The sequence below is a fragment of the Mycolicibacterium llatzerense genome (assembly GCF_000878195.1).
Classification (GTDB): Bacteria; Actinomycetota; Actinomycetes; order Mycobacteriales; family Mycobacteriaceae; genus Mycobacterium; species Mycobacterium llatzerense.
On the sequence record NZ_JXST01000012.1, the window covers coordinates 1 to 57,282 of the forward strand.

At 66.9% G+C, this 57,282-nt stretch carries 52 protein-coding genes; 39 read left to right on the plus strand and 13 right to left on the minus strand.

Annotated features, from left to right (window positions below):
• Window positions 1-116: 116 nt before the first annotated feature.
• The 15 genes from fadD5 (at window position 117) to TL10_RS10330 (ending at window position 18,109) form a co-directional block, all read left to right on the plus strand.
• A complete protein-coding gene (gene fadD5, locus TL10_RS10260) occupies window positions 117-1,739 on the plus strand; it encodes a fatty-acid--CoA ligase FadD5 (protein ID WP_043985588.1) in 1,623 nt (540 codons plus the stop codon).
• A 262-nt stretch (window positions 1,740-2,001) separates the two neighbouring features.
• Window positions 2,002-2,805, plus strand: coding sequence for an MlaE family ABC transporter permease (locus tag TL10_RS10265; protein ID WP_043391256.1), 804 nt, complete (start codon window positions 2,002-2,004; stop codon window positions 2,803-2,805).
• A gap of 4 nt (window positions 2,806-2,809) precedes the next feature.
• On the plus strand, window positions 2,810-3,679 hold the full coding sequence (locus tag TL10_RS10270) for an MlaE family ABC transporter permease (RefSeq protein ID WP_043391254.1): 870 nt from the start codon (window positions 2,810-2,812) through the stop codon (window positions 3,677-3,679).
• A 4-nt stretch (window positions 3,680-3,683) separates the two neighbouring features.
• Window positions 3,684-4,976, plus strand: coding sequence for an MCE family protein (locus tag TL10_RS10275; protein ID WP_082067911.1), 1,293 nt, complete (start codon window positions 3,684-3,686; stop codon window positions 4,974-4,976).
• Window positions 4,973-6,001 (plus strand): virulence factor Mce family protein, encoded by a 1,029-nt coding sequence (locus TL10_RS10280; RefSeq protein ID WP_043391252.1) that lies wholly within the window; start codon window positions 4,973-4,975, stop codon window positions 5,999-6,001. The genes TL10_RS10275 and TL10_RS10280 overlap by 4 nt, the downstream gene beginning before the upstream one ends.
• Window positions 5,998-7,575 carry an MCE family protein gene (locus TL10_RS10285; RefSeq protein ID WP_192830210.1) on the plus strand — a complete coding sequence of 526 codons (1,578 nt, stop codon included), beginning with the start codon at window positions 5,998-6,000 and terminating at the stop codon, window positions 7,573-7,575. The genes TL10_RS10280 and TL10_RS10285 overlap by 4 nt, the downstream gene beginning before the upstream one ends.
• A gap of 10 nt (window positions 7,576-7,585) precedes the next feature.
• Complete coding sequence (locus TL10_RS10290; RefSeq protein ID WP_043391246.1) at window positions 7,586-9,199, plus strand: virulence factor Mce family protein; 1,614 nt, start codon at window positions 7,586-7,588, stop codon at window positions 9,197-9,199.
• An 11-nt stretch (window positions 9,200-9,210) separates the two neighbouring features.
• On the plus strand, window positions 9,211-10,389 hold the full coding sequence (locus TL10_RS10295; RefSeq protein ID WP_043985651.1) for a virulence factor Mce family protein: 1,179 nt from the start codon (window positions 9,211-9,213) through the stop codon (window positions 10,387-10,389).
• A 3-nt stretch (window positions 10,390-10,392) separates the two neighbouring features.
• Window positions 10,393-11,949, plus strand: a complete 1,557-nt coding sequence (locus tag TL10_RS10300) for a virulence factor Mce family protein (RefSeq protein ID WP_043391243.1) — start codon at window positions 10,393-10,395, stop codon at window positions 11,947-11,949.
• Window positions 11,919-12,563 (plus strand): hypothetical protein, encoded by a 645-nt coding sequence (locus TL10_RS10305; RefSeq protein WP_043391240.1) that lies wholly within the window; start codon window positions 11,919-11,921, stop codon window positions 12,561-12,563. Before TL10_RS10300 ends, TL10_RS10305 begins: the two co-directional genes overlap by 31 nt.
• Window positions 12,560-13,531 carry an RDD family protein gene (locus TL10_RS10310; RefSeq protein ID WP_052506374.1) on the plus strand — a complete coding sequence of 324 codons (972 nt, stop codon included), beginning with the start codon at window positions 12,560-12,562 and terminating at the stop codon, window positions 13,529-13,531. Before TL10_RS10305 ends, TL10_RS10310 begins: the two co-directional genes overlap by 4 nt.
• Window positions 13,531-14,094, plus strand: a complete 564-nt coding sequence (locus tag TL10_RS10315; protein WP_043985590.1) for an Rv1363c family protein — start codon at window positions 13,531-13,533, stop codon at window positions 14,092-14,094. Before TL10_RS10310 ends, TL10_RS10315 begins: the two co-directional genes overlap by 1 nt.
• A complete protein-coding gene (locus TL10_RS10320; protein ID WP_234711423.1) occupies window positions 14,061-14,888 on the plus strand; it encodes a mammalian cell entry protein in 828 nt (275 codons plus the stop codon). The genes TL10_RS10315 and TL10_RS10320 overlap by 34 nt, the downstream gene beginning before the upstream one ends.
• Before the next feature lie 492 nt (window positions 14,889-15,380).
• Entirely contained in the window at window positions 15,381-17,759 is a 2,379-nt protein-coding gene (locus TL10_RS10325; protein WP_052506375.1) for a hypothetical protein, read from the plus strand.
• A 155-nt stretch (window positions 17,760-17,914) separates the two neighbouring features.
• Window positions 17,915-18,109, plus strand: coding sequence for a hypothetical protein (locus TL10_RS10330; RefSeq protein WP_043985592.1), 195 nt, complete (start codon window positions 17,915-17,917; stop codon window positions 18,107-18,109).
• 293 nt (window positions 18,110-18,402) lie between these two features.
• Here the strand turns inward: TL10_RS10330 and TL10_RS10335 are convergent, their stop codons facing one another.
• On the minus strand, window positions 18,403-19,440 hold the full coding sequence (locus TL10_RS10335) for a phosphodiester glycosidase family protein (RefSeq protein ID WP_234711424.1): 1,038 nt from the start codon (window positions 19,438-19,440) through the stop codon (window positions 18,403-18,405).
• 239 nt (window positions 19,441-19,679) lie between these two features.
• Entirely contained in the window at window positions 19,680-20,450 is a 771-nt protein-coding gene (locus TL10_RS10340; RefSeq protein WP_043985593.1) for a pirin family protein, read from the minus strand.
• A 67-nt stretch (window positions 20,451-20,517) separates the two neighbouring features.
• On the opposite strand from TL10_RS10340, the gene TL10_RS10345 reads away from it, so the two are divergent.
• The 5 genes from TL10_RS10345 (at window position 20,518) to TL10_RS10365 (ending at window position 26,618) form a co-directional block, all read left to right on the plus strand.
• Window positions 20,518-20,961 (plus strand): MarR family winged helix-turn-helix transcriptional regulator, encoded by a 444-nt coding sequence (locus TL10_RS10345; RefSeq protein WP_043985594.1) that lies wholly within the window; start codon window positions 20,518-20,520, stop codon window positions 20,959-20,961.
• 45 nt (window positions 20,962-21,006) lie between these two features.
• Window positions 21,007-21,411, plus strand: coding sequence for a hypothetical protein (locus TL10_RS10350; RefSeq protein WP_131630715.1), 405 nt, complete (start codon window positions 21,007-21,009; stop codon window positions 21,409-21,411).
• A gap of 144 nt (window positions 21,412-21,555) precedes the next feature.
• A complete protein-coding gene (locus TL10_RS29535; protein WP_131630716.1) occupies window positions 21,556-24,573 on the plus strand; it encodes an alpha/beta hydrolase family protein in 3,018 nt (1,005 codons plus the stop codon).
• A 51-nt stretch (window positions 24,574-24,624) separates the two neighbouring features.
• Entirely contained in the window at window positions 24,625-25,401 is a 777-nt protein-coding gene (locus TL10_RS10360) for an SDR family NAD(P)-dependent oxidoreductase (protein WP_043985653.1), read from the plus strand.
• A 293-nt stretch (window positions 25,402-25,694) separates the two neighbouring features.
• Complete coding sequence (locus tag TL10_RS10365) at window positions 25,695-26,618, plus strand: DUF4349 domain-containing protein (protein ID WP_043985595.1); 924 nt, start codon at window positions 25,695-25,697, stop codon at window positions 26,616-26,618.
• Between the two features lie 71 nt (window positions 26,619-26,689).
• On the opposite strand, the gene TL10_RS10370 is transcribed toward TL10_RS10365, so the two are convergent.
• Both TL10_RS10370 and TL10_RS10375 read right to left on the minus strand, forming a co-directional pair.
• On the minus strand, window positions 26,690-27,814 hold the full coding sequence (locus TL10_RS10370; protein WP_043391875.1) for an NDMA-dependent alcohol dehydrogenase: 1,125 nt from the start codon (window positions 27,812-27,814) through the stop codon (window positions 26,690-26,692).
• Window positions 27,815-27,995: 181 nt separating this feature from the next.
• Complete coding sequence (locus tag TL10_RS10375) at window positions 27,996-29,030, minus strand: sigma-70 family RNA polymerase sigma factor (RefSeq protein WP_043985596.1); 1,035 nt, start codon at window positions 29,028-29,030, stop codon at window positions 27,996-27,998.
• A 60-nt stretch (window positions 29,031-29,090) separates the two neighbouring features.
• On the opposite strand from TL10_RS10375, the gene TL10_RS10380 reads away from it, so the two are divergent.
• The 4 genes from TL10_RS10380 to TL10_RS10395 all read left to right on the plus strand — a co-directional run bounded on the left by TL10_RS10380 (window position 29,091) and on the right by TL10_RS10395 (window position 32,305).
• Entirely contained in the window at window positions 29,091-29,930 is an 840-nt protein-coding gene (locus tag TL10_RS10380) for an alpha/beta hydrolase (protein ID WP_043985597.1), read from the plus strand.
• Between the two features lie 13 nt (window positions 29,931-29,943).
• On the plus strand, window positions 29,944-30,975 hold the full coding sequence (locus tag TL10_RS10385) for an alpha/beta hydrolase family protein (RefSeq protein WP_043985598.1): 1,032 nt from the start codon (window positions 29,944-29,946) through the stop codon (window positions 30,973-30,975).
• Window positions 30,976-31,051: 76 nt separating this feature from the next.
• A complete protein-coding gene (locus TL10_RS10390) occupies window positions 31,052-31,801 on the plus strand; it encodes a DUF2786 domain-containing protein (protein ID WP_043391212.1) in 750 nt (249 codons plus the stop codon).
• 12 nt (window positions 31,802-31,813) lie between these two features.
• Window positions 31,814-32,305: a TIGR04338 family metallohydrolase gene (locus tag TL10_RS10395; protein WP_043985599.1), complete on the plus strand. Its 492-nt coding sequence runs from the start codon at window positions 31,814-31,816 to the stop codon at window positions 32,303-32,305.
• A 90-nt stretch (window positions 32,306-32,395) separates the two neighbouring features.
• Here TL10_RS10395 and TL10_RS10400 read toward each other — a convergent pair whose 3' ends face one another.
• Window positions 32,396-33,397, minus strand: a complete 1,002-nt coding sequence (locus tag TL10_RS10400; protein WP_043391210.1) for a DUF4331 family protein — start codon at window positions 33,395-33,397, stop codon at window positions 32,396-32,398.
• A gap of 117 nt (window positions 33,398-33,514) precedes the next feature.
• Between TL10_RS10400 and TL10_RS10405 the strand changes: the two genes are divergently transcribed.
• The 8 genes from TL10_RS10405 to TL10_RS10440 all read left to right on the plus strand — a co-directional run bounded on the left by TL10_RS10405 (window position 33,515) and on the right by TL10_RS10440 (window position 40,707).
• Window positions 33,515-34,147 carry an O-methyltransferase gene (locus TL10_RS10405; RefSeq protein ID WP_043985600.1) on the plus strand — a complete coding sequence of 211 codons (633 nt, stop codon included), beginning with the start codon at window positions 33,515-33,517 and terminating at the stop codon, window positions 34,145-34,147.
• 26 nt (window positions 34,148-34,173) lie between these two features.
• Window positions 34,174-34,554: a hypothetical protein gene (locus tag TL10_RS10410; RefSeq protein WP_131630717.1), complete on the plus strand. Its 381-nt coding sequence runs from the start codon at window positions 34,174-34,176 to the stop codon at window positions 34,552-34,554.
• A gap of 141 nt (window positions 34,555-34,695) precedes the next feature.
• Window positions 34,696-35,133 (plus strand): SPW repeat protein, encoded by a 438-nt coding sequence (locus tag TL10_RS10415; RefSeq protein ID WP_043391206.1) that lies wholly within the window; start codon window positions 34,696-34,698, stop codon window positions 35,131-35,133.
• Window positions 35,134-35,310: 177 nt separating this feature from the next.
• A complete protein-coding gene (locus TL10_RS10420) occupies window positions 35,311-36,651 on the plus strand; it encodes an FAD-binding oxidoreductase (RefSeq protein ID WP_043985601.1) in 1,341 nt (446 codons plus the stop codon).
• Window positions 36,648-37,394, plus strand: coding sequence for a DAPG hydrolase family protein (locus tag TL10_RS10425; protein WP_043985602.1), 747 nt, complete (start codon window positions 36,648-36,650; stop codon window positions 37,392-37,394). Before TL10_RS10420 ends, TL10_RS10425 begins: the two co-directional genes overlap by 4 nt.
• Before the next feature lie 133 nt (window positions 37,395-37,527).
• A complete protein-coding gene (locus tag TL10_RS10430; protein ID WP_043985603.1) occupies window positions 37,528-38,595 on the plus strand; it encodes an alpha/beta hydrolase family protein in 1,068 nt (355 codons plus the stop codon).
• A complete protein-coding gene (locus TL10_RS10435) occupies window positions 38,592-39,803 on the plus strand; it encodes a saccharopine dehydrogenase family protein (RefSeq protein WP_043985604.1) in 1,212 nt (403 codons plus the stop codon). The genes TL10_RS10430 and TL10_RS10435 overlap by 4 nt, the downstream gene beginning before the upstream one ends.
• A gap of 94 nt (window positions 39,804-39,897) precedes the next feature.
• Entirely contained in the window at window positions 39,898-40,707 is an 810-nt protein-coding gene (locus tag TL10_RS10440; RefSeq protein ID WP_082067918.1) for a PaaX family transcriptional regulator C-terminal domain-containing protein, read from the plus strand.
• Window positions 40,708-40,765: 58 nt separating this feature from the next.
• Here the strand turns inward: TL10_RS10440 and TL10_RS10445 are convergent, their stop codons facing one another.
• Entirely contained in the window at window positions 40,766-42,109 is a 1,344-nt protein-coding gene (locus TL10_RS10445) for a cytochrome P450 (protein ID WP_043985606.1), read from the minus strand.
• 9 nt (window positions 42,110-42,118) lie between these two features.
• Window positions 42,119-43,093 (minus strand): oxygenase MpaB family protein, encoded by a 975-nt coding sequence (locus tag TL10_RS10450; protein ID WP_043985607.1) that lies wholly within the window; start codon window positions 43,091-43,093, stop codon window positions 42,119-42,121.
• Between the two features lie 85 nt (window positions 43,094-43,178).
• Between TL10_RS10450 and TL10_RS10455 the strand changes: the two genes are divergently transcribed.
• Window positions 43,179-43,802, plus strand: coding sequence for a TetR/AcrR family transcriptional regulator (locus tag TL10_RS10455; RefSeq protein WP_131630718.1), 624 nt, complete (start codon window positions 43,179-43,181; stop codon window positions 43,800-43,802).
• Between the two features lie 38 nt (window positions 43,803-43,840).
• On the opposite strand, the gene TL10_RS10460 is transcribed toward TL10_RS10455, so the two are convergent.
• The gene (locus TL10_RS10460) at window positions 43,841-44,995 is read right to left on the minus strand and encodes an ankyrin repeat domain-containing protein (RefSeq protein ID WP_043985608.1); all 1,155 of its coding nucleotides are present in this window, start codon (window positions 44,993-44,995) and stop codon (window positions 43,841-43,843) included.
• A 215-nt stretch (window positions 44,996-45,210) separates the two neighbouring features.
• On the minus strand, window positions 45,211-46,911 hold the full coding sequence (ilvD, locus tag TL10_RS10465) for a dihydroxy-acid dehydratase (protein WP_043391197.1): 1,701 nt from the start codon (window positions 46,909-46,911) through the stop codon (window positions 45,211-45,213).
• A gap of 75 nt (window positions 46,912-46,986) precedes the next feature.
• Here ilvD and ricR point away from each other — a divergent pair, with 75 nt between their 5' ends.
• Window positions 46,987-47,340, plus strand: coding sequence for a copper-sensing transcriptional repressor RicR (gene ricR / locus TL10_RS10470; protein WP_043391193.1), 354 nt, complete (start codon window positions 46,987-46,989; stop codon window positions 47,338-47,340).
• Here ricR and TL10_RS10475 read toward each other — a convergent pair whose 3' ends face one another.
• Complete coding sequence (locus TL10_RS10475) at window positions 47,341-47,640, minus strand: MTH1187 family thiamine-binding protein (protein WP_043985609.1); 300 nt, start codon at window positions 47,638-47,640, stop codon at window positions 47,341-47,343.
• A gap of 224 nt (window positions 47,641-47,864) precedes the next feature.
• On the opposite strand from TL10_RS10475, the gene TL10_RS10480 reads away from it, so the two are divergent.
• On the plus strand, window positions 47,865-48,935 hold the full coding sequence (locus TL10_RS10480) for a L,D-transpeptidase (RefSeq protein WP_043985610.1): 1,071 nt from the start codon (window positions 47,865-47,867) through the stop codon (window positions 48,933-48,935).
• A gap of 62 nt (window positions 48,936-48,997) precedes the next feature.
• Here the strand turns inward: TL10_RS10480 and TL10_RS10485 are convergent, their stop codons facing one another.
• Window positions 48,998-50,971 (minus strand): M13 family metallopeptidase, encoded by a 1,974-nt coding sequence (locus tag TL10_RS10485; RefSeq protein WP_043985611.1) that lies wholly within the window; start codon window positions 50,969-50,971, stop codon window positions 48,998-49,000.
• A 59-nt stretch (window positions 50,972-51,030) separates the two neighbouring features.
• Here TL10_RS10485 and TL10_RS10490 point away from each other — a divergent pair, with 59 nt between their 5' ends.
• The gene (locus TL10_RS10490; protein WP_043391184.1) at window positions 51,031-51,699 is read left to right on the plus strand and encodes a hypothetical protein; all 669 of its coding nucleotides are present in this window, start codon (window positions 51,031-51,033) and stop codon (window positions 51,697-51,699) included.
• A complete protein-coding gene (locus TL10_RS10495) occupies window positions 51,696-52,385 on the plus strand; it encodes a hypothetical protein (RefSeq protein WP_043391182.1) in 690 nt (229 codons plus the stop codon). The genes TL10_RS10490 and TL10_RS10495 overlap by 4 nt, the downstream gene beginning before the upstream one ends.
• 16 nt (window positions 52,386-52,401) lie before the next feature.
• On the opposite strand, the gene TL10_RS10500 is transcribed toward TL10_RS10495, so the two are convergent.
• Both TL10_RS10500 and TL10_RS10505 read right to left on the minus strand, forming a co-directional pair.
• A complete protein-coding gene (locus TL10_RS10500) occupies window positions 52,402-52,941 on the minus strand; it encodes a helix-turn-helix domain-containing protein (RefSeq protein ID WP_043391179.1) in 540 nt (179 codons plus the stop codon).
• A complete protein-coding gene (locus tag TL10_RS10505; RefSeq protein ID WP_043391176.1) occupies window positions 52,938-55,865 on the minus strand; it encodes an MMPL family transporter in 2,928 nt (975 codons plus the stop codon). Before TL10_RS10505 ends, TL10_RS10500 begins: the two co-directional genes overlap by 4 nt.
• A gap of 412 nt (window positions 55,866-56,277) precedes the next feature.
• On the opposite strand from TL10_RS10505, the gene TL10_RS10510 reads away from it, so the two are divergent.
• Window positions 56,278-56,808 (plus strand): hemophore, encoded by a 531-nt coding sequence (locus tag TL10_RS10510; protein ID WP_043391174.1) that lies wholly within the window; start codon window positions 56,278-56,280, stop codon window positions 56,806-56,808.
• A gap of 99 nt (window positions 56,809-56,907) precedes the next feature.
• Entirely contained in the window at window positions 56,908-57,279 is a 372-nt protein-coding gene (locus TL10_RS10515; RefSeq protein WP_043391171.1) for a heme-binding protein, read from the plus strand.
• Window positions 57,280-57,282: the final 3 nt, after the last annotated feature.

Consider the following 57,282-nt stretch of genomic DNA (forward strand, 5'->3'; position numbering starts at 1 on the left):
GGGCGGGGGTACCCGGAGGTTGTCCGGATGGTGCGGTCGTCCTATTGTGACGGCGGCAACACTATATTTGATCAAATATCAGCATCGCTTGTCGCGACCACTCCATTTCCGCTGCGATGCCGATCGAGACACAGGAGCAGACCGTGTCATCCGCAGCACTCGAGCAGCCCTACCTGGCCCGTCGGCAGAACTGGACCACGCACCTCGCCCGCCACGCCCTCATGCAGCCGGAGACGACCGCGCTGCGGTTCGTGGGCCAGACGGTCACCTGGGGTGAACTGGAGCGACGCGTCACCAAGCTCGCGGGAGCCCTGAGCCGTCGAGGGGTCGGGTTCGGTGACCGCGTGCTGATCCTGATGCTGAACCGCACCGAATACGTCGAGGCGTTCCTGGCCGCCAACCTCCTTGGCGCCATCGCGGTCCCGGTCAACTTCCGCATGACCCCGCCCGAGATCGCCTACCTGGTCCGGGACTGCGACCCGAAGGCCGTGATCACCGAGCAGGTGCTCGCCCCGGTCGCCACCGCGGTGCGGGAGCTGGAACCGTCGCTGGGCACCGTGATCGTCGCCGGGGGCGCGACCGACGGCGGCGTGCTGGGCTACGAGGACGTGCTCGCCGAGGAAGGAGCGCCACCTGCACCTGTTGACATCCCCGAGGACTCACCGGCGCTGATCATGTACACCTCGGGCACCACCGGATATCCGAAGGGTGCGGTGCTCACACACGTCAACATCATGGGCCAGGGCATGACGGGCCTGTTCACCATCGCGCCGGACATCAACAACGACGTCGGCTTCATCGGTGTGCCGTTCTTCCACATCGCCGGCATCGGCAACATGATCAGCGGCCTGCTGTTGGGCCTGCCGACGGTGATCTACCCGCTCGGCGCGTTCGATCCCGGTGCCCTGCTCGACGTGCTGGAGGCGGAGAGCGTCTCGGCGATCTTCCTGGTCCCTGCGCAGTGGCAGGCCGTCTGTGCGGCGCAGCAGGCCCAGCCCCGCGACGTGAAATTGCGCGTCTTGTCCTGGGGTGCCGCGCCGGCGTCGGACACTCTATTGAGGGAGATGGCGTCGACGTTCCCCGGCGCGCAGATCTTTGCTGCGTTCGGTCAGACCGAGATGTCGCCGGTGACGTGCATGCTGCTGAGCCAGGACGCGCTGCGGAAGCTGGGATCGGTCGGACGGGTCATCCCGACCGTCGCCGCCCGCGTCGTCGACGACAACATGAACGACGTTCCGGTGGGCCAGGTTGGGGAGATCGTGTACCGGGCCCCAACTCTCATGGCCGGGTACTGGAACAACCCGAAAGCGACAGCCGAGGCGTTCGCCGGCGGTTGGTTCCATTCCGGAGACTTGGTTCGCCAGGACGACGAGGGTTACATCTGGGTCGTCGACCGTAAAAAGGACATGATTATTTCCGGCGGCGAAAATATTTACTGCGCGGAAGTAGAGAACATTCTGGCTGCGCATCCTTCGATTACCGAAGTCGCGGTCATCGGACGCCCGCATGAAAAGTGGGGTGAGGTGCCGGTCGCGGTCGTTGCTGTGACGCCCAATACGAACGCCGGGAGCGAAAGTGCCCTGACCCTGGCGGATCTCGACGATTTCCTGACCGAACGACTGGCGCGGTACAAACACCCCAAAGCGCTGGAAATCGTCGACGCACTGCCACGAAATCCTTCTGGCAAGGTCCTTAAAACGGAACTCCGCGAGCGGTTCGGTGATACAAGTGTGTCGTAAGCGTGGCAAGTGACGTCACGCGGACGAATTCGACCACCTGAGTGGAGGGCGGATGTGCCCATGTCGCGTTTGCTGAAACCGAAGGCAATTATCCCTCAGTTGGGTCACGAGGTACGCGGTGTATCGGGTACTCTCCTGTGGTCCGTCTTACTACTCGGGAGTAGCGAGACAGAAATCACTCAGTTTGTGCTAGGGGCTAAGGAGGGGGCGTGCCACGCGTGAAACCGCGGAACGGCCGTATTCCGGAAGGGATGGCTGATCGGTGACAGCCTCAGACAACACCTTGGTCGGTTATCTCAAGGACCAGCTGGACAAGCCATTCACCAAGATCGGTGGCTTCGTCAAGATGTGCATCTTGACCTTCAAGGCGCTGGTCTCCCGGCCCTTCCAGTGGAAGGAGTTCGTCCTTCAGTGCTGGTTCCTGATCCGGGTGGCCTTCTTGCCCACGCTGGCGGTCTCCATCCCGCTGACGGTGCTCATCATCTTCACGCTGAACATCCTGCTCGCGGAGTTCGGTGCGGCCGACGTCTCCGGCGCCGGTGCCGCCCTGGGTGCAGTCACCCAGCTGGGCCCACTGGTGACGGTGCTGGTGGTCGCCGGCGCGGGGTCGACGGCCATCTGCGCCGACCTCGGCGCCCGGACCGTGCGTGAAGAGATCGACGCCATGGAGGTGCTGGGTATCGATCCGATCGAGCGCCTGGTGGTGCCCCGCGTGGTCGCCTCCACGTTCGTCGCCTTCATGCTCAACGGCGCGGTGATCATCATCGGTCTGGTCGGTGGCTACTTCTTCGGTGTCTACATCCAGAACGTCAACGCCGGCGCCTACGTCTCGACGCTGACGCTGCTGACGGGCTTCCCCGAGGTCGTGATCTCGGTGCTCAAGGCGACGATCTTCGGCCTGATCGCCGGCCTGGTCGGCTGCTTCCGCGGGCTGACCGTGGCGGGCGGCTCGAAGGGTGTGGGTACCGCGGTGAACGAGACGCTGGTCCTCTGCGTCATCGCGCTGTTTGGGGTCAACGTGGTGCTGACCACGATCGGTGTCAAGTTCGGAACGCAGGCCGGGTAGCGATATGAGTACATCGACAGTTCTCCGCGGCCGGTTTCCCCGCGCCTTCTCCAAGGTCGCCGAAATCGGCGCCGCGCCGGCCCGGTTGTTCGACAGCCTGGGCCACGTCGCGGTCTTCGTGGTTTCGGCCGTCGGGCACATTCCGCACGCGTTCCGCTACTACCGCAAAGAGGTATTGCGCCTCATCGCCGAGGTCGGCATGGGTACCGGCGCCATGGCCGTCATCGGCGGCACGGTCGCGATCATCGGCTTCGTCACCCTGGCAGCCGGCTCCCTGATCGCCATCCAGGGCTTTGCCTCCCTGGGCAACATCGGTGTCGCGGCCTTCACCGGCTTCTTCGCCGCCCTGGCCAACATCCGCGTCGTCGCTCCGGTCGTGACCGGTCAGGCCCTGGCCGCGACGGTCGGCGCCGGCGCCACCGCCGAGCTCGGCGCCATGCGCATCAGCGAAGAGGTCGACGCGCTCGAGGTCATGGGCGTCAAGTCCCTGTCCTTCCTGGTGTCGACCCGGCTGATCGCCGGCATGGTCGTCATCGTGCCGCTGTACGCGATGGCGATCCTGCTGTCGTTCCTGTCTGCCCAGCTGGTCACGACGCTGTTCTACGGACAGTCAGTCGGTACCTACGAGCACTACTTCCACACCTTCCTCCGCGTGGACGACGTCATGTGGTCGTTCCTCGAGGTGATCATCATGTCGGTGGTCGTGCTCCTCAACCACGCCTACTTCGGCTACTACGCCAGCGGCGGTGCCGTCGGCGTGGGTGAAGCGGTGGGACGCTCGATGCGCACCTCGCTGATCTCGATCGTCACGGTCGTCCTGCTCTTCTCGTTGGCGCTTTACGGCACCGACCCGAACTTCAACCTGACGGTGTGACGCGATGACGAAATCGATGCCGACCCCACCCGTTGCCGAGGGCCAGGTCCATGCGCCGCTGAACAAGGACCGCACGCCGCCGTACAAGATCGCCGGCGTGATTCTGGCGGTCGTCGCCGCGGTGGTGCTGAGCCTGACCTGGGCCCAGTTCCGTGGATATTTCGACACCAAGGCCCAGCTCTACGTGCTGACTCCGCGCTCGGGGCTCTCGATGGACCCCGGGTCGAAGGCCACCTACAACGGCGTGCCGATCGGCCGGGTGAAGGACGTCCAGGTCGTCGGCCACGCAGGCCAGGCGCCGGAAGCCCGGTTGGTGCTCAACATCGACCCGCAGTACCTCAACCTGCTGCCCAAGAACGTCGACGTGAAGCTGCTGGCCACCACGGCCTTCGGCAACAAGTACGTCTCGTTCACCTCCCCGTCGAACCCGGCGTCGCAGCGGCTGCGGGGCGGCGACACCGTCGACGTGTCCAATTGCTCGCCGCCGACGCCGCCGACGCCGCCGACCGCGTGCGTCACCACGGAGTTCAACACGCTGTTCGAGACCATCACCGCGATCTCCGAGCAGGTCGACCCGATCAAGCTGAACGCGACGCTGACCGCGGCCGCCCAGGCGCTCGACGGGCTCGGTGAAAAGTTCGGTCAGTCGCTGGTCAACGGCAACACGATCCTGGCCGACCTGAACCAGCGGATGCCGACCTTCCGGCACGACACCAAGGCGATCGCCGACCTGACCGAGGTGTATTCGAAGGCGTCGCCGGATCTGTGGGACGGCCTCAAGAGTGCCGTGACCACCGAGCGCACCTTGAACGATCAGCGGGGCAACATCGACCAGGCGCTGATGTCGGCGGTCGGGTTCGGCAACACCGGTGGCGATATCCTCGAGCGCGGCGGCCCGTACCTGGTCCGCGGCGCGCAGGACCTGCTGCCGACCGCCCGGGTGCTGGACAAGTACGCCCCTGAGCTCGACTGCCTGTTCCGCGGCTTCGCCGCCGGTGCGCCGGCTGCGGCCAAGGGCCTGGGTGGCAATGGCTACTCGCTGGTGACCCACACCGAGCTCGTCGGTGCGGCCAATCAGTATGTGTATCCGGACAACCTCCCGCGGATCAACGCCTCCGGCGGTCCGATGGGTCGCCCGGGTTGCTGGACGGTTACCAAGGACATCCTCCCGATGCCCTACATGGTGATGGACACTGGCGCGTCGATCGCGCCGTACAACCACTTCGGTCTCGGCTCGCCATTCGCGTCCGAATACGTCTGGGGTCGTCAAGACGGGGAGAACACGATCAACCCATGAGCATCAAGGGCACGGCGTTCAAACTCGCCATCTTCTCCGCGGTCCTGCTGGCCTTCACCGCAGGCATCTTCATCGTGTTCGGTCAGTTCCGGTTCAGCCGGAACAACGACTACTTCGCGATCTTCGACAACACGAGTGGCCTCAAGGCCGATCAGTTCGTGCGCGCCTTCGGCGTCGAGGTCGGCAAGGTCACCGAGGTCGAGCTGATCCCCGCCGGCAAGGTGCGGGTGCACTTCAACGTCGACAAGTCGGTTCCGCTGTACCAGAAGACCTCGGCGCACATCCGCTACCAGGATCTGCTCGGCAACCGGTTCCTGGACCTCACCCGAGGCGACAGCAACCAGGTGCTGCCTCCGGGCGGCACCATCCCGGTCGAGCGCACCGAACCTGCCTTGGACCTCGACGCGCTGGTCGGTGGCTTCCGGCCGCTGTTCCGTTCGCTGGATCCGCAGAAGGTCAACACCATCGCCTCGTCGATCGTCACGATCTTCCAGGGCGAGGGCGGCACCATAAACAACATCCTGGACCAGACGGCGCAGTTCACCTCGACCGTCGGTGAGCAGGACCAGGCCATCGGTGAGGTGATCAAGAACCTCAACACGGTGCTGAACACCACGGTCAAGCACCAGAAGCAGTTCGACGACACGCTGAAGAACTTCGAGGCGCTGGTGACGGGGCTGAAGAACCGCTCCGACCCGATCGCCGACTCTGTCGCCAACATCAGCAACGCCGCCGGTTCCCTCGGTGACCTGCTGGGCGACAACCGCCCGCTGCTGCACGACACGCTCGGCTACCTCGAGACCACGCAGCAGTCGCTGGTCGACCAGAAGGAACAGCTCAACGACACCCTGCAGAAGGTGCCGCAGGCGCTGAAGATTCTGGGCCGCTCCGGCGGTGTCTACGGCGACTTCTTCAACTTCTACGTCTGCGACATCGAGTTGAAGATGAACGGTCTGCAGCCTGGCGGGCCGGTGCGCACGGTCAAGCTCACAAACCAGCCGTCCGGAAGGTGCACGCCGAAGTGAGGACCATAGAGGGATCCGACCGGGTCCGCAGGGGCATGATGGGCCTCGCCGCCGTTGCGCTGGTCACCGCGGTCGGGGCGTCCGTCACCACCGTGCCGATGCTGTTCGCGGCGCCGACGTACTACGGCCAGTTCACTGACACCGGCGGCCTCGTCGTGGGTGACTTCGTCCGCATCGACGGCGTCAATGTCGGCCAGGTCAAGACCATGGACATCGACCGCGACAAGGTGATCATCGGCTTCCAGATCGGCACCAACACCATCGGTTCGGACAGCCGCGCGCTGATCAAGACCGAGACCATCCTTGGCCGCAAGGCCATCGAGATCGAGCCCAAGGGCGGCCACAAGCTGCCGCCGCGGGGCGTCCTGCCACTCGGCCAGACGTCCACGCCGTACCAGATCTACGACGCGATCTTCGACGTCACCCGTGCCTCGCAGGGCTGGGACACCAAGACGATCAAGGACTCGCTCAACGTGCTGTCCGAGACCGCCGACCAGACGTCGCCGCACCTGACCGCGGCGCTCGAAGGCGTGCAGAAGCTCTCGGAGACCATCGGTAAGCGCGATGACGAGGTCCGGTCGCTGCTGGCCAACGCCAACAAGATCGCGACGGTCCTCAGCGACCGCAGTGGTCAGGTCAACGCACTGCTGGTCAACGCCCAGACGCTGCTGCACGCCCTGAACCAGCGCGGTGAGGCCGTCGGCCTGTTGCTCGAGCGGGTCTCCAAGGTGTCGAACCAGCTCCAGGCGACCATCGACGAGAACCCGAACATCAACCACGTGCTGGAGCAGCTCCGGACCATCAGCGACATCCTCGTCGCCCGCAAGCAGGACCTGTCCGACACGCTGGTATCGGCGGGCAAGTTCGTGGCCTCGCTGTCGGAGGCCATCGCGTCGGGCCCGTACTTCAAGGTCATGGTCGAGAACATCCTGCCGCCGCAGCTCATGCAGCCGTTCGTGGACGCCGCGTTCAAGAAGCGCGGACTGAACCCCGAAGACTTCTGGCGCAGCGCCGGCCTGCCCGAGGCCCAGTGGCCGGATCCCAACGGCAAGCGCTTCGCCAACGGTGCGCCGCCGCCGGCTCCGCCCAAGCTCGAAGGCACACCGGAGCACCCCGGCCCCGCGGTGCCTCCCGGCTCGCCGTGCTCGTACACCCCGGGACCCGGTGCCGACCCGTCGCCGGCCGATCCGTTGCCGTGCTCGCACCTCACCGTCGGCCCGTTCGGTAACAACCCGTACGGCGACAACTACGGCGCGCCGAATGTTATTGCGTCACAACCGAACCCGGCCGGTGTGCCCACCGGTCCGGGGGTGCCGTCGGCCGCCTTCCCGGGACAACCGGCAGAGAACGTGCCCGGTACCCCGGTGCCGTTGCCGCCCGCTCCCGTCGGTGCCCGGACGGTTCCGCTGACGCCGCAGCCTGGCGACAGCGACATCGCTCCCGGATTCGCTCCGATCCCCGGGCCGCTGATCGCCCCGCCGGCGCCGCCGGGGCCGGGTCCCAACGCAGCACCGGCTGGTACGGCGCCGCTGCCGGGCAACCCGCCGTTCCTCCCGCCTGGGTCGCAAGGATAGGGCCGCCACGATGTCGACTGTTTTCAACATCCGAAACATCAAGAAGCCGAACCTGTCTCGGGGGACCGTCATCGGCGGTGCCGTCGCGCTCGTGGTGATCGTGCTCGCCGGTTTCTTCGGCCTGCAGGCGTACCGCAAGCTCACCACCACCACGGTGACGGCGTACTTCCCTGAGGTGCTCGCGCTCTACCCGGGCGACAAGATCCTCATCATGGGGGTCGAGGTCGGCGCCATCGACACGCTCGATACGCACGACGGCAAGATGAAGGTCGTCTTCCACTACTCGAACAAGTACAAGGTGCCGCAGAACGCGTCCGCCTCGGTGCTGAACCCGAGCCTGGTGGCGTCCCGTGTCATCCAGCTGTCCCCGCCGTACACCGGTGGGCCGGTCATGGAGGACGGCGCCGTCATCCCGATCGAGCGCACCCAGATTCCGATCGAGTACGACGAGCTGCGCAACCAGCTGACCCGCATCCTGGCCGAGCTCGGTCCGACCAAGGAACAGCCCAAGGGTCCGTTCGGCGACATCATCGAGTCGTTCGCCAACGGTTTCGAGGGCAAGGGCGCGCAGATCAACAAGACCCTCAAGGGCCTCTCTGATGCGGTGAACACCCTCAACCAGGGCCGCGGTGACTTCATCCAGGTGATCAAGAGCCTGGCGGTCTTCGTCAACGCCCTGCACAAGAGCGACCAGCAGTTCGTCTCGCTGAACAACGATCTGGCCTCGTTCACCAACAAGTTCACCAACACCGACCAGGAACTGGCCACCGCGCTCAAGGACCTGAACAAGGTGATGGCGACGACCCGCACCTTCCTGGACAAGAATGGCAGCGTCCTCGCGCACGACATCAACAACGTGTCCGAGGCGACGACGGCCATCCTGCAGCCGGAGCCGCGGGACGGTCTGGAGCGGGCGCTGCACGCCTACCCGAACTTCCTGGCCAACCTCGAGAACATCTACTCGCCGGCCACCGGCGGTCTGATCGCCTCCGGTGTCCTCCCGGGCATCACGAACTACTCGAACCCGCTGCAGTTCATCTGCAGCTCGATCCAGGCCGGCAGCCGGTTGGGCTACCAGGACTCCGCCGAACTGTGCGCGCAGTACCTGGCGCCGGTCATGGACGCGATCAAGTTCAACTACCTGCCGTTCGGCATCAACATGGCGACGACCGCCATGACGCTGCCGAAGCTGGTCACCTACTCGGAGCCGCGTCTGCAGCCTCCGGGCGGGTTCAAGGACACCACGGTGCCCGGTGTGTTCTCGCGGGACACCCCGTGGTCGCACGGTCAGCACGAGGCGGGCTGGATCACCGCTCCCGGTATGCAGGGGCTGAAGGTCGGGCAGTCGACCCAGGACCTGCTGACCCCGGAGTCGCTGAGTGAGCTCATGGGTGGGCCGGACATCATTCCGCCGACCGGTGGCGTCAACATGGCGGGTCCGCCGGATGCCTACAACGAGAGCAGTCCACTGCCCCCGCCGTGGTACCCGCAGCCGGGACCGGTCTCACCGCCGCGACCGGGTAACGATCCGAGCCCGATGAGTGCCATGGCACCTGGGCCTGCCCCGGGACCGGCGCCCGCGCCGGCCGGACCCGTCCTTCCTGCCGAAGTTGGAGGCCAATGATGACCGCGTCCATGAGGACGAAGTCGCCCTCGGCATCTTCGCGGCACCGCCGCGGGTGGGCGCGTAACGCCCGCCGGGTCGGTGTGTTGTCGGCCGCGGCGCTGGTGCTCAGCTCCTGCGGCTGGCGCGGCATCGCCAACGTGCCGCTGCCCGGTGGTCCGGGCACGGTGGACGGCCACTCGACGATCTACATCCAGATGCCGGAAACGTTGGGCCTCAACGCCAACAGCCGAGTCCGGGTGGCGGACGTGTTCATCGGGCGCGTCCGGTCGATCGAGCTGAAGAACTGGGTTCCCACCTTGACGGTGGATCTGAACCCCGGCATCCACCTGCCGCGCAACGTCCAGGCGAAGATCGGTCAGACCAGCTTGCTGGGTTCACAGCACGTCGAGTTGGACGAGCCGGCGAACCCGTCGTCGCAGCAGCTGAAAAACGGCGACACCATCGAGCTGAAGAACTCGTCGGCCTTCCCGACCATCGAGCGGACGCTGGCGGGTATCTCCGGCATCCTGACCGGCGGCGGTGTGCCGAACATCGAGAAGATCCAGTCCGAGGTCTACAACATCCTCAACGGGCGCGCGGATCAGATCAAAGAGTTCCTGCACCGGTTGGACACCTTCACCGACGAGCTCAACCAGCAGCGTGACGACATCGCGCGGGCGATCCGGTCGAGTGACACGCTGCTGAAGGTCGTGGCGGACCGCAACGACACCCTGGACCGGGTGCTGACCGAGACGCCGCCGCTGATCGAGCACTTCAACAAGACCCAGGACCTGTTCACCAACGCGGTGCTGGCGCTGGGCCGGTTGTCGAAGGCCGCTGACACGACGCTGTCGAACAGCAACGCCAACATCCACACCAACCTGGCGACGTTGCAGCGGGCGCTCAAGCAGATCGCCAAGACGTCACCGAACCTGGTGCCGGCCATGAAGCTGCTGTTCACGCTCCCGTTCCCGATCGACAACATCCCGAAGGTCATCCGCGGCGACTACATGAACATCTCGCTGCACCTCGACCTGACGCTGAGCGCGATCGACAACGGCATCCTGACCGGCACCGGCCTGTCGGGTATGGCCCGCGCTCTGGAACAGTCGTGGGGCCGCGATCCGGCGACGATGATCCCGGATGTCCGATTCACCCCGAACCCGGCCACCGCGCCGGGCGGGCCGCGAGTGGAAAGGGGGGAGTGACCGATGCTCACCCGGTTTCTGAAGATGCAGTTGGTGATCTTCAGCATTCTCACGGTGGCCGCGCTCGTCGGCCTGTCCCTGATCTACCTGCAGTTGCCGACCTACCTCGGGGTGGGCATGTACCGGCTGTACGCCGACCTGCCGAACTCGGCCGGTCTGTACAAGACGGCCAACGTCACCTACCAGGGCATCACGATCGGCAAGGTGCTGGCGGTGGAGCCGACGGAGACCGGCGCCCGCATCAAGATGGACATCGACGACAAGTACAAGATTCCGGTGGACTCGGTCGCGAACGTCCACTCGGTGTCGGCGGTCGGTGAGCAGTTCATCGACCTGGTGTCGCCCGGTAACCCCAGCCAGGTGTTCAAGGAAGGCCAGACCATCACCAAGGGCACTGTGCCCAAGGAAGTCGGTCCGGCACTCGACTCGGCCGAGAACGGCCTGAAGGCGCTGCCCAAGGAGAAGATCGGGGCACTGCTCGACTACACCGCGGAGGCCGTCGGCGGGCTCGGTCCGTCACTGCAGCACCTCATCGATGGCACCCAGGCGCTGGCGGGGGACTTCAAGGACAACATCGGTTCGGTCGACGACATCATCCAGAACTCGGCGCCGATCCTCGACAGCCAGGTCAAGTCCGGTGACGCCATCTCGCGGTGGGCCCGGAACCTGAACGTGCTGGCCGGGCAGTCGGCCCAGCAGGACGCGGCGCTGCGTGGCGCCATCCAGCAGGGCGCCCCGACGGCGGATCAGCTCAACTCGGTGTTCGGCGAGGTTCGGGACGCGTTACCGCAGTCGCTGGCCAACGTCGAGATCGTCCTGGACATGCTGAAGCGGTACAACAAGGGCCTCGAGCAGGTCCTCGTGGTGTTGCCGATGGCAGGTCCGATCGTCGACTCGCTGACCGCGGTCTACGAGAAGGAACTCCCGATCAACCTGGCGCTCGGCATCAACCAGCCGCCGCCGTGCCTCACCGGCTTCCTGCCTGCAGGCAAGTGGCGTTCCCCGGCGGACACGTCGACCGCGCCGCTGGAATCTGGCCTGTACTGCAAGATTCCGAAGGACGCTCAGAACACGGTCCGCGGCTCGCGCAACCTGCCGTGTGTGGATGCACCGGCCAAGCGCGCGGCGAGCCCGATGGAGTGCCGCGACAACAAGCCGTACGAGCCGCTGGGCACCAACCCCTGGTACGGCAACCCGGACCAGATCGTGAACTGCCCGGCCCCGGCCGCGCGCTGTGATCAGCCCGTCGATCCGGGCAAGGTGATCCCGGCACCGTCGATCAACAACGGGATGAACCCGTTGCCGGCCAACATGCTGCCGCCCCCGGAGCGGGCGTCGGCTCCGTCCAGTGACCCGATCAGTGCACCGGGCCAGGGCACAGTGGAGTGCAGCGGGCAGCAACCCAACAAGTGCCTCTACACTCCGGCAGCAGGACCAGAGGCCACCTACAACCCGCAGAGCGGTCAAGTGGTCGGACCGAATGGTGTGAAGTATTCGGTCAGTAACTCGAGCAACCCAGGAGACGACGGATGGAAGGAGATGCTGGCACCAGCCAGCTGAACCCCACCGATGAGCAGGACGTCACGTCGCAGGACGTGGTGACGACAGAGCCGTCTGCCGAGGAATCGATCGAGGAGCCGGGTGTAACCGGCGAATCAGAGGGTGCACAGCGCCCCGCCCGGATCGGGCGGGGCATTGCCCTGACGGTGTGCGTGGTGCTCGTTGCCCTCGCTGCCGCAGTTGGCGCGGGCGGCTGGTTCGCGCTCAAGTCGCATCGGGAGAGTCAAACGCTCGCGGCGAACGAGACGGCCGCGATCGCTGCGGCCAAGGACTGCGTGACGGCCACCCAGGCCCCGGACACGTCGGCGATGATCGCTGCCCAGACGAAGATCATCGAGTGCGCCACCGGTGCGTACGCGACGCAGGCCTCGTTCATGAGTGGCATCACGCTGGAGGCGTACAAGGCCGCCAACGTGCAGGTGCAGATCTCGCAGATGCGGGCCGCCGTCGAGAAGCACAACGACGACGGATCCATGGACGTCCTGGTGGCGGTCCGCGTGAAGATCAGCAACAGCGCCGAGAAGGACAAGGAAGTCGGCTACCGGATGCGGGCGCAGATGGCGCCGGTCGACGGGAAGTACAAGGTGGCCAAGCTCGACCAGGTCACCTCGTGACGGTTGGTCACGAGACGACGAGTACCGAGTCAGTGAGCGCCGAGTCCGAGTTCGAACCGGTCCCGGAGTTGGCCTCTTGGCCGGCGCGGGCCGGTGCCTTCACTCTGGACGTCGTGCTGGGCGTGGCGGTCATCGCCGTGATGGCGCTGCTGGGCTATGCCGCTCGGGCTGACTGGACGCTGTGGGTGTACGCCTCGGTGGCGACCCTGGCGGCGGCCGCGATCCTGGTGAACCGGTGGCTGCTGCCGTCGATGACGGGGTGGAGCCTGGGCCGTTCGCTGTTCTCGATCCGGGTGGAGCGGGTCCCCGACGGCGTCCCCGCGGGTATGGGCCGGCTCATTGTGCGGGACCTCGCGCATCTGCTGGACACCGTCGCGGTGCTGCTGGGTTGGCTGTGGCCGCTGTGGGATCCGCGGCACCGCACGTTCGCAGATCTGTTGCTGCACACCGAAGTTCGCGTTGCGCCGGCTCCCGAGCGCGACACCGGTCGGCGGGCGGGGCAGGTGCTCGTGGCCGGCGCGCTGGTCTGTGTGGCGGCGGTGGGGCTGAGTTACGGCGTGCAGTTCCGGCACGATCGCGCGGTCAACGAGGCGCGGCACCAGATTTCAGAGCAGGGCCCCAGGATCGTCGAGCACGTCCTGAGCTACGGCGTCGATACGTATCAGAACGACTTCAAGACCGCCCAGGCCTTGGTCACCGACGGCTACCGCGACCAGCTGGTCAAGCAGCAGCAGACGGTGAGCAAGAAGCCGACGACCAATCAGTACTACGCGGTGAGCAGCGCGATCCTGAGCGCCGGTACAGACCAGGCGTCGATGCTGCTCGCGCTGCAGGGCCAGCGCGGCGTCGACACCAACTCGCTCCGGTTCATCACCGCCACCGTGCGGGTCGACTTCGTGAAGTCGCGTGACGGCAAATGGCTGCTGTCGAATCTGACGGTCCTCAAGAGTCCGCGGGGAGGACGCTGATGAGCCCGCGCCGCAGGATCGATGCCGCCGAGCGTTTCGTCGCCGGGGACTACTTCAAGGCCGTGGCGGCTGCGCCCAGTCGGCTGGTGCTGACTGTCATTGCCTGCGTCACAACGGTTTTGGTGATCGCCGCGATCGCGGCGAGCACTTACCTGGTGGTCGAGCACGAGAAGGACGTGGCGAGTCAGGCAAAGTCGGCGGCCGTGCTGGGTTACGTGGAGGAGTTCATGAAGGGCTTCACCGCGGTCGACCCGTTCCACGCCAACGCCTACGTCGAACGCATCGCGGGGCAGGCCACCGGCGACTTCGCCAAGCAGTTCAAGGACAAGCACGACCAGATCCTGATGCAGGTGGCGCGTGCGCAGCCTGCAGAAGGGGCCGTCGAAGACGCGGGTGTGCAACGGTGGAATGACGACGGCAGCGCTGACGTGCTGATCGCGATGAAGCTGACGACGACGACGCCGGACGGCAACGCGACCGTGGAAAGCGGATCGCGTTGGGTGGTAACGGCTACGCAGGAAGGGCAGCAGTGGAAGATCAGCCGCATGAATCCGGTGATGTGACCCCCGGGGAGTCTGTGGCCGACGCTCCGCAGGGGACGGCCGACGCGCCGCAGGGCAAGGCTGCCCGGCGCCGGCATCGCCTGCCCCGGCATCAGACCGCCGACACCGCGCCTGCGGACGCCGCCGCCGACGACACCGATGCCTCGGCAGAGGTGGCTGACGAGGCTGACGAAAAGACGGAAGATGCTGCCGTCCAGGATGATTCGGCAACCGAGACGGTTGACGAGGTAGCGGCGGACGAGGCCGAAACGGCCCCGGTGGTGCTGGTGCCGCACCGTCCTGCCGGGCGCAGGCTGCTGGCTGCGGGTGTGGTGGCGGCGGCGTTGTTCGTCGGCGCCACGGCGTTCGCGGGTGCCGCGGTACAGCCGTATCTGGCCGATCGTGCCCTGGTGCAGAACAAGTTCGAGGTCGCCAAGACCGCGGCCGCGGCGGTGACCACGCTGTGGTCGTACTCGCCGAACGACATGGACAAGCTGGCGGACCGGGCGCAGCAGTACCTGACCGGCGGCTTCGCCGAGGAGTACCGCAAGTTCGTCGATTCGATCGTCGCGAGCAACAAGCAGGCTCAGGTCACCAACCAGACCAAGGTGATGGGCACAGCGGTGGAAAGTATCGGTGCAAATGAGGCGACCGCCATCGTCTACACCAACTCGGTCGCGACCAGCCCGCTGACCAAGGGCATCCCCTCGCTGCGGTACTTGTCGTACCGACTGAGCTTGAAGCGTTCCGGCGCCGATTGGAAGGTCAGTCAGATGAGTGCCCTGACCAAATTGGATCTGACGCCGCAGCTGTAGTGGCGGGCCTTGTTGGGCGTGTTTGCCTGGGTGGGTGCGCACTGCCTGTCAGCACACTGTGAACCGGCCATCTTCGCCTCGTGGCGAAGGCAGGCGACGGCCGCTGCCCGCGCATCGACTATGGCCTGAATCACGTTCGGACCTGCGGCGGGCGTCTGTCACAGTGACGGCTCGCGTCAATATTTGCCACGGCGAGGCCCTGACGGAAAGGCCCGTTACAAATCAGTCAGCAAACTATTTTCCCGAAGCGAAAATTAGCTGACTGCCCGGTGTTCACCTGGCGGTGCGGGCTCCGTTCGCCTGTTTGCCAGATTTGGGAAAGCGGCAGGTCAAGGCGGGTGTTGGAGCTGCGATGCATTAATGTTACCGTCCGGTTGATAACCGATTGTGGCGGCTGAGGGGACGGGGCAAATGGCTGTTACGCATCTGGCTGGGCGTGTTCAAGCAAAGCGGGCGGCATTGCTGGGGGTGACTGCCGCAACAGTTACCGCGATGACGGTCACGGCGTCGGTACCGAACCCGCCGGCCCCCAGGGTGGTGCCGTCGTCGCACTCGGCCGTCAACCTGTCCGCGTTCACCACGCCGTTCCCGAAGCCGGGCGTGCTGCCCGACATCACCTTCGGCGTCGGCAACGCCGCGTACAACCTGGCGCAGAGCGGCGTCGAAGCGCTGCTCCCGCCACTGGTCCAGGCACTCAGCGGCATCGGCGGTCTCAGTGGCCTGAACCTCACCAACCTGATCAACCAGCTGCCGAAGAATCTGCTGAGCCAGATTCTCGATGCGCTGCCGATCAAGCTGACGCCGCTGCTCAATGCGGCGCTGGGCCCGCTCCTCACGGGCGCGCTGGTCCCGCTGCTGAGTGCGCTGGGCATCATGGACCCGCAGGGCAACGTGACCCTCAGCGGCCTGCTGGACGTGCTGGGCATCCACCTGGACAACATCCTCGACCTGAGCGACTTGAAGATCCCGGGCGTCAACATCGTCACCGCCGGTCCGGTGTTCACCCTGCTGAAGATCGCCGGTCTGGACCTGGGCTGGACCCCGGGCACCGCCAACGCGATCGCGAATGAGATCAACAACACCGAGTACCTCGATGTCGGCGCCATGGGCCTGCTCGACACCGTGTTGGGCCGAGCCGGGCAACTTCCGGTGCTGGGGCCGCTGGTCACTGCCCTGAAGCTCGCTATCGACACCGTCGGCGGTGCCATCGGCCTGGACAAGCTGGACCTCATCGACGTGCGCGTGCCGCTCAGCGTCGGCTTCGGACTCGGCGCGTTCTCCATGGGCCAGGCGTATTCGAAGGTGCTGGCAGACCTGTCGAACCAGCCGGGCGGCACCACGCACGCCGGCGCCAGCCCGGTCCTGGGCAGCTTGACCGTCCTGCCGATGATCCTGCTGAACAACCTGGGCCGCGCCAACGGCGGCCTGCTGGCGCGCTTCTACCCGCTCGGCGACCTGCTGGGCATCAACCTCATCACCCCGGATGTCGCGGCCGCGCACAGTGGCGGGATCCCGCTGCTGAACACCGGCCTGTCCATCGGAGGCGCGAACCTGTTGCCGATCAAGGTCGACGCCACCCTCGAGTACCAGCCGTTCTCGGACCTGGCGGCCTGGCCCAACCCGTTCAGCCTGGCCAACAACCTGGTCGCCGGAACCCTGCCGACCTACCTGCTGCGCGGCATCTCGACCGCCACGCTGACCAACCAGCTGACCACTCAGCTCGGCGCCCTCACCGGTGGTCTGCTGACCGGAAATCCGTTGGCCGTCAACATCTATCTGACGATCCCGACCAACACGCTGCCGTTGATGGAACCGATGTACCTGACCGGCGACGTGCTGAACATGGTCAGCTTCGGCACGCTGGGCAACCCCGTCTACAAGTTGGCCAACGCACTCGCGCCGGCCATGACCAGCCTGGTGAACCTGGGCTACACCGACGTGGTGCGCAACCCGGACGGCACCTACAGCCGCACCCTGAACGACCCCGGCACCCCGACGCCGTTCTTCTCGTTCCCGAACGTCAACTGGCAGAAGGTGCCGGCGGACATCATGAATTCGCTGGTGGCGGGGTTCAAGAAGGAATTCTTCAGCGCCAATCCGACGGATGCGCCGGACAACGCGGTCGAGGCATTGCTCAAGCTGCTCACCGGCGGCAAGCTCAACGGCTTCAACCCGCTCGGCGGCTTGGCCGGAACGGTGCAGAACCTGCTCAAGAGCGTGCTGGGCACGGTGGGCGGCCTCACGCAGGGCGCGACGATCAACTCGCTGGCGGCGAAGGAGGGTGTCATCAGCTCGACAGCCGCGACCGACATTCCTTCGACCACTCCGAAGCTGCAGTCGCTGTCTGCCAGCCTCACCGGGCTCACCGGCACCAGCAAGAAGGACGGCAAGCAGGCCACCGAACAGACGGCAGCCGAGAAGGACAAGACCGGCACCGAGCCTGCGGCCGAAGATCCCAAGACCGACCCGAAGACCGACCCGAAGGCAGAGCCCAAGGCGGAGGACACCAAGACCGAGCCGAAGGCCGATCCCAAGGCTGATCCGAAGTCCGACACCAAGACGGGCACCGAGGAGTCCTCGGGCAAGCACGCCGCCGAGGAAGGCACCCCGTCCACGCCGGACAGCGGCAAGAAGCCGAAGCATGCCGCTGACGATGCGGACGGCACGCCGGCCGCGAGCAAGGACAAGAAGGCCGACAAGCCCGCGAAGTCCGACAAGGGCACGAAGGCCGCCAAGGACAAGTCCGAGAAGGCGACCAAGGCCGACACGTCGGACAAGACCGACGGCCCGAAGACCAAGCGGCAGAAGAAGGATGGCGCCGCGAAGGCGAGCTCCGGCACCGGCGGTGGCTCCGCCGCACACGCCGGCTGACCTACGGCAACAACGACGCCCGACGTGAATCCACGTCGGGCGTCGTTGTTTCTCCGCCGGTCCTATCCGGCGAGTGTGCGCAGCTTCTCTGGCCGTGGTCTGCGTAATGACGTGCCGGGCACGCTGGTCGGTCTCGCATAGGTCCGGCGAGCAGCTTGCCGCCGGCGAACGCCGGCGCCGTCAGTGCGGCGGCCGTGATTCTGTCGACCGCTCCGAAGCCGGCGTCGCTGTCTCTCGGCTGGGCCGGCGTCAGTGGCCCGCCCGCGAAGAACGAGAACCACGGCCCCGAACAGTCGGCGGGCAACAACGACGAGGCCGACCAGCACCCGGCCCAGCAGCCACAGGCATAGACCAAGACCGACCCCGATGGCGAGCCCGAGGCAGAAGAGCCCGAGGCCGATCCGGAGGCCGATTCTCAGGCCGATCCGCAGGCACGCGGGGAAGCGTTCGATCTCGAGACCGATGACGGCAGGTCGGTGTCGGCGCCGGATGGCGGCCAGGACGAGTCGCGCCAGGCCGCGGGTCGAGACGGGGCGTCCCGGGCCTGCAGCCCCAAGCCCGAGCAGCAGTCGAAAAGTGCTGGCGCCGAGGCTGATTCCGGTGCCGAGAGCAGCACCGGTGGAGTGGCCTGACGCCTGACGCCTCAAGCGAAGCCGAGCCAGCCGGGTAGTGCGCGTTCGCGCGAGTCGCAGAGGACCGCCGGGGTGTCGCAGGAGCCGCGCGGGGTGCCGGACCCGGCCCAGCGGCCTCCGGTGTCGCGCCGCAGCACGATGGCCGACGAGCCGCCGCCGTCCAGGAGGATGGCGGTGTCGCTGCCGAGTGCCCGGAACAGATCCTGGATCTGGTCGGGGGTGTAGCTGCCGCCCTGGAAGATGTACATCTCGTCGCGGCTCCGCACGTAGGCGAGTGCCGTGCGGGCGGCGCTGGGGCCACCGTCGTTCAATTGGCTGGTGTCGCCGGGGGCCAGCAGGCCGATGCCGCTGACCGCGACGAACCGGGCACCTTGATTCACCAGATTGTTGATCGCTCCGGTCGCGGCGTTGAAATCGCTTGTGCTGCTGGGAGTTATCACGTATGGCGCGCCGTCGGACGGGATGATCATGGTGCTCAGCGCGGTCCAGACCTCGTTGCCGCCGGACAGGCCCTGCTTGCCCGCATAGGGGATGGTGCCGGTGACCGCGGCGTTGGCGCGGCCCTGGCCGCGGGTGTTGTCGACGTAGGCGCCCAGCGGCGAGCTGCATCCCGTGGAGGTCCACGACCCGCCCTGCTGGCCGCGGATGTCGAAGAAGTTGGCGTTCACCGCGATGGTGGGCCGGCCCAGCGCCTGCCAGGCTTCCAGCGGCGTGAAGATCTCGGAGGCCTGAAACAGTCCTTCGCCGGTGCGGGCGCGGGGATCGCGCTCGCAGCGGGACTGGATGCCGCGGTGGGAGTCGACGAGTAGCCGCGGGTTCATGCGTTGGGACGCCGCTTTGATGACGGTCAGGTGCCCGCCGTTGCCCGATTCGTACCAGTTGCCCGCGGCGTTGAGCAGTGGTGCGGGGTGATCGCCGCCGAAGTTGTACACCAGGAAGCTGCCGCGGTAGTTGGTGATGGCGTTGACCAGCAGAGCGCGGCCGTCGGCGGCGTGCGCCGCCGGTATTCCGATGGAGCCGACCAGGCCGGCGGTCAGGGGCAGAAGCACTGCGCGCCTGAGGATTTTCCGCGCGCGACGGAAGGTGTCGCGTCGGGGATTCGGCCCGCGAAACGACATTGTGGCCCTTCCTCCGGTCCGATACAACGACCTTCAGCGTAGCCACAGCAAACACTCTGTCAACTTTGGTCACGCCCGCATCACGGGGCGATGACGGTTGAATCACCTTGGTGGACAGGGTAATTGGCCCCGCCGCCGACCGGAGCCGGGGCGGGGCCGATTGCGCTGGGCTATGAGCCGGACAGATCGGTGTGCATTTCCCACACCAGGATCTCGGCCGGCGTGGTGGCGGTGACGCGCTGCCCGCCCGACGCGGTGAGCCGCACCGCGTCACCTTCCTGCAGCGGCCCGGCGCCCTCGAGCGCGACCTCGCCACGTGCCACGAACAGGTGCAGGTACTTCGCCGACGGCAGTTCGACACTGTCGCCCGGCTCCAGTCGGGCGCCGTGCAGTGCGGCGTTGCGCTGGCCGATGGTGATGGCGGTGTCATTGGAGTGGCCGGGCATGCCGGAGGCGATGGTGACCAGCTTTCCGCGCAGCAGTTCGTCGTCGATCTCCAGCTGCTGGTAGCCGGGCGTCTTGCCGGACTCGTCGGGAACCACCCACATCTGGACGAAATGCACGGGTTCGCTGTGTGATTCGGCTCCGGTGAGGCGCCAGGAGTCGTTCTTCTCCGAGTGCAGGATGCCGCGTCCGGCGGACATCCGTTGGGCCAGCCCGGGGTAGATGACCCCGGAGTTGCCGGTCGAGTCCTGGTGGACGAGCGACCCGCGCAGCACCCAGGTGACGATCTCCATGTCGCGGTGCGGATGGGTCTCGAACCCCGAGCCCGGGGCGACGCGGTCGTCGTTGTTCACCAACAGCAGGCCGTGGTGGGTGTTGTCGGGGTCGTAGTGGCCGCCGAAGGAGAACGAGTGCTTGGAATCCAGCCACGAGATGCAGGTGGCGTCGCGGTCGGCGGCGCGCCGGATATCAATGAGTTCGGTCGGGCTGTCCGTCATTACGTCCCCTGTCGTTGTCGGTGAGCTTAGGTGTCGCTACTGGACGTCACAACATAAATGATGTGTCATGTATTTCATGTGGCTCACCGACGATCAGCAAGACCTCTGGCGTGGCTATCTGGCGATGAGCGGCCGTCTGCAGGCAGAGCTCAACCGGCAGTTGCAGCGCGATCACGGGTTGTCGCTGGCTGACTACGACGTGCTGGTCGCGCTCAGCGAGCTACCCGACTGCCGGATGGGTGAGCTCGGTGCCCATCTGGGGTGGGAGCAGAGCCGGGTGTCCCACCAGCTGACGCGCATGCGGTCCCGCGGTCTGATCGAGCGATCCGGGTCCGCGGATGACCGGCGCGCTGCCGTCGTCACCCTCACCGCGGGCGGGCGGGACGCGCTCGAGGCTGCTGCGCCAGGGCACGCCGAGTTGGTGCGCTCGGTGGTGTTCGACAGCATGAGCCGAACGCAGGCGGATGCGTTGCGGCGGTGGACCGCGACGGTCCTGGCGCGATTGGGCTGAACGGACCCTGTGAGTCGGAGTGAATTCGCGGCTACAGTAGGGACCGTGGGGTTTGCGGGGAGGATTCACGTGAAACATTCAGTCGCTGCCGTTGTGGTGGGGGGCGCGCTGATGGCCGGGCTGGTGGCATTGCCGGCGCCCCAGGCGCATGCGGAACGCTGTGTGCCGGTGGATGGCACGCCGATGGTGCTCAAGCGGGAAAAGAGCTTCGGCATCGGCAAGGACCTTCAGCTCCTCAGGACCTACACGTATACCGATGGCATGGTGAACTGGACCATCGAGCAGGACGGTGGCGTGAAGTACAACACCGGTTTTGGTTTCGGCGCGCGAATCAACGCGGTCTACATCCCCGAACTGGATTCGAGTGGATCTGTCCCGGGCAACCCCGGCGAATACGTGAACATCGATAGTTGGCACTTCCACGAGCGGGTCTTGATCTGCCCCCAGTAGTCCCCGCCGGCCGCCGGCACGTTTGCTGACCCGGTGGCACCGAATATCGACATATGACACAACCGTCAATTCTGCGGAAATTGCTGTTCCGCCGGTGTTAGCGTCCTGTCGTCGCAGTCAATATTGCGGGACGGGGCGGGGCACATGGGCGGCAGTCATCGCGAACTCGACGTACGCGGACCACGTTTGGCACTACTGGGCCTAGCAGCGGCGACGGCTACGGCCTCCGCTGTCGTCGCGCCGGCTCCCACGCCCACGGCGTTGCTGGCACAGAGCCAGCAAGCGGTGAACCTGACGGCGGCCACCACGCCCTACCAGGCGTTCCAGCACACCGTCGACGCTGTCCTGCCGGCGCTGGTCAACCAGTTCGGCCGGCCGCCAACCGTCACCTTGCAGACGCTGCTGGCGCAGATCCCGCCGAGCCTGCTGACCGACGTCCTCAACGCCAACGTCGGCAACATCAACGTGCCGTCGCTGCTGAATCTGCTGAGCCCCGACCTGGTCTCCGGCCTGACCTCGCAAGTGGGCTCCGGGACGACGTCGCAGCTGAGCTCGGCGATCAGCGCGGCTGTCAGCTCCGCGCTGACCAGCGCCCTGTCGGGCCTGACGGGCACGAGCTTCCTGAGCACGTTGCAGACGGGACTGGTGAGCGCACTGGTCGCGCCCTTGCAAACCATGCTGGGCGGGCTCTCCATCACGGTGCCCGTCCTCGGGATACCGCTGAACCTCTCGGGTCTGGTCAACGTCTCCGGCCTCGCCACCACGGTGGCGAACCTCGTCGCCACCGACCTGATCGGTCAGTTGACCACCGGCATCACCAGCGGTCTGACCGGCAGCCTGTCCGGCAGCGCGCTCACCAACGGTCTCGGCGGCACCCTCGCCGGCGCGCTCAGTGGCATCGTCGCCGGCAATCTCGGTGATCTGGTGAATCCGCTGCTGCAGGCCGCCGGCTTCGAGGACGCCGCGGGCAACATCGGCGTCGGCTCGCTGCTGAACCTGGCCGGGCTGAACCTCGGCAGCCTCGTCGAGAGCGATGCGATCTCCGTGACCACCGCCGGCCCGGCCTTCACCCTGGCCAGATTGCTGGGCGTCGACCTCGGCTGGACGCCCGGCACCGAGACGGCCATCGCCGACCGCGTCAACAACACGGCGTACCTCACCCTCGGCACCGACACCCTGAAGAACGCGCTCGCGACGAACCTGACCAACGCGCTGGGCACCGGCGCGCTGGCGACCAGCCTGACGCCCATCCTGACGAGCGCGCTCACCAGCACCCTGACCAATTCGCTCACCACCTCGCTGACGACCGCCCTGACCAGCGCCCTGACCAGCACCGTGGACGGCACCGTTGGCAGCACCAGCACGCTGACCTCTGCGTTGACCACTGCCATCAGCACGGCCGTCGGCGACCTGGGGCTGAGTTACCTCCCGCTGGTGGGTAGCGCGATCGACCTGACGGGCACGGTCGTGAATGCGCTCAATCCCCTCATCGGAGGCCTCGTCACGGGCCTGACCAGCGGGACGAGCATCAGCACGCTGGTGAACGCCACGGTGTCCAGCACCGTCACGAGCGTGGTCGGCAGCGTCGTCACCGGTGCCACCAGCGGGCTGTCGGGCACCGTGTCCAGCGCGCTGACGGGTGTGCTGAGCAGTGCCGTGCTCGGCGTCGTCAATGCGATCCCGTCGATCGACGTCGGGTCGGTGCGGATCCCGATCGTGGTGGGTACCGGCCTGGGCGCGTTCTCGGCCGGTGCGGCGTACCGGGATGTGCTGGCCAAGCTGTCGTCGCAGCCGGGCGGGCTCCACTACTCGGGTGCCACGTCGATCGCCGGCAGCCTGACGCTGTTGCCGGAGATTCTGCTCAACAACGCGGGCCGTGCGAATGGTGGTGTGCTGGCACGGTTCTCGTCGGTGTTGCGGTTGTTGGGCATCAATGCCGTCACCCCGGACGTGGCGATCACCAGTAGCGGCGGAACGGCAGTGGGCAGCACCGGCCTGGCGCTCGGCGGCGCGAACCTCGTTCCGGTGAAGGTCGACGCGACCGTCGAGTACCAGCCGCTGTCGGACTTCGCCGCCTGGGCGAATCCGGTGACACTGATGAACAACCTGGCCGCGGGGCTGCTGCCGACGTACATCCTGCGCGGCGTCGACCAGGCGACCACGGCCGGCCAGCTGATCACGCAGCTGGAGTCGATGGTCACCACTCTGCAGAACGGTGGCCAGACCAACACCAACATCTACCTGACGGCCGCGGCGAACCACCTGCCGCTGCTGGAGCCCGTCTACCTCGCGGGTGACGCGATGAACCTCATGGGCCTGACGCCCGTCGGGAACGCCGCCTACCGGTTGGGCAATGCGCTGTCGCCGGTCCTGACCAGTCTGGTGAACCTGGGGTACTCGGACGCGTACTGGGATCCAGCGTCGGGCCAGTACCTGCGCACCCTGAGCACCGCAGCCACGCCGGTGCAGTTCGGCACCCTGCCGAACATCGACTGGTCGAAGGTGGGACCGCGCCTGTTCACGTCACTGGTCACTGGATTCGAGCACGCGTTCACCGGCCCGGTGTCGATGCCCAACGCCATCTCGCAGGCGATCTCGCTGATCGGCAAGGGCGGAAACCTGCTGAGTCTGGGTGCGCTGCCGTCCACCACCGCAGCGGTCAAGGCGCCGACTGCGCTGCCGACGGCGGCCACTGCGCCGACCGCGACGGCCAACAAGTCGAAGACGCCGACGGCCATCGCGGCCGTGCCGACCGCTGCGGAGACGGGGAAGCAGACGACGACCACGACGGCTACTGAGACCACGCCGTCGGCCGCCACCGAGTCACCGGCACCGAAGAACCAAGAACCGGCCAAACCCAAGCACGCCGCCGACGACGCGGACGCCGGAGCAGCCGGGGTCGCCGGGGCATCGAAGGACGGTGCCGCGTCGGACAACGGCAAGCCCACCGCCGCGGGCAAGGACAAAGGCAAGGGTGAGCGCAAAGCGGGCAAGCCCAAGGGCGCCAAGTCCCCGAAGCCGAAAGACAATGCCGCGAGCGCGGATTCGTCAGCTGCTGCGGCAGATGGTGACAGCTCCGGAACGGGCCGGCACCGGGCCCCGTCGTCGACCGGCGGCAAACACCGTGCCCCGGAATCAGGCAGCGGCAAGCACGCTGCCTGAGCATTGCCAGGTCCGTCCCGCTGAGTGGTTGGCCTCGCATACGCTGTCGGCGTGGATATCAATGGAGCTAGCGCGGTCGTCACCGGCGGCGCGTCAGGAATCGGTGCGGCTGTTGCCCGTCAGTTGGCCGCCAAGGGTGCCCGGGTCGTCATTGCCGACCTGCAGGCCGAAAAGGGCGAGGCGCTCGCCAAGGAGATCGGCGGCGTCTTCGTCACCGTCGACGTCACCAACACCGAGCAGATCATCGACGCGGTCAAGACCGCCGCTGACCTCGGCCCGCTGCGCGCCCTGGTGAACTCGGCCGGTGTCGGCTGGGCCCAGCGCACCATCGGCAAGGACGGCGAGTTCGAGTCGGCGCACAACCTGGACCTGTACAAGAAGGTCCTCGACATCAACCTCGTCGGCACCTTCGACTGCATCCGCATCGCCGCCACCCAGATGAGCAAGAACGACTTCACCGAGGCCGGTGAGCGTGGCGCCATCGTCAACATGACCAGCGTCGCGGCGTTCGACGGCCAGATCGGCCAGGCTGCGTACTCGTCGTCCAAGGGTGGCGTCGTGGGCCTGACCCTGCCGGTCGCGCGCGACCTGTCGGCAGTCGGCATCCGCGTCAACACCGTGGCTCCCGGCCTGATCGACACCCCGATCTACGGGGAAGGAGAGGCCTCCGAAGCGTTTAAAGCCAAGCTCGGCGAGTCCGTGCTGTTCCCGCACCGCCTGGGCAAGCCCGAGGAACTGGCTTCCATGGTCGTCGAGCTGCTGACCAACTCGTACATGAACGCCGAGGTCGTCCGCGTCGACGGCGGCATCCGGATGCCTCCGAAGTAGTTTCTTCCCGGACCTTACGAAAACCCCCAATCTCCAACGTGATTGGGGGTTTTTGTTTTGGGCGCAAGCGTCTCGAACGCAACCAGGTGGCGGAAAACCGGCGCAGAACGCGCCGTGCAGTCGCGTTCGACACGACAGTCGCGCGAGCCTGATCTGACGGCGGAAAGCCGCGCCGAAATTCGCCCTGTGGTCAGGCTCGGCGAAGTCGTTGCGCAGTGGCGGGGACCTGCGGGACGCGCTGGCTGCACATTCGCCACGGAAATCCTGTGAAACGCTGCGTACGCTGGGATGGCATGACGCGCACGAGGTTCCGGCCGGTCGCTTTTCTCGCTCTGTTGATCGCCTCGCTGTGGCTCGTCGCCGGATGTGGCGGCAACGGTCGGCATGCCGATTCCAGCGCGCCGGCGACCGCACAACTCAAAGCCGGCGCCCCGGACGCGAGCGGCATCGCCAGCAAGGGCGGGGCCCCGGAAGCGCCTGCGCCGCCCGTCGATCAGGCTCGGGACGTCGTCAAGACCGCATCGTTGATCCTCGTCGCCGTGGACCCGGCGGCCGCGGCGGACAAGGCAACTGCGCTCGTCGACAAGGCGGGTGGACGCGTCGACGAGCGCTCCGACGACGCCGGGTCGACGTCCGGCCGGGCGAGCGTCCACCTGGTGCTGCGGGTCCCCGCGAACGGACTCGACGCCGCGCTGGCCTCACTCAAGGCGCTCGGGACCGTCCAGACGCTCGAGGTGAAGACCGACGACGTCACCGCACGGCGCGTCGACCTCGATGCTCGGATCACCGCCCTGAAGACGTCGGTGGACCGGCTGCTGGCGATCATGCGTGACTCCAAGGATCCCGATGCGTTGATCAAGGCCGAGGATGCGCTGTCGTCGCGGCAGGCCGAGCTGCAGAGCCTGCAGGCACAGCGCGACACGCTCCGCGACCAGATCACCTACAGCTCCGTCGACGTCCAGATCACTGCCGAGCGTCAGGGCGGCCCCGCTCCGGTCCGCTATCACGGGTTCTTCGGACAGATCGAACATGGTTGGGATACGTTGTGGGCCTTCGGTTCTCACCTGGTCCTGGCCCTCGGGTTCCTGCTGCCGTGGCTGCTGCCACTCGCGGTTCTCGGCGGGGCCGTCTACGGGTTCGTCAGGTGGACCGGTTCGCGGCGCAACCGGCCCGCTCCGGAAGTTCCTGCCTCGCCAGCGAGCCCGCCGCAGGAATAGCCGCGAGCAGACGCAAAACTGCCCCTTCTCCGAGGAAAAGGGGCAGTTTTACGTCTGCTCGCGAGAAGCAGTTACCAGTCGGACTCGTCGAAGGTGACGACGCCACGAATGTTGTTGCCGTCCAGCATGTCCTGGTAGCCCTGGTTGATGTCCTCGAGCTTGTAGGTCCGCGTGATCATGTCGTCGATGTTCAGCAGACCGGACTTGTACAGCGCGGCCAGGCGCGGGGTCTCGATGTGCGAGCTGCCGCCACCGAAGATGTTGCCCTTCAACGTCTTCTGCAACATGGTGAACAGGAAGAGGTTCATCTTGACGTCGGCGTCCATCATCGAGCCCATGCCGGTCACGACGCAGGTGCCGGTCTTGGCCGTCAGGATCATGGCCTCTTCGATGTACTCGCCCTTCATCTCGCCGACGGCGATGATCACCTTGTCGGCCATCAGGCCCCAGGTCAGGTCGATCATCGGCGCGATGGCCTCGGCCATCGACGGGTAGACGTGCGTGGCACCGAACTTCAGCGCTTGCTCGCGCTTCCACGGGTTGGGGTCGATGGCGATGACGTGCTTGGCGCCGGAGATCACCGCGCCTTGCAGCGCGCTCATGCCGATGCCGCCGACACCGACGATGGCGACCGACTCACCGGGCTGAACCTGCGCCACGTTGGTGGCCGAACCGAAGCCGGTCGGCACCGCGCAGCCCATGATGGCCGCGGACTCGAACGGGATGTCCTTGTCGATCTTGACGACCGAGTCCTTGTGGACGGTCATGTACGGCGCGAAGGTGCCCAGCAGGTTCATGGCCGCGACCTCTTTGCCGCGGGCGTGAATGCGGTTGGTGCCGTCGGCGATCGACTTGCCACCCAGCAGGACGGCACCGCGGTCGCACAGCGAACGGAAGCCCTTCATACACGGCGGGCAGGAGCCACAGGCTGGGATGAACGCGAGGATGACGTGGTCGCCCTCTTCGATACCGGTGACGTTCTTGCCGACCTTGGTGACGACGCCCGCGCCTTCGTGCCCGCCGAGGCAGGGCAGCGGCATCGGGGTGGCGCCGGTGGTCAGGTGGTAGTCCGAGTGGCACATGCCAGCGGCATGCATCCGGATCTGTACTTCGTCGGCGACGGGGTCACCGAGGTCGATCTCCTCGACCTGGAACGGGGAGTTCACTTCCCACAGCAGAGCACCTTTGGTCTTCATGACGAAGATCATAGCCACAAATCGAGAACACGTTCCAGAAAGATGCTATGGCAGGCGCTCTACCAGCGCATATATGGCATCAGAACATGTCGTGCCAGTGGGCTGAAAACTAGCAGCAGTAGTGCGCAGGCCCTGTAGATAGGCGTGCGGAAACCACGACGGGCGCGCACTCAGGCGGCCGTCAGAGGTGCGGCGGCAGCCCGAATTTCTCGAACAGCGTCGGGTCCATGAAGGCGACGACGTGCGAGATGCCGTCGGGCTTGATGTCCAGCACGTGCAGCTGGAACGCCTCGTGCCGGCCGGTCTCGGGGTTGCGCATGTACATGCCCGCGGCGGACTGCCCGTTCGCGGTGGTGACGACGAACCGCATGTCGCCCGGGTGCTCGGCGGGGCATTTGAACCGGGACAGCTCGACGATGTCCCGCGGGCCGGAGTACCAGGTGTCGAAGGGCGGCATCTCCCACACCGAGTCGGCGGTGAACAGCTCGACCAGGGCGTCCATGTCGTACGACTCGAAGGCGTTGACGTACTTGGCCAGCAGGTCGCGTGCCTCGTCGGACTCCGGGGCGACCAGCACGTCGTCCTGGTTGGGGCCGACGGCGTCTAGTTGGGCGCGGGCCCGCTGCAGCAGGCTGTTGACGGCAGCCGTGGACGTTCCGACGGCCTCGCCGACTTCGGCGGCCTTCCACTGCAGGACGTCGCGCAGCACCAGTACTGCGCGCTGCCGCGGCGAAAGGTGTTGCAGCGCAGCGATGAAGGCGAGCCGCACCGATTCGCGGGAGCCGACGATGGTCTGCGGGTCACCCGGTGCGTCATGCACGTCGGGTAGCGGCTCGAGCCACGCGGTGTCGGTGCGCTCGGTGATCTCGGCCTGCGGATCGGCCGACGGCTGGCCGAGTCCGGACGGCAGTGGCCGGCGTTGACGGCCCTCCAGCGACGTGAGGCAGGTGTTGGTCGCGATGCGGTACAGCCACGTGCGCACCGACGACTTGCCTTCGAAGTTGTCGTAGGCCTTCCAGGCGCGCAGGTAGGTCTCCTGCACCAGGTCCTCGGCGTCGTGCAGGGAACCGGTCATGCGATAACAGTGGGCCAGCAGCTCGCGTCGGTGCCGTTGCGCGTCGGCGAGGAACGCATCGCGGGACCGGGACGACGTGTCTGCTGCACCGGATTCGCTGAGGACACTCACCTGACCCAGGGTACGCAGGGGGTGTGACATCCGGCGGGAGTCGCGACGGCGACGGACGCGCCGACGGCAGACCCCAGATATTGTCTCTGCATGGCCACCACCCGCAGCGAACGCAGCTTCGACGGTATCGGCGGCACCAAGATCGTCTACGACGTCTGGGTGCCCAATACCGACCCGACGGGCGTGGTGGTGCTGTCCCACGGTTTCGGCGAGCACGCCCGCCGGTATGACCATGTGGCGCAGCGGTTCGGCGAGGCCGGGCTGATCACGTTCGCGCTCGATCACCGGGGCCACGGCCGCTCGGGCGGCAAGCGCGTGGTGGTCCGCGACATCTCCGAGTACACCGGGGACTTCCACCACCTGGTCGGCATCGCGACCGCCGAATACCCCGAACTCAAGCGGGTCGTACTCGGCCACAGCATGGGCGGCGGGATCGTCTTCGCGTACGGCGTCGAGCACCCCGACGACTACCACCTCATGGTGCTGTCCGGGCCCGCGGTCGACGCCCGGTCCCAGGTCAGCCTGCCGTTGGCGCTGGCGGCGAAGCTGCTGGGCTCCATCCTTCCTGGGCTGCCCGCGGAGAGCCTGCCATTCGACGCGGTGTCGCGTGATCCCGAGGTGGTCGCGGCCTATAACGCCGACCCGCTCGTGTACCACGGCAAGGTGCCCGCCGGGGTGGGCAAGGTGCTGATCGAGGTCGGCGAGACCATGCCGCAGCGCGCCGCCGCCCTCACCGCACCGCTGCTGGTGGTGCACGGTGAGGACGACAAGCTGGTGCCGGTCGCCGGCAGCCGCAAGCTGGTCGAGTGCGTCGGCTCCTCCGACGTCGCACTGAAGGTCTATCCGGAGCTGTACCACGAGGTGTTCAACGAGCCGGAGCGGGCAGTGGTGCTCGACGACGTCGTCAGCTGGATCGAAGTGCGCCTATGACCGGAGTGTGCCCGTGAAATGGGTTTTCCGCCTGTTGATTTGGCTGACGGTGCTGGCGGTCGCCGCGTGTGGCTCGACCACCCCGGGAACCGACTGGGTCGATGAGGACGTCAGCTTCGTCGCCGATGGGCTGACCATCCACGGCAGCTACCGCCATGTCCCCGGCGCCGCCGCGGCCCCGTCGGTGTTGCTGATCTCCGAGAGTGGCCAGACCGACCGCAACGGAGACAACGCCGTCGCCGGCAAGGTCGGCAACATGCGGCAGCTCGCCGAGTACCTGTCCGGCAAGAACGTCGACAGCCTGCGCTACGACAAGGTCGGCACCGGCAAGACCGGCGTGGGCCCGCACGCGCAGAACCTGCGGGACGTGGGCAGCGCCGTCTACACCGCCGGAGCGAAGGCGGCCGTGCGGTTCCTGTCCACGCAAAAGGGCACCGACACGTCACGAATCTCGGTGTACGGCTTGGGTGAAGGCACCGTGCATGCGCTGGCGCTGGCCACCGACACCAGCGAGGGTGCTCCCAAGGTTCATTCCCTCGCGCTGCTGCAGCCGCTGGCCGGCCGGTATCTGGACGTCATCACCAATCGGGTGCGCTCCTCGGTCGACGCCGACGTGAAGGCCGGGGCCAAGACCCGGCAGCAAGCTGACCAGGTGATGGCGGACTGGGCGGTGGCGGTCGCGACGACGCGGGCCACGGGCACCCCGCCGGCCAAGCTGCCCGAGGGTCTGAGCGCGATCCTCAATGCCGCCAACGCCAAGGCGGTGCTGGAGGCGGACGCCATCGACCCGCTGGCGCTGGCCGCGAAGGTCCCGAACGGCACCCCAGTGCTGCTGACCTGTTCCGACTCCGACGTGCAGGCATTCTGTGAAGCGGAGCAGCCGCTGATCGCCGCGTTGGCGCACACTGCGCTGACCGTGGTTCCGCTGAAGGGCGTCAGCCACGTCCTGCGCGACGATCCCAGCGACAACGTCGCCAACTACGCCAACAAGGCGCCCCTGTCTCCGCAGCTGGTCAGCGCGCTGGACGGATTTGTCGGCCGGTAGTCGTACACTGCCGCCATGGGGGATGAAACAAGCACTATGTATCTGAAAGGTCTTGTTGGACAAGGTAGTTGGTACGATGAGTGACGACAAGATGTTGGCCCGGATCGCGGCGCTGCTGCGGCAGGCCGAGAACACCGACAACGAGCACGAAGCCGAGGCATTCATGGCAGCCGCGCAGCGGCTGGCCACCACCACATCGATCGACCTCGCTGTGGCGCGGTCGCATGCGGCGACCCGGACTGCGGCGCAGGAGCCGGTGCAGCGCACCGTCACCATCGGGGAGGCCGGCACCCGGGGGCTGCGGACGTTCGTGCAGTTGTTCGTGTTGATCGCCCGGGCCAACGACGTGAAATGCGACATCGCGTCCAATTCGACGTTCGTCTACGCCTACGGGTTCGCCGAGGACATCGACGCCACGCACGCCTTGTACGCGAGTGTGGTGGTGCAGATGGTCAAGTCGTCGGACGCGTATCTCGCGACCGGTGCGCACCGGCCGACGCCGACCATCACCGCCCGGCTCAATTTCCAGTTGGCGTTCGGTGCGCGGGTCGGGCAACGGCTGGTCGACGCGCGGGACGAGGCCCGGCAAGCGGCGACGGTCGAGCGCGCGGATCGGCCGGGGACCGCGGTTGCGTTGCGCAACAAGGACCTTGAGCTGGTCTCGTTCTACAAGAAGACCTCGCAGGCGCGCGGTAGCTGGCGGGCGACGAGCGCGTCTGCCGGCTACTCATCGGCGGCGCGACAGGCCGGGGACCGCGCCGGGCGCCGGGCGCGGTTGGGGCCGAGCCCCGAGTTTTCCGGTGCGCGTACTGCCCTGGAGAGGTGACCCGGTGGAGCGATGAGCCGGGACGCCCAACGGTCCGCGGTGTATGCCGCTGAGCAGTTCGTGCGCACGTTGTTCGATCGCGCGTCCGAGCGTGGCAACCGGGCGGTCGAGTTCTTCGGAGCTCAGCTGACGTTGCCGCCCGAGGCCCGCTTCGGATCCGTCGACGCGGTGCGGCGCTACGTCGACCAGGTGCTGACCATGCCGGCAGTGGCGGCGCAGTGGCCCGACGCCGGTGCGGTGGCCGTGCGGGCCCGTCGGGGCGTGACGGCCGCGCACTACGAAGCCGGTGACGGCGGCGCGGTCATCGCGGTACCTGAACGCCAAACAACCTGGGCACTAAGAGAATTGGTGGTGCTGCACGAGGTGGCGCACCACCTCTCTGCCGCGGTGCCGCCACACGGGCCGGCGTTCACCGCGACGTTCTGCGACCTGGCCGACGTGGTCATGGGTCCCGAGGTCGGGCACGTGCTGCGGGTGGTCTACGCCAAAGAGGGCGTGCGCTAACCTTTTCCCGCGAGCGTGCGTGTCTGTCCGACAACGCGCCGTGTTCGGCGTGTATTTCGCGCACGCTCGCGGGCATCGAACGACCGAAAATCAGTGCGGCGGGCCGAGATACGGGAAGACGTCCAGCACGTCGGTGTGTGGACTCAGGCCCGACGGCGGGCACTCGCCCTTGGTGAGTGACGCCAGGCGGTAGTCGATCACATCGTCGGTGAACACCCGCCCGTTCGGATACCTGGCCGGTTCGGCGGGGTTGAACGTCAGCATGTCGGGCAGGATGCCCTCGGCGTCGACAGCGGCGACGGCCTCCTCGTCCGAGTAACCACCGGTGTGTCCGAGGAGGTGGACGAACATGGGCAGCCAGCGGTCGCGGTCATGGATCGGCAAGCTGGCGTTGTACTCCTCCTTGGTGTCGTCGGTGTTGAAGAAGCTGCTGACCGACGGATGCCCGGCGCGGTCCACATGGAGCAGCTCGCCGTCCCGGCGCACGCTGCAGCGGCCCCAGATCCGGATGTCCGGTGCGGCCCCCAGTCGCGCAGTCGGCAGTTCCAGGACCATCGAGCACACGTTGGCCTGCGTGTTGGAATCCACACCGGTCCAAGGAAACTCGCCGCTGAGATGGAGTGCGGTGAAATTGCGGCCACCCCTGATGTCGAACAGGTTCTTGATGCCGTCGAAGTCGAAGAAGAAGGCATCGCTGCGCGCGCCGGCGAAGAACTGATATCCGTCCGACTCGGCGATCACGGGCTCTTTGCCGAATGAGACCTCGACGCCCTCGAAGATCTTGTCGCCCACCGCTTCCGGTGACTCGGCGTCCGCGCCGGTCGCGAGATATACGTCGACCGTCTGGCGGCCGGAGATGGGCTCGGAAAACACATAGCTGAAGGCGATGTCGTTGCAGAGGTCGCCGTCGTTGTCGATGGCCAGCCGATAGATGGCATCCGGGTGCAGGGCATCCGCGTTGGGGTTCGCGTTGAGGATCAGCACCGTGCGGGCCGGGTCGGCCGGGGATTGGAAGGCGTACAGATCGCAGAGGTCCAGGCGCTGGTCGCCCAGCGGCGGGCCCAAGCTGAGCCCGGTGAAGTGATTCGACATAGGCGTCATTTAAGTCGTCGGGGGTCTGCCGCGAGCCCGAATCGGCCGATCACCGACGGGTTCCGCCCACGCTAGCCTGGCTTTGTGACGGAACCAGATCCGAAGACTGTTGACGAGATGTTCAACCAGGTGCTGCGCACCGAGGACGAGGCGCTGGCTGCAGCCCGCCAATCTGCGGTGACGGCCGGGATGCCGGCGATCGAAGTGTCCGCGCAGCACGGAAAGTTGTTGTCGCTGTTGGCGACGATCAGCGGAGCCACCAGGGTGCTGGAAATCGGCACGTTGGCCGGCTACAGCACCATCAACCTGGCGCGCGGCGTCGGCGCGGCAGGCCGCGTGACGACGCTGGAATATGACGCTCGGCATGCCGACATTGCCCGGGCCAACTTCGAGGCTGCCGGCATCGCCGATCAGGTCGAGGTGCTGGTCGGCGCGGCCCTGGACACCTTGCCGCAACTGGCGGAGCGCGGCGAGCAGTACGACTTCTTCTTCATCGACGCCGACAAGGAGAACAACAGCGCCTATGTGGAATGGGCGGTGCGGCTGGCGGTTCCGGGCGCGGTGATCGTCGTCGACAACGTGACCAGGATGGGCCGGGTGCTGGAACCAGCTGCTGATGACCTGCAGGCCCGCGGAGTGCGCGACATGCTGGAGCTCGTGGGCAACCACCCGCGGCTGCAGGCCGCCGCTATCCAGACCGTCGGCACCAAGGGCTGGGACGGTTTCGCCGTGGCCCGGGTGGGAGAGTAGTGGTCGGGGCTGGGCTGAGAACGTCGGTGGCGGGATTGCTGCTGGCCGTCGGTGTCGCGCCGACGGCATCGGCCGATCCGAGGCCGCTACCGGAAGCGCCCGTGTCGCGCGGAACGACGTTCGTCGACGATCCGGCGATCCTGGACGCGCACCCGCTGACGGCCGAGTCCTGGAGCCGGCTGGACCCGGAACCCGCGTTGGCGCTGAACATCTCGGTCGGATCGCCCGACTGCTACGGGGTGCACGCCGCCGTGCAGGAAACGGACCAGTCCGTGGTGGTCACGCTGACGGCCGGCCGCCGGTCTGACCGCGAGCGCATGGTCTGCACCATGATGATCATGCCCGGCAAGATCATTGTGCCGCTGAGCAATCCGGTCGGGGAGCGGACAGTGCTGGTTGCCGAATAGGGCCGTCGCATGCCGCGATCGGGCCGGCACATCTCTGCCATGCTGCGGCCGCTCTCGATGCGCCAAATCCGCGTAACCTGGGCAGTGATGGATGGGTGCGGCGAGGCCGAACCCCTTGCCGCGTAACGGAAGGGGTATGAAATGACTACGGTCCATTCATCGATCGATCAACACCCCGACATCCTGGCGCTGCGGGCCCGCTATGACCGCGTCGCCGAATCGATGGCGGCGCAGGCGACCTTCGGGCTGACCCTGCTCACCGCGGTCTACGTCGCGATGTCGCCGCAGATCGTCGGCTATCAGGCCTCCGCCAAGCTGACAGTCAACGCGCTGATCGTGGGCGGCACCATCGGGTTCCTGGCCATGTGCTTCGGCTGCGCGCTGGACCGGACCCACGGGATGACCTGGACACTGCCGGTTCTCGGTGTGTGGCTGGTGATTTCACCATGGATCTATGGCGGCGGACCCACTGCCGGCGTCATGTGGTCGCACGTGATCAGCGGTGTGTTGGTCGCGGTGCTGGGCATGTACGCGATGTACTTCGGGATGCGCGTGCGCAACTCGGACCGGCACGGGTGATCGCTACCTGGCGTAGGTAGGTCCCCCGGCAGACTGCCCACCAGCCGAGCCTCAGCAGCTCGGCCGGCGGGCAGGTCTGTGCTCGGGCGGAGGGTCCCGCATTGCCAAACTGACGCAGCGGCCAATTCCTGGTGCTACGTTTCGGTGAGGGTGGGTATCGAGGCGTGAGGAATCGCGGTGACAGCTTTGGCCGAGGTCCGACATTTCCGCCGCACCGATGCGGGCTATGACGAGGCCCGCCGCGCGACGGTGTGGAATGCGCGTGTGCCACAGCGCTTTCCGGACATCATCGTGCAAGCGTCCAGCAGTGCCGACGTGGTGGTGGCCGTCCGGTATGCCCGCGCGAACGGCCTGTCTGTCGGCATCCGTTCCGGTGGGCACAGTTGGGCGGCCAACCATCTACGCGACGGCGGCATGCTGCTCGACGTGAGCCGGCTCGATGTCTGCCGGGTCGATCGCGACGCGATGATCGCCGTCGTGGGCCCGGGCAAGGGCGGCAGCGTGCTGGCGACCGAACTGGAACGGCAGGGTTTGTTCTTCCCGTCCGGGCACTGCCGGGGTGTCGCGCTCGGTGGCTACCTGCTGCAGGGTGGTTATGGGTGGAACAGCCGGGTGCTCGGGCCGGCGTGCGAAAGCGTGCTGGCGCTCGACGTGGTCACCGCCGACGGCGAGCACATCCGCTGCGACGCCGAGCATCACCCCGACTTATATTGGGCCGCACGGGGATCCGGCCCAGGGTTCTTCGGTGTGGTGACGGCATTTCACCTGCGGCTCTACCCGAAGCCGCCGGTGTGCGGCAGCAGCCTGTACATCTACCCCTTCGAGGCCGCCGACGAGATCTACGCATGGGCCCGCGCGATCAGCGCCGACGTCGACCGCCGGGTGGAGCTGCAGATCGTCGCCTCGCGGTCCATGCCGAGTTCGGGTCTGGATGCGCCCGGCATCGTGCTGGCCTCGCCGGTGTTCGCCGATACTGACGACGAAGCGAAAGATGCGGTGGCACTGCTGGATACGTGTCCGGCGCGGGCGCAGGCCCTGATGGCCGTGCCATACGCGCCGACGAACCTGCCCAGCTGGTACGAGGCGGTGATGAGTAACTACCTGAGTGACCACCGCTACGTCGCCGACAACATGTGGACGTCGGCCTCGGCGACCGAACTGCTGCCGGGTGTGCGGAACATCCTCGAGACCATGCCGCCGCACCCGTCGCATTTCCTCTGGCTGAACTGGGGGCCGTCGCCCGCCCGTCAGGACATGGCGTACAGCCTGGAAGACGAGGTCTATCTCGCGCTCTACTCCGGCTGGGCCGATCCCGCCGATGACGACAAGTACGGAGACTGGGCCCGGTCCAATATGGCGGCGATGTCCCACCTGGCCACCGGGATACAGCTGGCCGACGAGAACCTGGGGGCGCGTCCGGCCCGGTTCGCCACCGATGCGGCCATGGCGCGACTGGACGCTGTGCGCGCACAATATGACCCGGACGGTCGCTTCTACGCGTGGATGGGTCGGACATGAGCTACCTGGGTTATCGCGACGACGACGCCGATACGGCATTCGGCAGGTTTTTCAACCCGGACATGGCGGCGCTGCCCCGCCATGTGGTGCAGGCGCTCGAGCATGGGCCGCAGGCCGGCCCGGTGCTGCCCGACTTCGATGAACCGCTGGCTGAGGACGGCTATCAGCAGACCGAGAACGGGTACGGCAGCCTGTCGGACGGCGGCTACACCGTTGCCGTGCGCACCGATATGCCGGGAGTGACGCCGCAGATGTGGGACTGGTGGTTCGGCTGGCACGGCTGCGATCCGCGCCGCTACAAACTCTGGCATCCCCGGGCGCATGTGTCGGCGCAATGGCGCGACGGTCGTGACGACCTCGCCTATGTCGGCCGGACGTCGCTGGTCGAGGAGTATCTCGGGTCGGCGCTCAGTTCGGTGGCAATCCAATTCGTCGACCCGGCGTCCCAAGGGCACGCGGGGCTGGCCATCGCGGCCCGGCTGGGTTCGGCCGACATCCCGGTCGACATCGGGTGGCTGGTGCATCAGGTGCGGCCGACGCCGGATGGTGCCGAGATGCGCTCCCGATTCTGGATGGGCGGCCAGCACGTCAGTTTCCGTGCTGGTAAGTCCCTGGCGGACCACGCTTTTCGGGTACTTGCTGCGCGTCAGCTGCCTCGCCCGCGGGATCTGCTCGTGCACTGCGCGCAGGAGATGAACCACCTCGCGGGCTTCCTGCCCGAGCTGCACGCGCAGTTCAGTTGATCCGCGAGCAGACGTAAAACTGTCGAACTTCGAGCGAAATCGACAGTTTTGCGTCTGCTCGCGATGAGTCTCTAGACGCGGATGTGGCGAAAGCCACGGGCGAAGAAACTATCAATCACGCTACGATCGTTGCATGAATGATAGTTCCGAATGTGTTCGCCGCCCTGGCTGGGTGCGCTGCACGCTGATCACGCTGGGCTGTGTCGTCGCGGTGCTGCTCTCGGCGGGCGGTTGGGTGCTCTACGCCAACAACTTCGCGATCCGCGAGCAGCACGTCACCATCCCCGGGCCGGTGCAGCCGCTCGACGGTGTACTGGCGCGGCCGAAAACCGGGTCGGGTTCGTTTGGGCTGGTGGTGTTCGTGCACGGCGACGGGCCCGCCGACGCCAGCCGCGACGCGGTCTACCGCCCCATCTGGGAGTCGTTCGCGCGGGCCGGCTACGCGTCGTTGTCGTGGAACAAGCCCGGCATCGGTGGCGCTCCCGGCAACTGGCTGGACCAGAGCATGGCCGACCGGGCCGACGAGACAAGTGCCGCGATCGACTGGGCCCGCACCCGGGCCGACATCGATCCGCACCGGATCGGAGTCTGGGGCATCAGCCAGGGCGGCTGGGTGGTGCCCGAGGTGGCGGTGCGCAAACCCGACCTGCAGTTCGTGATTCTGGTTGGCCCAGCGATCAATTGGCTGCGCCAGGGCGAATACAACCTGCGGGCCGAGCTACGGGCGCGGCAGGCGCCGCAGTCGGAACTCACCGCGGCGCTGGACCGCCGGGAACGGACGAACCAGCTGCTGCGTAACGGCGCCACCTACCGCCAGTACCGCGTGGCGCACATCGACTCGTCGCCGATGTCCGCGGACCGCTGGGGCTTCGTAGCCCGCAACTACCGCGCCGACGTCACAGCCACGCTGCCGCGCCTCGCGGTCCCCGTGCTGCTGGAGCTCGGAGAGGACGATCTGAACGTCGACGTGGCCGAAACCGAGCGCGCCTACCGCGAACTGGTACGTCCGGAGCTGCTGACGGTCCAGACCTATCCGCACGCATCACACAGCCTCGCCAGAGGCGACCTGGAACGCAATCCCACTAGCGTAAAGGCCTACGCGATAGGAACTTTCGCGCCGCGGCAGATCTACGCACCCAGCTACCTGGACAACCTCCGGCGTTACGTCCAGGAACTACCGGCCGCCAAGGAGGCCCGATGAGGATTCTCGCGCTGGGTGGCCCAGGGGCGATGGGTGCCGTCGCGGTCCGGCTCGCCGCGCAGCTGCCCGGGGTCGACGAGATCGTCATCGCGGACCGCGACGGCGCCGCCGCCGGCCGGCTGTGCGGACAACTCGCCGACACCCCGGTGCAGGTCAGCGCCGCCCAGGTCGACGTCACCGACGACGCGGCTCTCCGCGATGCGCTCGAGCCGGCCGACCTCGTCGTCAACACCGTCGGGCCGTACTACCGCTTCGGGGTCCCCGTGTTGCGGGCCGCGATCGCGACGGGGACGCACTACGTCGACATCTGCGACGACTGGGAACCGACGGTGCAGATGCTCGAACTGGACGAAACCGCCCGTGCCGCAGGCGTTTGCGCCGTCATCGGCATGGGGGCCAGCCCGGGCGTGAGCAATCTGCTCGCCGCGACTGCGGCCGCCGAACTCGACACGGTGCGCGATGTCTACACCGCGTGGCCGGTGGACGTACCCGGCACCGGCGACAACGGCGGCGAGGTGCTGTTGGGCCCGGACGGGCGGCCCTCGGCGGCGGCCGTGCACTGGATGCTGCAGAGCAGCGGCAAGATTTGTACCGTCCGGGCCGGGCAGTTGACGTTCGAGCGCCCGTTGCGCCCGATCGGGCTGACCTTGCCGCGCGGCCGCCACGGCACCGCATACTCGATCGGTCACCCCGAGCCCATCACGTTGCGGCGGACGCTCGGGCTGACTGGCGAGGCCGTCAACCTGATGGTGATCCGGCCGCAGACACTGGCCTATCTCGACGTGCTGCGCCGCGACATCGACCGGCGCCGATTGACCCACGAGACAGCAGCGTTGCAGTTCGCGAAGCCGAACCTGTTGCGCTACTTGCGATCTGTCCCGTTGTCCCTGCGCAGCAACGGACCGGGCACGCTACCGCCGTTCTTCGCCGCGGTGTCCGGCGCCAGTTCCGGACGCGAGTACGTGGTGCTGACCCATCTCGACCTGTCCGGTACCGCGGCGGGTTTGTTCGGTGACATGGCCCGGGCCACCGGAATCCCGCTCGCCATGGGGCTTTCGCAGATCGTCGACGGCACGGCGCGACGTCCCGGGGTACATCCGCCCGATGCTGTCATCGATGCGCGGCGGTTCTTCGCGGACCTCGCCCGCCAGCTCGATCAGCCGGCCGACCGGCCGCTGGTCGTCATCGAACGGGACGAGCGTGCCTAGACTTGGAAACCCCGCCGGTTGTGCCGCGGGCGCAAGGAGCTGACCGTTGGAAGACCCATCCATCGAGGTGCCAACCCGCACCCTCGTCGAGAGCATGCTGCGGGACGACGCGACCATCGACGCCGGTGCGCTGTATGACGTCGCGGGCGAGCTCGGCATGACAGACCAGCAGGTGCGGCTGTGCATCAAGCGGCTGGTCGCAGACGGTCAGTTCACTCAGGACGGGCGCGGCCGAAAGGCGGTGCTGCGCGCGACCGATGAGCTGCGCAGCACCATCACGCCGGATCGCGACTACATCCGGTTCATGTACGCCCAGGATCGGGGCGATGCTCCGTGGGACGGGCGCTGGCACGTGGTGGCGTTCGCCGTCCCGGAGTCGGTCCGGGCGGCGCGTGATGCGATGCGTGACGCCATCGTTCGCCTCGGCGGTGCCGCCATTCAGGGCGGCCTCTACGTCTCCCCGAACGACTGGGATAGCGAGATATCCGCAGCGGCAGAGCAATTGGGAATCTCCGAGCACGTCACCACGATGACGACTGCGGATTTGGCCGTCGGCGACCTCATCGAGCCCCGTGCCCTCGCCGCTCATCTCTGGCCGCTGGACGAGATCGCCGAGCGGCACCGACGGCTGCTCGCCGTCGCGGAACGCGCACTGCTCGCCTTGTCGGATGCCACCCCGACCCGGCACCAGACCATCGCGATCGAGCTGGCCGCCGAGTTCACCCGCGCCGTCGAGCCCGATCCACTACTGCCGCCGGAGTTGTTGCCACAGCCGTGGATCGGTGCCGCGGCGCGCGCGAAGGTGGCCGCCTGTTGGGCGGAGCTGCTGAAAATCGATGCACCGCAACGCATCAAGCTGTTCGAGTGGTATTCCGAGGTGATCGACGAGGTGACCAAGGGCTAGGCGGGGCGGTCGGGTCGCGCCGGCCGATGACGACGCTGACGGCGCCCGCCGTGATCTTTCACTGAAGGCGGCGCAGCTCGACCGTCAATCCGTCCTTCGGCATGCCGAGGGTGGTCGGGTCGAATTTCCAGTGGTAGTCCGGGCGTACGGACCAGTCGTAGTTGCGCAGCAGGTTGTGCATGACTGTTTTGATCTCCATTTGCGCGAAGTACAGCCCGATGCACTTGTGCACTCCGCCGCCGAACGGAATCCAGGCGAATCGATGGACCTTGTCCTCGTGGCGTTCGGGTGCAAAGCGTTCGGGATCAAAATGATTGGGGTTGTGCCAAACGGCCGGGTTGAGGTGAACAGCGCGGGGTGTGACCGACACGAATGTGCCCTTCGGGATGAAGTATCCGTCGATCTCGGTGTCCCGCAGTGCTTCCCGCACGATGGTGGGAACCGGAGGGTTCAGGCGCAGCGACTCTCTCATCACGAGGTCGAGCACGTTCATCTGGTCGAGTGTGTCGTATCCGACTTCGGGACCTAGCGTCGACGATTGTTCACGGGCCTGTTGCTGCCATTGTGGGTACCTGGCCAGGTGGTACGCCATGGTGGTCAATGCGGTGGTGGAGGTGTCGTGCGCGGCGAACAGCACGAAGATCATGTGATTGACGACGTCCTGATCGGTGAATGTGTGACCGTCATCGGATTCCGCGTGACACAGCACCGAGAACAAGTCGGGTGTCTGCGTGGCACGCTTGTTGGGTAGGTGCTGATAGAAAAACTCTTCGAGCACTCTCCGACCTTCGACGGCGCGACGCCATTTGCCGCCCGGGATCGGGTGGCGCACCAGTGCAGACAAACCTTCGAGGCAATGCATGAAGGCCTCGTTGACCTTGTTCGCATCCTCGCGTGGCAGCTTGACGCCGACGAAGGCCTCCAACGCCACGTCCAGGGTGATCGCTTTGAACTCGTCGCCCAGACGTACTGTCCCGGTTGGCAATCGGTTGACCCGTTGGGCGATCACGGGCTGCATCTCCTGTAGGTAGCCCTTGAGGTTGGTGTTCGTGAATGCTTGCTGCAAGATCGCCCGATGATGCCGGTGTTCATCGAAGTCCATCAGGAGGATGCCACGCCGGAACGCCACACCGATCAGGAAGTCCCATGCCGGCTCGTTGGCAAAAGCCTTGTCGCGATTGGTGGTAACGGTCTGCGCCCCCGAGGGAGACATCACTGAGACGACGTTCCGGCCGAAGAACGTGCTGTAAGTGATGTCACCGAATCGTTCGAGTTGCTTGCGAGTGCTCTTCTCCTGGTTCCGCAGCATCATGATCTGTTCGACCATGCCAGGGATGCAGGTGCCGTAAATCGGCTTCAAGCCCGATCCGGCGGGTACGTCGGCCATTTGCAGCTTGAGCATCGCATCTCCTCAATCGTCGATGGCGCGCGGCCGCGCAGTGATTGTTCGTGGGTCCACGTGCTCGCGTTCGAACCCGTCAACCGCTTGTTTCATGTAGCGCATCCAGACCGGCGCGAGGCGTTCCCACACAGGGCCGAGGGCCCTGACCGTTGCACAGAATCGGCGATATCGGGCTTCTTGGCGGGCTGACCAGGGGATGCCGAGTTTGTCTCGTAGCGCTGGGTCCAGCCCGCCGGCGCCGAGGAAGGATCCGACCCGGTCCAGCACCGGTGCCAACAGCCGGTTCCAAAACAGGGGCGGGATCGGCTTCGGTACCGGAAATGCCCGGGAGAGGCCCTTGGTGATGTATCCGACGGTGTACTGCGCGACCTTGGTGTTGCCGACCAGCTCGTCGGCGACGACGCGGTCCCAATACTGGACGAACTCTGTGTAGGTCCGCGGCTGAAAGCTGTCGTCGACACCGTAGAGGCTGTACCAGTCCCGAGATTCGGCGAAGATCTGTTCCTTCTCCTGGAGGGTGAGTGGCTTGATGAATCTCTCGACGCCAGTGAGAAGTTGATCGATGAAGGTGGCGTGTGCCCAGTAGAACGTCTCGGGATCCAAACCCACGTAAGGGGTTCCGTGATATTTCGAGCCATCTGACATGGTGCCCGCGAGCGGCTTGTGAAAGTTCCTGATCTGCAGTCCGGTCTTGGTGGGCGCGTCGCCGTAGACCGTGTTGGCGATCGGCGGGAGGGATCGTCGTACCCGTTCGAACAGATCGGTGAAGATGACGGAGTGGTCCGAAACTGCCTGCCCGAGTTGCGGATACATGTTCTCGGTAGTCCCCGCTCGGCCGAGCAGGAGGTTGAGGCGGTGATCGCCGAAGTATTTCCAGACCAGTGAATCCGGACGTAGTGGCCGCTGGTTGCGCAAGGCCGGCGACAGCCGGCCGTCGCGGTCACGCGCGCGTTCGACGCCGGTTGCGTCGTGGTCGATCGTCATGGTTTTGCCTCCCGACTTCTGGTTCGAGACAACACCCGGGTGAAACAGATGTCAATACCTGTGTCAGCGTGTCAGAGTGCTAGTGTTGGCCGATGCAGCGTGGGTGCGTCTGAATATGACGGCGGACGGCGGATCTGCGGGGCAATCGGGTCCCGCGGACGAGGTGGATGCGCTGCTCGCCGCCGCGGCGTCCGAGTTCGAAGCCGTCGGGCTGAGCCGGGCCAGTCTTGATGTCATAGCCAGGGCCGCGGGTGTCAGTCGCAGCACCCTGTATCGCCGGTTTGTCAACAAAGAAGCGCTGATTCTCGCGGTGCTGCAACGGATGCTCACCACGACAATGCATGACCTGGACCGGGCGACTCGCAATCACAGCCCGCAGGAGGCGGTCGTCGAGGCATTCGCCGGGGCGGTCAGGTCGCTCAATTCCTCCAGGCTGTACCGGCGGGTGTTCTTCGAGGAACAGGCCCTGGTGCGCGGTTTGGTCACCTCGGTTCGGGAGTGGACGGTGGGTGAGGTCGCCGGGCGGGTTCGTGATTCGTTGCGGCGCAGCGGTGCCCAGATGCCTGACGATGAGTTGCTGGTGGTTTCGGAGCTTCTGGTCCGGATCGCGCGGTCGTATGTGGAGATTCCGTCGAAACTCGTTGCGGTTGATGATGAGTCGGCGATGCGCGATTTCGCCAAGCGCCACCTGGCAGATCTCGTCTACTGACGACGGGGTCGTCGCGCCGTCTCGTGGATCAACTTCTGTCAGAACGTCTTTGGCTCGCCCTGCCGGAGTAGGTCCGCAGCCTCGGTCTGATAGGCATACTCGGCCCACTCCAACGGAGTGGAACCGAACCGCGTATCGGTGATGGACGGGTCGGCGCCCGCCTCCAGCAGCCGCCGGATCAGCTCCAGATCGCCTTCCCATGCGGCCTGGTGCAGCGGCGTCGCGCCCTCGTCATCGCGGGCGTTCGGATCATCGGGAAAGGCCGGAACGACAACATCGACACCGGATACGTCGATGCCGTGCCGGGCGAGCAGGTCGAGGCGATCGCCGAATCCGTACTCGGCTGCCCAGTGAATCTGCCGCTGCCACAGTTGTTCCCGGGTTTCCATTGCCTCACCGAGTCGGCGCTCCCACGGACTTGGCCCGGCGTCGGCCAACCCGTGGGCGAACAGCAGCTCCAGGTGTGAATCGTCAGGGCGGAACATCCGGTTGTAGAGCGTCTGCTGATCGACCGGATGGGCGCCACGGCGCAGCAGCAGCGTCGCGAGTTCGGCTGCATGGGGATGCCGGGGCTGACGGCGCGGTCCCTGTTCGCCTTCGCCGAACACCCCGGTCAACAGCGTGAACGGCGTCGACATGCCGCACCACAGATAGCCGGCGTTCGGGTCTGCCCCCGCGTCGAGTAGCACCGTGGCTGCCGCCAGTACGTCGTTTACGTTGCGGCCCAAGGGGATACGTGAGTAGCACAGATACGTCAGGGGTACCCAACCGAACGGCCCGCCGCCGGTGTTGGCGAGCGCTGGTCGCCCGGCGAGATGGTCGGCGAGCGCGACCGGGTCCGAAGCGCAGGCCGCGGCCCAGACGCTGCGGGAGACCAGCCCGGGATCGGCCGCGAGCAGATCGGCGGCGGACTGCCAACGGGGTGGGGCGTCGGATTCGTTGTAGCGCAACGTCGCCCAGGAGCAGAACCGGTCGGCAGGGGAGAGGGCGTCCTCGTCGACGGCGCCCGGGTCGACGCTCAGATCAGCGGCCAGTCGAAGGTAGTGCACCAGGGCGGGCCACCCGGTGAAGCCATAGTTGCGGGCGACGGCGAACTGGGCGGCGTGCAGGGCAATGCCGTTCGCCTGTTGCAGCGTGCGTGCTTCGACGCGCAGCTTGTCCAGGGACGGATTGGTGGGCAGTGTGCTGGCCATGACGGCCTCCTCTCATGCGCCCGCGTCCGCGAATCGGGCCGAGAAGAGGTCGGTCACAAAAACTCAACAAGCAGGGAGGCTGAGCCCCTTCGAGCGGACGTCGGGCGGTCCTGCGCGCCCGATCGTCACTGTACCGGCCCGCGAGCGTGCGCGAAATGCACGCCGTTGGCGGCGTGTCCATGTACAGACACGCACGCTCGCGGGAAGGGGACTCCTTAGTTGCAGACCGCGCCGACGGCGGCCGACTGGACCAGCTTGGTGTACTTGGCCAGCACGCCGGTCTTGTAGCGCGGCGGCAGCGGCTCGAATCCTTCACGGCGCGAAGCCAATTCGGCCTCGTCGACCAGGAGGTCGAGCGTGCCGTTCGCGACATCGAGCCGGATGCGGTCACCGTCGCGCACGAACGCGATGGGTCCACCGTCGACGGCCTCCGGCGCGATGTGCCCGACGCACAGGCCCGTCGTCCCGCCCGAGAAGCGGCCGTCGGTCATCAGCAGCACGTCCTTGCCCAGGCCGGCGCCCTTGATGGCGCCGGTGATGGCCAGCATCTCGCGCATGCCCGGGCCGCCCTTGGGGCCCTCGTAGCGGATGACGACGACGTCGCCGTGCGTGATGGTGCCGTCCTCCAGTGCGTCGAGGGCAGCGCGCTCGCGCTCGAAAACCCTTGCGGTACCCTCGAACACGTCGGAGTCGAAGCCGGCCGACTTCACGACGGCGCCCTCGGGTGCCAGCGAGCCGTGCAGGATGGTGATGCCACCGGTCGGGTGGATCGGATTGTTCATCGCGCGCAGCACCTTGCCGTCCGGGTCGGGCGGGGCGATGTGGGCGAGGTTCTCGGCCATGGTCTTGCCGGTGACGGTGAGGCAATCACCGTGCAGCAGACCGGCATCCAGCAGCGCGCGCATGACCACGGGCACGCCGCCGATCTCGTCGACGTCCTTCATCACGTGGCGGCCGAAGGGCTTCACGTCGGCGAGGTGAGGCACCTTGTTGCCGACGCGGGTGAAGTCGGCGAGGGTCAGCTCGACCTCGGCCTCGCGGGCAATGGCCAGCAGGTGCAGCACTGCGTTGGTGGACCCACCGAACGCCATGACCACGGCGATGGCGTTCTCGAACGCTTCCTTGGTCAGGATGTCGCGCGCAGTGATGCCGCGGCGCAGCATCTCGACGACAGCCTCACCGGACTTGCGGGCGTATTCGTCGCGGCGCTTGTCGATCGCGACGGGAGATGCGCTGCCCGGCAACGACATACCGAGTGCCTCGGCCGCCGACGCCATGGTGTTGGCGGTATACATGCCGCCACAGGCGCCCTCGCCCGGACAGATGGCGCGCTCGATGATGTCGACGTCCTCACGGGACATCAGCCCACGGGCGCACGCACCGACGGCCTCGAAGGCGTCGATGATGGTGACTTCCTTCTCGGTGCCGTCGGTCAGCTTCGCGACGCCCGGCATGATCGAGCCGTTGTAGAAGAAGACGCTGGCCAGGTCCAGCCGGGCGGCTGCCATCAGCATGCCGGGGATGGACTTGTCGCAGCCGGCGAGCAGCACGGAGCCGTCCAGGCGCTCGGCCTGCATCACGGTCTCGACGCTGTCGGCGATGACCTCGCGGGACACCAGCGAGAAGTGCATGCCCTCGTGGCCCATCGAGATGCCGTCGGAGACGGAGATGGTGCCGAACTCCAGCGGGTAACCACCGGCGGCATGCACGCCCGCCTTGACGGACTGCGCCAGCCGCTGCAGCGACATGTTGCAGGGGGTGATCTCGTTCCACGACGACCCGACGCCGATCTGCGGCTTGACCCAGTCGTCGTCGCCCATACCTACCGCGCGCAGCATGCCTCGGGCTGCGGTTTTCTCGAGGCCGTCGGTGACGTCGCGGCTGCGGGGCTTGATATCGGGCTGATCTGCAGACATGCAGGTAATTATGCCCGCCGCCGCCAAGCGAAATTCCATTGGATACCCCTAAGGGGTATGCGGTACGCTGGGCTTATGACGGCAGACGAGTCGGGGGCCGCAGGAGGCCACTCCGAGACTTCTCACGGCGATGCGCCGCAGGAGGCCCAACATGGCTATTCGCCGAACAAGGACAACTACGCCAAGAGGCTACGGCGGGTCGAGGGTCAGGTCCGCGGGATCGCCAAGATGATCGATGAGGACAAGTACTGCATCGACGTGTTGACGCAGATCAGCGCAGTGAACAGCGCGCTGCAGTCGGTCGCGCTGGCGCTGCTCGACGAGCACCTGGGGCACTGTGTGAGCCACGCGGTGGCGGTCGGCGGCGACGAGGCCGAGCAGAAGCTGGCCGAGGCCTCCGCGGCGATCGCCCGGCTGGTCCGGTCCTGACTACCTGCCGAGTTCACTCTCGATGCGCTGGACCTTCGCGGTGAGCTGGCCGGTGTAGCCCGGGCGGATGTCGGCTTTGAGGACCAGGCTGACGCGGGGCGACACCGCAGCTACCGCTTCTACGGCCCGTTTGACCACGGCCATCACCTCGTCCCATTCGCCCTCGATGTTCGTGAACATCGCGTTGGTCTCGTTGGGCAGGCCCGACTCTCGCACCACTCGCACGGCCGCTGCGACGGCTGCGCCGACACCCCCGGCTTCGTCGCCACCCATCGGGCTGACGCTGAATGCAACAATCACATGGTCGATTGTGCGCGGATCGCTCGGAGATCGCCCGGTTGGTGCGGTCCTAGCGGGTCGCGGGCCTTTGCGGCGTAGGTAACAGATGACGCCGCGCGGCCGATGAACAACCCAGGTCAGGGGGCATTCCCGCCTGATGTGCTGCGGCTGCGCCGCAGGTCAGTCCCAGTAGCCGGCCAGATTGCTGTGCGACACTGGGGAAAGTTGTGAACTGGAGGTGGCGGATGCCGCAGTGGAAGAACAAGCTCCTGACCGCGGTCGTGGCGGCCGGACTGGTCGCCGGGATGACCGTCGTAACCCCGTCGGCGCTGGCCGACCCGGACGCGCCGGACCCAGGCGTGGCAGCCGCGCCGTTCGACCCGGGTCTGCCCACTGAGGCGCCCTTGCCGCCGCCGATCCCGCCGATCGGTGACCCGTTCGCTCCCGCGCCGCCGCCGGCCCCGATCCCTGGCGCCCCGGTGCCCGGCGACCCGCAGCCGATCCCGGCAGGCACCCCGGCCGGCCAGAACCCGACGCCGTTCGTCGGCCAGCCGCCGTTCAACCCGCCGACCTTCAACCCGGTCAACGGGTCCATGGTGGGCGTGGCCAAGCCGATCTACATCAACTTCGCGCGGCCCATCGCCAACAAGCAGATGGCGCAGGACGCCGTGCACATCTCGTCGAACCCGCCGGTGCCGGGCATGTTCTATTGGGTGACCGACACGCAGCTGCGCTGGCGGCCCATCGCCTTCTGGCCGGCGAACACCGTCGTCAACATCGATGCCGCGGGTACCAAGTCCAGCTTCCGCACCGGTGACTCGCTGGTGGCGACGGCGGACAACGCCACGCACCAGATGACCATCAGCCGCAACGGCGTGGTCGAGAAGACCTTCCCGATGTCCATGGGCAAGGCCGGCGACGAGACCAAGAACGGCACCTACTACGTGCTGGAAAAGTTCGCGGACGTGGTGATGGACTCGTCGACCTACGGCGTCCCCGTCGACTCGCCGCAGGGCTACAAGCTGAAGGTGCAGTGGGCGGTCCGCATCGACAACAGCGGTGCGTTCGTGCACAGCGCCCCGTGGTCGGTGGCCGACCAGGGCAAGCGCAACGTCAGCCACGGCTGTATCAACCTGGCGCCCGACAACGCCAAGTGGTTCTACGACCAGTTCGGCAGCGGCGACCCGATCGTCGTGAAGAACTCGGTTGGCTTGTACAACTACTCGGACGGCGCGGGCGACTGGCAGTGGGGCATGCAGACTCCCGCGGCTCCGTCCACGGGCGCCGGCTCGGGTTCGGGCTCCGGCACGCGCTGACCCGCCAACAACCGCGAAAACCCCCTATTTCCAAGGAAATAGGGGGTTTTCGCGGTTTGTAGCTAGTTCCAGATCCGCACGCGCTCGGTGGGCTCCAGGTAGAGCTCGTCGGAGGTGCTGACATCGAACGCCTCGTAGAACGAGTCGATGTTCCGGATGACGCCGTTGCACCGGAACTCCGGCGGCGAGTGCGGGTCGACGGCCAAGCGCCGAATGGCTTCGGCGTCACGGGATTTGGTGCGCCACACCTGCGCCCAGCCGAAGTAGACGCGCTGGACACCGGTCAGCCCGTCGATCACCGGGGCTTCCGCGCCGCCCAATGACAGCTCATAGGCCAGCAGCGCGATGGACAGCCCGCCCAGGTCGCCGATGTTCTCGCCGACGGTGAACGCGCCGTTGACGTGATGAGAGGCTTCCAGTGCGCGCGGCGAGAACGCCTCGTACTGCTCGATCAACGCCTTTGTGCGCAAACCGAATTCGGCCCGGTCGGCGTCGGTCCACCAGTCGACGAGGTTGCCGTCGCCGTCGTACTTGGCGCCCTGGTCGTCGAACCCGTGCCCGATCTCATGCCCGATCACCGCGCCGATGCCACCGTAGTTGGCGGCGTCGTCGGCGTCGGCGTCGAAGAACGGCGGCTGCAGAATGGCTGCGGGGAAGACGATCTCGTTCATGCCCGGGTTGTAGTAGGCGTTCACCGTCTGCGGCGTCATGAACCACTCGTCCCGGTCCACCTCGCTGCCCAGCTTGGCCAGCTCCCGGTCGTGCTCGACGGCCTGCCCGCGCAGGTAATTGCCGTACAGGTCGCCGGCGTCGATCACCAGCGCCGAGTAGTCGCGCCAGCGCGCGGGGTAGCCGATCTTCGGGGTGAACTTGTCCAGCTTGGCCAGCGCCCGCTGCCGGGTTTCCGGGGTCATCCACTCGAGGTTGGTGATGCTGACCTGGTAAGCCTCGCGCAGGTTGGCCACCAGTTCGTCCATGCGGGCCTTGTGCGCGGGCGGGAAATGCCGGTCCACGTAAAGCTTTCCGACGGCATCGCCCATCAGGCCCTCGACCAGGCCGACGCCGCGCTTCCAGCGGTCCCGGATCTCCTCGGTGCCGGACAGGAGGCGGCCGTAGAACGCGAAGTTCTCGGCGATCAGGTCGTCGGTCAGAATCGGGGCTCGGCCGCTGATCAGGCGCCAGCTCAGCCAGGCTTTCCAGTCCTCGAGCGGCTCGGCGGCCCACAGCGCCGCGAACGCCACCAGGAAGTCCGGTTGCCGCACAACGACTTCCGCGACCACGTCGGTCGACGTACCCACCGCCGACAGCCAACCGGCCCAGTCGAAGCCGGGTGCCTCGTCGGCCAGATCGGCGAACCGGCGCAGGTTGTAGCTCAGGTCCGCGTCGCGGCGCTTCACCACATCCCAGTGCGCCGCAGCGAGTTTGGTCTCCAGCGCCACGATCCGGGCGGCCGTCTCGGCCTGGTCGCCGCCGAACACCAAGCTCAGCATGCGCGCGATGTGCTCCGGGTAGGCGGCCAGCACCGCGGCGTGCGCGGGCTCGCGGTAGTAGGACTCGTCGGGCAGGCCGAGGCCGGACTGCGTGAAGTGCAGCAGGTACCGGGTCGAGTCCTTGGAGTCGGTGTCGACGTACGCGCCGGCGCCACCACCGACGCCGGTGCGCTGCAGCCCGCCCAGCACAGCGGCCAAAGCGGCAGCGTCTGCGGCGTCCGAGACCAGAGCCAACTCAGCCAGCAGCGGCGCCAGGCCGACGGCGTCGACCCGCGCGGTGTCCATGAAGCTCGCGTACAGGTCACCGATGCGCTGGGCATCGGAGCCAACCGGGCCCGAGGCCGTCGTGATGAGATCGCGCACCTGTTCCTCGGCGCGGTCGGCCAGCAGCCGGAAGGCGCCGTCGGTGGCCCGGTCGGCCGGGATGTCGTAGTCGGTGAGCCACCGGCCGTTGACGTGACCGAACAGGTCGTCCTGCGGACGGGCCCCGGCGTCGAGGTAGCTCAGGTCGATACCGGATCGGGGAGAGGTAGCTTCGAGAGTCACCTCGCCATCCTGCCATCGCCGCTGCAGTGCCGGCGGGCGCTGCGGGTAGCCTCACGCGCATGCCCGACGAGCGCAGCGAAGACTCCGCCGAAACAGACACCGCGGAAGACGCCGGTCCCGCCCGCGCGGCCACGGATGCCAAGCCCGCCGCCAAGGCCACGCCGTCGAGCGATCAGGCTGATCGAATCTTCAGCCCCTACGGCATCGCCTCGGCGGTCCTGGGCGTCATCGCGGTGGTGGCGGTAGCCGTCGCGACCTGGGTCTACCTGGGCCACCGCGCCGACGACGCGGAGCGCGCGCACGAGGCGCAGGCGATGAAGACCGCCGCCGAGTGGGCCAGCCTGCTGATCAACATGACCAAGGACAACGTCGCCGTCAACGTGCCGAAGCTGCACGAGGGCACCGTCGGCCAGCTCAACGCCGACTTCGACGCGACGGTCGCGCCGTTCACCCAGCTGGTGCAGAAGCTGCAGAGCCAGACCGCCGGACAGATCGAGTCCGTCGCGCTGGAGACGCTGCATCACGTGCCGCAGGGCGAGCAGGGCAAACCGCCGGTCCAGCCGGAGCTGGCGGCCATCTCGTCGGACACCACGACGGTGATGGTGATCGCGACGTCCGTGAGCCAGAACGCCGGTGCCAAGCCGCAGACGGTGCGCTGGCGGCTGCGGCTCGGGGTGTCCGACGTCGGCGGCAAGATGCTGATCTCGCGATTGGAGTCGCTGCGATGAGGAACGCGTGGCGGGTACTGGTCTTTGACATCCTGGCGCCGCTCGCGGTGCTGGCGAGCCTCGTCTACATCGGGCTGGCCCTGGAGCGGCCGCTGTGGTGGGTCGTGGTGGGCACGATCGTCGGGCTGCTGGTGCTGCAGGCGTCGGTGGTCAACTTCGTGCTGTTCCGCCGGGACGGCGTGACGATGGGCACCGATGACGACGCGCCCAAGTTGCGGCTCGCGGCCGTCGGGCTGACGGCGGTGGCCGTGGCCGCCGCCGCCATCGTGGGCTACACCAAGTGGACGGTGCCGGACCGCGCCACCAGCAACGACATGTCCACAGTGGTCGGTATTGCCAGCAGCGTCGCGGAAGCGTCGGCGACCTTTACCCCCGGCGCACCGAACGTTTCGATCGACCGCGCCACGTCGCTGATGGCGCCGCAGCGCGCGGAGGCCTACCGCAACGAGTTCAATGCGGTCGCCAAGGATCTCACGAGTCGCGGGGTGGCCGGCCAAGCCAGCACCATCTCGGCCGGTATCGAGACCATCGGCCCGAATTTCGCGAGTGTGGCGGTGGTCATGCGGGCCACTCAGAACAGCCCCAACAAGCCTGCGCAGGCGACGGTTCTGGGCCTGCGGGTCACGCTGACCAAGCAGGACGGACGCTGGCTGGTCATGGACGTGACCCCGATCGCGTCACGGTAAGCGGTGGGACGCCCGCTCAGGAGCGGGCGGAACGCATCCGGGCGAACCGGTCCGAGAGTCGGCGCATCCGCACCAGCAGCGCGGCCGACGGGCTGGTGGTACCGGCCACGTATGTCGAAAGTTCTTGTGCGCCAACACCGATGCGGGACGCGAACTCGGTCTCGCTGAGGCCGGAGCGTTCCATCAGCAGCCGGATCTGGCGGGCCACCTCGGCGCATTCGTTGGCCTCGAGCTGGGTGCGGGTGCGGTCCAGCACCTCGGACAATGCCTTGGAGATGCCGTAGGGGTTGGTCGTCGCCAGGATCTCTTCGACCTGACGGGCTGTGCGGCCGAACGGGTCACGCTTGATGGCCACGACGATGCGCTGCCAGACCGCCAGGTCGTCGTTCTCCAACGCGGCGCGGATGGCCGACGTCGACCAGAACTCGACGGGCTTCTCGCCGGGGGCCTGCGCCGGGAACGCGACGGTCGGTGCCCCGTTGGTGCCGGCTGCGGTCGAGGCACCGGGATCGTCGGCACCAGAAGGGGTGTCCCTCACTTCGGATGTCAACGTCACCTCGCCTCCTCCAACATGGCCACTGCCACCGCCAGACAACGCTGTTTGACGTCGGGCCAATCTGCCGTTTCCTGGTCGTCGAACGGGTGCGGGTCGGCCAACCTGCGGACCAACTGGGTGGCCACCCACTGGTTCTTCGACCGTTCTCCACAGTAATACCCGTCAATTCCGGCGAGAACCGCGGCCGCAGTCCGGATATCCATGCATGACACCAGGTCGACGAAGTCGGCGTAGTCCTGGACGCTGTTGCGGGACATGATCAGGTAGCCCTTGAGCCGCAGCGTTTCGGCGCCCGTCGGGATCTCCAGCCGGTCGCCGGTGGGCAGCAGCACCGTCGTGGTCTCCACCGGGCTGCGGCGCTCGATGGCGGGGCCGTCGCTCTCGCTGAGCGACAGGGCGTCGAGCGCGACCGACAGCCGTCCGCCCCACATGGTGACCGGGTGCACGTCGGGGTTGTCCGACGCGGACCGGGACTGACCGTGCGAGCGGCGTCGCAGCAGCGCCAGCCCGGTGCGCGACCCGTCCTTGCGGGCGGGTGCCGCCGCGATGCGGCGCGGCACGGCCCGCGGCACGTACTGCGGCTCGCCGGGCTCGCCGCCGCTGCACCCGCTGAACGCCAGCGGGTCGGAGACCGTAACCGTCTGTGCGGCAAGGGTTTGCAGCTTCGCCGCGGACTTGACGACGCTGCGCAGTTCGGAGCCGGAGGGGCCGAGGGCAGAGATGTCGTCCGGGATGATGACCAGGCTGCCGGTGTCCGTGGTGGGCAGCGGCTTCTCGAAATCCACCGACGGCAGCAGCCGGTCCAGCCACGCGGGCAGCCACCAGTTCCACTGGTCGAACATCGCCATCAGCGCGGGCACCAGGACCAGCCGCACCACCGTCGCGTCGACCGCGATGGCGACGGCGCACGCCACGCCCATCTGCGCCACCAGCGGCATACCGGCGAAGGCGAAACCGATGAAGACGGCGATCATGATCAGCGCGGCGCTGGTGATGGTCCGGGCGCTGGTGCTGACGCCGTACGCGACGGCGTCGCGGGTGTTGCCGGTCTGCAGGAAGCGTTCCCGGATGCGGGTCAGCAGGAAGATCTCGTAGTCCATGGACAGACCGAAGGTCATCGCCAGCACCAGCGGCGGAATGGTGGTGTCCAGCGATTCCAGGGGCTTGAACCCGAGCGCGCTGAACCAGCCCCATTCGAAGACGATCACCAGGCTGCCGTAGGCCGCGGCCACCGACAGCACCGTCATCAGGACGCCCTTGAGCGCCAGCACGACCGAGCGGATGGAGATCAGCAGCATCACGAACGCGATCAGCGACACGAAGACGAACACCAGAACCTCGGTGTTCGCGACGCGGTGGTCGAAGTCCATGATCAGCGCCGTCGGTCCGCCGACCGCGATCGCGACATTCGGGCCCGCGACGCCCGGCAGATGCTGCCGCAGCCACGTGATCGATTCGCGCGCGACCAGGTCCTCGGGATCGACCGCGAGCACGACCGAGAACAGGGCGCTGCGGTTGTCGTTGCCGAACACCGGCGGTGCCACCTGCGACACGTCGGGCGCCTGCGTCATGGTCTGGTGCAGCGCGTCGAGGGTCGCGGTGTTCTGCGGGTCGGAGGCCGTCGCGTCGGGGAATGTCGCCAGGACCCGGATCGGGCCGAGGGCGCCTGGGCCCAGCGCTTCGGCCGCCGCGGCCACGCCGCCCCGGATTTCGTGGGTCGGCTGGAACTGCCGCAGCATGCTGTTGCCCAGCTGCATGCCGAACGACGGTGCCGCCAGAGCGATCAGGAAGACGGCGGCCAGCAGCGCCGACAGCCATGGGCGGCGCATGGTGCGTTCGGTCCACTGGGTCCAGAACCGTGACTGTGTGACGTCCGGGCGGCGCGTGACGTGCAGCCACGACGAGCGTTTGGCGACCCGCTTGCCGAACGTGGCCAGCACCGCCGGGATCAGGGTGGTCGAGGTCAGCACCGCGACGGCGACGGCCAGGATGGCGCCGGTGGCCATCGACGACAGCACCGGCGTGCCGATCAGGTAGATGCCGGTGATCGAGGCGATCACCGTCAGGCCCGACAGCAGTACCGCCAGCCCGGACGTCGCCATCGACGCGTCGACGGCCTGTTCCGGGTCGCGGCCGGCGCGCAGCTCCTCGCGGAAGCGCATGAGGATGAACAGCGAATAGTCGACGGCCAGCGCGATGCCGAACATCGACAGCGTCGTCGTCACGAAGACGCTCATGGTGACCCAGATGGACAGGAGGTAGACCACGCCCATCGTCACGATCACCGTGCAGGCGCCGAGCAGCATCGGCATAGCCGCGGCGGCGAGTGACCCGAACACCGCGAGCAGCACGATCAGCACGATCGGCAGGTTCCACTTCTCGGCCTCGGCGACGTCGTGCTTGGTGGTCTCGCTGGCGGCCGCGCCGAGCGCGCCCTGCCCGATGACGTACAGCCGGACCTTGCCGTCGGCGGTCTTACCGGGCTTGCCGCCCTCGACGCCGACGGCCTTACGCAGCTTCTTGGCGATGTCGACGGCGCCGCTGTTGTTGAAGTCGAGCCGCAACGTCACGACATAGGGTTTGCCGGCCTGCGGCTCGGCCTGTGTGGGGTCGGGCACGACCTTGACGTTGGAGAAGCCCGCGGCGATGCGTTTCAGCTCGTCGACGGCGGCGGTCATGTCCTCTTGCGACGCGTTGGCGTTCGGGGCCGCGACCAAGGCCAACGGAGAGGCGCCCTCGTCGGGGAAGTGGTCCTCGAGCTCGTACTGGACGTGCAGGGACTGGGAGCCGGCGACTTCGAACCCGCCACCGCTGAGATTGCTGGACTGGGTCGCCGCGAGATACAGAGACGGCACCATGAGCAGCAGCCAGGTGGCGAAAACCGCCCAGCGCCAACGCCGAAGCAGACCGCTCAGCCGCATCATCAACTGCTGGATGGCGAACCTTCTTCCTGCGGTCGTCCCGGTTGCCACCGGAGTGTTTTTGATCGGCGTTGCGTGCGGCCGACCCTACCCCAGTATGGGGTAGGGTGACCGGCTCGCGAGCGCCGTTGAGGCGCCTGGCGGGAACCTTGATCCAACTGCAACCGGGCAATTTCGGGACCCGCCAGCAACCCTGGGTGTGACGGTTGGGGCGTGGCTCGGGCCGCAGCCAACCGGCCGGTGACCTGGATGTTTGCTGTGTGGATTGGGCAGTGACCCGGCGCCGATGGCAAGATGGCGGGAGTCGAATCCCGGATGCGGTCCGGCACGTCTTCAGGTGCCACCCCGGGAAAGCAGTGTTTGCCGAGTGTTTACACGGCCGTAGTTGGCCGGTAAACCCGTGAGGAGATTTGCCATGAAGACGACCAGTGTGACCGTTCGCCGTGGGCTTGCCGGGGTGTTCGCTGTAACTGCGCTCGGCGGTGTCGTGGTGACGTCGTTCGGTGCCCCGTCAGCCGGTGCGGGCCAGGATCCGTGCGCGGCCAGCCAGGTCGCCAAGACCATCGGCATGGTGGCCACCTCGACCGGCACCTACCTGGACGCACACCCGGTCGCCAACCAGACCTTGACCACCATCTCGCAGCAGCAACCCGGCCCGCAGTCGTTGGCAGCGCTGAAGACCTACTTCGACGCCAACCCGCAGGAGGGTGCCGCGCTGCAGAACCTCCAGGCGCCGCTGGTGACGCTGTCCTCGCAGTGCAAGCTGCCGTTGACCTTGCCGCAGATGATGGGGCTGATGCAGTCGGCGCAGCAGAACAGCGGCCTGCCGGCCACGCTGCCCGCGATGCCGAGCGTGCCCGGCGCCGTGCCGTTCACGCCCACCCTGCCCGGCGTGACGGTGCCGCCGGCCCAGGCGGTCTCGGCGGCGCAACCCGCCGCACGCTAGGCACAACAGGCGGTCAGCCAGCTCTTCTGCTTATCTTTGTGGGGCCGGTAGCCCCGTCGGGTTCCGCTACCGGAGCTCTCGACGAAGGGGTTTGACCACATGATGCTCACCGCTCTGGCCAAGCGACGCGCTGTTGCCGGCTTCATCGGCGCCGGCGCGATCGCCGGCAGCGTGCTGTTCGGTGCCGCCCCGTCGGCCCTCGCCGACGATCTGCCGCCGAACTGCACCTCTGCGGACATAGCCGGCGTCAAGTCAGGCGTTGAGGCGTCGACCTCCGCCTACCTGTTCACCCACCCGGATGTGAACGACTTCTTCACCAGCCTGCGGGGCCTGTCGAGGGATCAGTCGCACGCCAAGGTCAAGCAGTACCTGGCCGCGAACCCGCAGACGAAGGCCGAGCTGCAGGGCATCCGGCAGCCGCTCAAGGACATCCGCGACCGCTGCGGTCTCCCCGGCCCTGCCGCCCGCTAGTTT

What these genes read in the sequence shown, in the direction of transcription:
- fadD5 (WP_043985588.1), top strand. Translation starts at nt 117, where the DNA reads ATGCCGATCGAGACACAGGAGCAGACCGTGTCATCCGCAGCACTCGAG.
- TL10_RS10270 (WP_043391254.1), top strand. Translation starts at nt 2,810, where the DNA reads ATGAGTACATCGACAGTTCTCCGCGGCCGGTTTCCCCGCGCCTTCTCC.
- TL10_RS10275 (WP_082067911.1), top strand. Translation starts at nt 3,684, where the DNA reads ATGACGAAATCGATGCCGACCCCACCCGTTGCCGAGGGCCAGGTCCAT.
- TL10_RS10280 (WP_043391252.1), top strand. Translation starts at nt 4,973, where the DNA reads ATGAGCATCAAGGGCACGGCGTTCAAACTCGCCATCTTCTCCGCGGTC.
- TL10_RS10290 (WP_043391246.1), top strand. Translation starts at nt 7,586, where the DNA reads ATGTCGACTGTTTTCAACATCCGAAACATCAAGAAGCCGAACCTGTCT.
- TL10_RS10295 (WP_043985651.1), top strand. Translation starts at nt 9,211, where the DNA reads ATGAGGACGAAGTCGCCCTCGGCATCTTCGCGGCACCGCCGCGGGTGG.
- TL10_RS10300 (WP_043391243.1), top strand. Translation starts at nt 10,393, where the DNA reads ATGCTCACCCGGTTTCTGAAGATGCAGTTGGTGATCTTCAGCATTCTC.
- TL10_RS10305 (WP_043391240.1), top strand. Translation starts at nt 11,919, where the DNA reads ATGGAAGGAGATGCTGGCACCAGCCAGCTGAACCCCACCGATGAGCAG.
- TL10_RS10315 (WP_043985590.1), top strand. Translation starts at nt 13,531, where the DNA reads ATGAGCCCGCGCCGCAGGATCGATGCCGCCGAGCGTTTCGTCGCCGGG.
- TL10_RS10325 (WP_052506375.1), top strand. Translation starts at nt 15,381, where the DNA reads ATGACGGTCACGGCGTCGGTACCGAACCCGCCGGCCCCCAGGGTGGTG.
- TL10_RS10340 (WP_043985593.1), bottom strand. Translation starts at nt 20,450, where the DNA reads ATGACGGACAGCCCGACCGAACTCATTGATATCCGGCGCGCCGCCGAC.
- TL10_RS10345 (WP_043985594.1), top strand. Translation starts at nt 20,518, where the DNA reads ATGTATTTCATGTGGCTCACCGACGATCAGCAAGACCTCTGGCGTGGC.
- TL10_RS29535 (WP_131630716.1), top strand. Translation starts at nt 21,556, where the DNA reads ATGGGCGGCAGTCATCGCGAACTCGACGTACGCGGACCACGTTTGGCA.
- TL10_RS10365 (WP_043985595.1), top strand. Translation starts at nt 25,695, where the DNA reads ATGACGCGCACGAGGTTCCGGCCGGTCGCTTTTCTCGCTCTGTTGATC.
- TL10_RS10370 (WP_043391875.1), bottom strand. Translation starts at nt 27,814, where the DNA reads ATGAAGACCAAAGGTGCTCTGCTGTGGGAAGTGAACTCCCCGTTCCAG.
- TL10_RS10375 (WP_043985596.1), bottom strand. Translation starts at nt 29,030, where the DNA reads ATGTCACACCCCCTGCGTACCCTGGGTCAGGTGAGTGTCCTCAGCGAA.
- TL10_RS10380 (WP_043985597.1), top strand. Translation starts at nt 29,091, where the DNA reads ATGGCCACCACCCGCAGCGAACGCAGCTTCGACGGTATCGGCGGCACC.
- TL10_RS10390 (WP_043391212.1), top strand. Translation starts at nt 31,052, where the DNA reads ATGAGTGACGACAAGATGTTGGCCCGGATCGCGGCGCTGCTGCGGCAG.
- TL10_RS10395 (WP_043985599.1), top strand. Translation starts at nt 31,814, where the DNA reads ATGAGCCGGGACGCCCAACGGTCCGCGGTGTATGCCGCTGAGCAGTTC.
- TL10_RS10400 (WP_043391210.1), bottom strand. Translation starts at nt 33,397, where the DNA reads ATGTCGAATCACTTCACCGGGCTCAGCTTGGGCCCGCCGCTGGGCGAC.
- TL10_RS10405 (WP_043985600.1), top strand. Translation starts at nt 33,515, where the DNA reads ATGTTCAACCAGGTGCTGCGCACCGAGGACGAGGCGCTGGCTGCAGCC.
- TL10_RS10415 (WP_043391206.1), top strand. Translation starts at nt 34,696, where the DNA reads ATGACTACGGTCCATTCATCGATCGATCAACACCCCGACATCCTGGCG.
- TL10_RS10425 (WP_043985602.1), top strand. Translation starts at nt 36,648, where the DNA reads ATGAGCTACCTGGGTTATCGCGACGACGACGCCGATACGGCATTCGGC.
- TL10_RS10430 (WP_043985603.1), top strand. Translation starts at nt 37,528, where the DNA reads ATGAATGATAGTTCCGAATGTGTTCGCCGCCCTGGCTGGGTGCGCTGC.
- TL10_RS10435 (WP_043985604.1), top strand. Translation starts at nt 38,592, where the DNA reads ATGAGGATTCTCGCGCTGGGTGGCCCAGGGGCGATGGGTGCCGTCGCG.
- TL10_RS10440 (WP_082067918.1), top strand. Translation starts at nt 39,898, where the DNA reads ATGCTGCGGGACGACGCGACCATCGACGCCGGTGCGCTGTATGACGTC.
- TL10_RS10445 (WP_043985606.1), bottom strand. Translation starts at nt 42,109, where the DNA reads ATGCTCAAGCTGCAAATGGCCGACGTACCCGCCGGATCGGGCTTGAAG.
- TL10_RS10450 (WP_043985607.1), bottom strand. Translation starts at nt 43,093, where the DNA reads ATGACGATCGACCACGACGCAACCGGCGTCGAACGCGCGCGTGACCGC.
- TL10_RS10460 (WP_043985608.1), bottom strand. Translation starts at nt 44,995, where the DNA reads ATGGCCAGCACACTGCCCACCAATCCGTCCCTGGACAAGCTGCGCGTC.
- ilvD (WP_043391197.1), bottom strand. Translation starts at nt 46,911, where the DNA reads ATGTCTGCAGATCAGCCCGATATCAAGCCCCGCAGCCGCGACGTCACC.
- ricR (WP_043391193.1), top strand. Translation starts at nt 46,987, where the DNA reads ATGACGGCAGACGAGTCGGGGGCCGCAGGAGGCCACTCCGAGACTTCT.
- TL10_RS10480 (WP_043985610.1), top strand. Translation starts at nt 47,865, where the DNA reads ATGCCGCAGTGGAAGAACAAGCTCCTGACCGCGGTCGTGGCGGCCGGA.
- TL10_RS10490 (WP_043391184.1), top strand. Translation starts at nt 51,031, where the DNA reads ATGCCCGACGAGCGCAGCGAAGACTCCGCCGAAACAGACACCGCGGAA.
- TL10_RS10495 (WP_043391182.1), top strand. Translation starts at nt 51,696, where the DNA reads ATGAGGAACGCGTGGCGGGTACTGGTCTTTGACATCCTGGCGCCGCTC.
- TL10_RS10505 (WP_043391176.1), bottom strand. Translation starts at nt 55,865, where the DNA reads ATGATGCGGCTGAGCGGTCTGCTTCGGCGTTGGCGCTGGGCGGTTTTC.
- TL10_RS10510 (WP_043391174.1), top strand. Translation starts at nt 56,278, where the DNA reads ATGAAGACGACCAGTGTGACCGTTCGCCGTGGGCTTGCCGGGGTGTTC.
- TL10_RS10515 (WP_043391171.1), top strand. Translation starts at nt 56,908, where the DNA reads ATGATGCTCACCGCTCTGGCCAAGCGACGCGCTGTTGCCGGCTTCATC.